This is a genomic window from Candidatus Sysuiplasma acidicola (assembly GCA_019721035.1).
Lineage (GTDB): Archaea > Thermoplasmatota > Thermoplasmata > Sysuiplasmatales > Sysuiplasmataceae > Sysuiplasma > Sysuiplasma acidicola.
In genome coordinates, this window is the sequence record JAHEAA010000006.1 from 56,567 (window position 1) to 114,237 (window position 57,671).

A 57,671-nucleotide genomic window follows, 5' to 3' on the forward strand; every position below is an offset into this window, starting at 1 on the left:
CAGGTTCCAGCAGCTCACTTATCGCCTATGCAATAGACCTGAAGCGCGACCTTGGTTACTTCAGTTCCATTGCCGCGATGGGTTCGGCGATAGGGCAGGGCTTCGCAGGCATAGTCATATATCTCTTTGCAGGCAGAACAATCGGACATAGTCTGTTTACTCCTGTCTTCCTCATGTCCTCGCTTCTGCTGTTCATGTCATTCGTGCTCTCGCTCCAGATAAAATATCCGGTTCATCATTCCGCCGGATCAGTCAGATTCTTCCCGGCAGGCGTGTTTTCGCGCGGTAGGGCCGCCTACCTCTCACTGTCACTGAGACATTTCGGAGCCACTGCAATCTGGGCTCTATTCCCCTTATTCTGTCTCGCACTGACTCCCACATCTTACCCGTACAGCCTGAGGCTTGCACTGGTCGCATCCATCTATGTGCTCAACTCTGTTGTGCAGATAGTGTCTATGCGATTACTGACCCCCGGCAGGTCTGCACGAGCACTGCTTCTGTCAGGATTAGCCCTTTCTGCCGTTACATTCTTTTCATTCACTCTTGCCCGAAATTTTGCCGAACTGGCGGCCACACAGCTTCTGCTCGGTGTCGGATGGTCTTTCATGTACGTGGGCGGACTGAGATACGTAGTGGAGCGCTCATCAAGTCGAGGGGCGTCTGCTGGACTTCTGGCATCCTTCATGGCAATGTCAGGAATAGGCGGGCCCATCGCCGGCGGTGCGATCGCCACCAGTGTGGCGTCGCTTGGTTTCGGTGATGCCGGCGGCTATCTCGCTGTGATGTACGTTGCTGCGATTCTGACCGCAGTTGCAGCAGTTGTCTTCTACCTCATGGAATACAGAGGTGCACGGATGCAGCTTGCGTCAAAGGGCACGATCACCGGATTGTAGCTTTCCCTGCAATGTGTATCGTGTTGAAATGAATCGTGACAAACAATGCTGCTTAACTCGAAATCATCCTGTTACCTGCATGCAGGAAGTCTTCCTGGATGTTTCAAGTTGCAACACTCCCAACCTTCGTACATCTGCCCGCTGCAATTGTAGTTCGGATCGGCTGACAGCAGCCTCTTCTGAAAGCATTCGCGGCCAGAGTATTTATCGCTCATAGCGCTCTTGCCCGCTGCCAGCCGAATGCTCCGGAGAAACAATTCGCCGTAACAGGGAAGGACTCACACGCCAGGTTGAACCGTAATTTTCACTTCCAGCCTGTCCTTCCGGCGGGGCGCAATGCACTGTTACCGAGCGTGCGCTGATGCGGGCCACGTGGCCGCGTCTGGTGATGCCGGTACGATCCTCAAATTCAATTATGTCCCCCACCCTCAGTTCGGATGCGTGCTTTGCCTCGCGAGCGAGCACTTCCTCACGGACCAGGGATGAGAGTTTCCGGAGTTCGTCTTCAGACATGCTCCGCAACCTGTTGCGCCACTCCTCTTCAATCAAGGCAATCCCCTGCTTCCCCTGTTCACAGATTCTTCCTCAACTTCATCAATGTTCATAACTCCTCCGCTCTTGGACGATGCGAAATCCTGAACTCAGTTGACGAAATCTTCTCTTCCTCTTCTCTGCTGTTGTTCGGCTGCTTCGTCATAGGGATATGAAACGCCCGTGGCGCTGAGTCTCCCCAGCTCGTCTGCGTGCCTGCTCTCCAGCTTCCACCCGGCGGCGCCCATGTTTTCCTGAAGCTGTGTCGTCGAAGCAGCACCGATGATTGGGGCTGTGACGCCTTCCCTGTGGAGCAGCCAGTTGAGGGCAACCTGAGAGTCGGTTTTACCCAGCTCACCCGCAATGCGGTCCAGCGCTTCGACAATGCTCCATGTCACTTCGTTGTTGTACTTCTTCCACATCTCCGTCCTTCCCTCGCGATATGCGCCGCCTATCCTGGTGTTATCCGGCGGCACTTCCATACTTCTCCTGTACTTGCCGCTGAGGAGGCCTCCACGCAGCGGACTCCAGGGAATCACGCCTATGCCGTTTGCCATGCATGCGGGTATGAGCTCATATTCAGTTCCACGGCAGAGAAGATTGTATTGCGGCTGAAGACTGCAGAATTTAGCCAAGCCCATAGATTCGCTGGTGTCTAAGGCCTTCTGCAGCTGCCACGCTCTGAAGTTGCTTGCGCCGATGTACCTCACTGTGCCTTCATGCACCAGATCATTCAGTACATCCAGCGTTTCGGCAATCGGTGTTGCCGGATCCCACGCATGGACCTGATACAGGTCTATGTAATCGGTTTTCAGTCTTTTCAGGCTCTTCCGCACTGAGCTCAATATGTGCTTTCTCGTCAAACCGATATCGTTCGGTTTTTCCGATGATCCAAAGCGCACCTTTGTGGCGACAAAAAAGTCATCCCTGTTCTGTTCATGGAGCCAGTTTCCAAGTATTTCCTCGGATTTACCGTCCGCATAAACATCCGCCGTGTCGATGAAATTTCCTCCCCCGGCGGCAAACATGTCGAGCATCTGGTGGCTCGTCTGCTCGTCTGCCTTCCACCCGAACGTCATCGTGCCAAAACACAATTCGCTGACCCTTACACCGGTCTTTCCAAGATATCTGTAATTCATGTATGCACGAAATGCACATTGCTTACTTTAACTGTCGCGAAATTGCGCTCTGAGCAACCGGGCAGCTACCAGTGATGTCCGGCCGTCTTAGCAATGCACCATGTGCCATGCTCGATTATCCAACAGGCCACTCTGCCAGCTCGCAGGCATTTTCGTCCATGGTGGATGAGTCGTTAATTCGCAAGACGCGCCGGAGACTGTGTCTGCCCGAGTGCCGCACAATTCGACCTGTATGCAGAGTTCTGTAAACGATCAGAAAAGTAAGGAAAGCGTTTGAAAGTGTTTTCAGGACAATGTTGCTGTATTGTCTACTGGTCCTTGCTCTCTCCTTCAGAGCCACCTGAGACCGTGAATTCCTCTGCCTTGACATACTGCGAACCCAGGGCAATCATCTGCTCGATCTCTTCGGTCTTGGTTGCGCTCACAACAGATATGGCGTAGAATATCAGAGATACGATTATCACGACTATGAAGTCGGTAGGGAACGGAAACACGCCGATACCACCATAGGTCGTTTCACCGAGATATGAAAGCACGAGCAGCGCCAGTATGAATAAGGGGACCCACAGACCGGACTTTATAGACTTTGCCGTGAATATGTTGTCAACCTTGGAAGTGAGATAGAAGAATGCGTAGACAAGAAGGCCAGCGAATATAGCGATGGCAATGTAGGCGACATAGGGCCATCCGGTCCAGTACACGATAAGCGCAGATCCCACAAACGCAATCGGGCTCAAAATAGATGCGCCAGACAGTCTGAATGGTCTCTTGAGTTCAGGTGCATGTTTTCTGAGTGCCATCAGGGCAGAGCCGCCAACAATGTACGTGAACACTGTCGCGCCCGAAATGAATCCTACGAGTTTGTACCAGCTCGGAAACGGAAGGAAGAATATGAAGCCAACAACCAGCGAGGCTACCAGAGGCAGAACAGGTATCCTGTACTTTTCATGGATTTTTGTCAGTGCTGCCGGGTAATAACCGTTGGCTCCCATGCCGTACAACGTCCTCTGCGATGTTCCGAGATAGACACTAAGCGTGCCGGACGGTGAAATATAGGCATCGGCATAGAGCACGTAGGTCAGGAGCACCAGTCCTGCGGAAGTGGCCAGAGTAGCGAATGGCGCGTCAAATAGCGCTTTTGCGCCTGGAGCAGTAGCCAAAGCACCCCAGTTTCCTGCGTGGACACCAATTGCTCCCCAGTCGACGTGTCCAATGAAAACAACCTGGAGAAGGCTGTAAAGCACTATGCCAATCAGAACAGACCCGATGGTCGCCCTTGGTATGGACTTCTGCGGTGTTTTAGCTTCTCCTCCATAATCCAGCGCCTGTCTGAAACCAAGGTATGAAAACACTATACCCGAAAGGGATATTGCAGCAAACACGTTCGGCCATCCTCCGTAGAGGAAACCCGACGGAAGAGCGAAGTTGCCCGGATTGAATCCTACGGCAAGCAGTATTATGACTGTTCCAAGCGGAACTATGAGTTTCCACCAAGTCACGCCCGTGTTGGTTTTTCCCATGATCCTTATGCCCACGTAATTAAGCGCGAAAAACAGAAACATGAGGAGCATTGCAATGCCAATGCCAACCACAGTCAGCACTCCGGATGTCGCTACCAGGCCGTTGATGTATGTGGATGCGTACGTCACGACCGCTTCTGCTTCTATTGCGGGAACAGAAACGGCTGACAGGAAATACGCCCAGCCGAAGATATATCCCGCAAAACTATCATGCGAGAATTGAGCATACCTGACAATCGCTCCAGATCTAGGTATCATGCCGCCGAGTTCTGAATACACAAGGGCAATGGCCAGCACAATCAAGCCACCAACAAGCCAAGCTACAACTGCAGACGGACCGGCGAGCACGGCGGCACCGGAGGCTGCAAATAGCCAGCCAGAACCGATTATACCGCCGAGACTCAAAAACAACAGGTCCATTGTCGTCAGTTCACGTCTCAATTTTCTGTCGGATGTAGAACTTACCAAAGATTCCCCTCTCTTTGTGCAGCTGAATCAACTTTATTCAAATTTAAAGGTTATCTGTGAATTTCGAAATAGTGCAAAATTAATGTTTATTAATCTATTATAATGTACTATACCACCAGACTGTCAGAGCCGGTGCATCCAAAACGCTTCCGTCTCAGACTTTTGTTATGACGTCAAATGAATCTCTGGCAGGCGGGAAAAGCAGCGAATAAATGAGCGTTCCTCCCTCGTATAGCGCCACGGGCAGCTGGAGCAGTGCCATCGGGATCATGTATTTTCTGGATGTTCTGGCAGAACCATACTGATAAAACAGGAAATAGCTGCCGAGATTGAATACGAGTATTATGTAAATGGGAAGCGGTAGCACGAGTCCGTAAAAAATGCATGCTACAAATACCAGGAAGCCGAGCACGCCTGTCCAGCCGACGGCGTATCTGTAGAGGAACCAGTCCATTGTCTTTGCATCAATTTCCCTGATGCGCCTGCTGGACCAGAGTATGGACATGATCCACCTTCTCCTCTGCTTGTAAAAGTCCCTTGCAGAAACCGGAGGTGCTATCATTATGGGATGAGGTATGAAGCCGAAACTGTGGCCGCTCCTCACAATCATCTGTCCCATGATGAGATCATCGGCACCATAAGTACCGTAATCCCAGCCAAGTGCATACTCAACATCCGCCCGTATCACCAGTCCCTCACCGTGAACGGATTTTGGATGCCCTGTAGAATTGAAAAAATGACAGAACGAATCGCAGTTGGAAACTCTTACCATGTCCGCCAGCGTGGAAAGCATGTGGACGCCCGTCTTCCGGAGTCGCAGGTGCCCCTGTCCGGCATGTTCCTCCATCCTGAAAACATGTTCAAGATACTCTTCCGACACCAGAGAATCGTCATCCAGGTGGCAGATGTAGCTTTCGCTGCCATATCCGCAGCCGTGCAGATATTCTATGCCGAACTGCAGCGCCCGCATCTTGTTTCTGGTGTCGTGTGCCGTCATGTAATCTTTTGGCACTATGACCTCTCTGGCAGGGTAGCTGAATCTGTCCCTCTCCTCCTTTATCACAAAGAGTTCTATGTTCAGGTTGTATGAATGCAGCACTGAAAGAATGTGCTCAGCCACACGCGGATTCTGACCGTTTGTTGTCAGCACACACAGGACCCTTCTACCTTCCACTGCCTTTCCGCTGTGGTCGCACTGTGTTGCAAACGTCTTTCTGTATTTCAGCAGAAGCCAGTCCTGCATAAACGCAATAGGGAAATAAAGCACCACGAGTGCCGCCGCGAATATTGTAAGACCGACAGAAAACGCCTGCATTACCTTAATGGAATACTGTCACTGTATTTACGGATTTTTAAACGACTCTCAACATTGTTATCGACTAACACGCGGTTTAAGCCGTCCGTTCCACCTCCCGTATCTATTATAAACAGCTTCGATCATTATCTGCCAGAGCGGGATGCACTATGAGGTCTGCCTGTTTCGCACACTCAGTTGCCGGCTCATGCTGGTGATCCGGACATGTTTCTGAAGGAGATAATGCTTGAAAATTTCAAGTCATTCGGAAGAAAGGTCAGGCTGCCACTTCAGCCTGGATATACGGTAGTTACCGGGCCCAACGGTTCCGGAAAGTCGAACATATCCGATGCCATACTGTTCGTTCTTGGGCCAAAGAGTTCCAAGGTCATCAGAGCTGGAAAGCTGACCGACCTCATCTACAACGGAGGAAAGTCAAAGAATCCTGCATCCTTTGTGACTGTCTCCGTCACATTCGACAACAGCGACCGTTCCATTCCGATAGATGCGGATGAAGTCACGTTTACGAGAACTGTCAAACGCTCCAACGACGGAGAGGGATACACGTCTTACTTCTATGTCAACGACAGGCGCTCATCGCTCACCGAATTCGACACGCTGCTGAGGGAGGCAAAACTCAGCGCAGACGGATACAATTTCGTCCAGCAGGGCGACGTCACAAGAATTATTGAAATGGGAAACACCGAGCGGAGGAGAATACTCGACGACATAGCGGGCATAACTGCCTTCGACACGGAAATAGAAAATGCGGAAAGAGAGAGGGCACAGGTGGAGACCAATCTGCTCACGGCCAATTCGGTGCTTGGGGAACTGAGGCAGGAACTCAGGAAACTCGAGGCGGAAAAGAAGGCAGCGGAGAAGTACGTTGCTGAGAAGAAGAGGCTGGAGGATGCAAGGTTCACGCTGGCCATAAGGAAGATGGCCACCTCAGACGAGGAGCTGAAATCGATTAATTCACAGATCGAGCGCAACACCGTCCAGATTAATGAGCTGACAGAGAAGAACGAATCTTCCAGACTCGAGGTAAGGAAGCTGGTTGACGAGCTCGGTGTTAAAGATCGGGAACTCAACAGTTCCGGAGGCAGGGAATCGAAAGAGTTGAGGGAGAAGCTGGACAACGCCAAAATAGCAAAGGCAAGGCATACAGATGCCGCCGCAACCGCAGGGCAGGAGCTCGATGAGAAAAAGGAGGAGTGCAAAAGGCTCAGGAAGGCTGTCGATGCCGCAGTCAAGGGCATCGCAGAAATGCAGTCCACGCTGGACGCAGACGAGGCCAAACTGAAGAGCTCACAGCATGATAACGCCGCACGCAGGAAGGAACTGCAGGCGCTGGAAAAGAGGATCGGAGAGGGGGACAGCAGGGCTGAAGGCATAAGGAAGGAGATGAACAGACTCGCGGTCAACATAACATCGCTCCAGTCCAGCATTCGCGAATTGCAGCTGGAATCAGACAGACTGAAGGATCGCGCAGATCGTGGCGCCAGGGAGCTGGCGGCACTCGAGGACAGGAAGAACACAAAGGATTTCGAATTCAGAGACATCGCCTGGCAGCTTAAGGAGACTGGCAAGAGCGGAAAGGAGAAGGAAGACGAACTGAAGACGCACCAGGACAGTTTCAACACGAAGAAGAGGCAGGAGTCCTCCCTCGACGGCGCGCTTCGCGAGCTGGAATCCCAGATCAAGCAGGTCACCAGAGAGTACGAGAGGGCAAGAATACAGCAGGAAGCGAAAACGGACATGCGCCTTGGCGGCGGCGGTGCCCTGAGGGCAGTGATGGATGCCAGAGACAGGGGGGAAATCAAAGGCATCTGCGGCACAGTGTCGGACCTCTGCAGTCCGGAGGAAGAGTTTCAGAATGCGGTTTCGGCGGCAGCCGGCCAGAGAATGCAGGCGGTTATAGTGGAAGACGACGGCGTGGCCGCATCGTGCATCGGCATGCTGAAGAGAGGCAATCTGGGCAGACTCACATTCCTTCCGCTGAACAAGATGCTGGAGGGCCGTCCGCGCGGAAAGGCCGTGATGGCAAGGAGCCAGACGATGGGCTTCATCATTGACCACATAGGCTTCGACGAGAAGTACAGGGCGGCGATGTGGTACGTGTTCGGCGACACGCTCGTTGTCAAAAACATTGACGAACTGAGAAAGTTCATGGGTGGCATCAGGCTCGTAACACTCGATGGAGACATAGCCGAAGCAAGCGGTGCCATGGTCGGCGGCTCGATAGACCGCCATGCGAGAGCTGCACCGGACAAGGGCAAGGTGGAGGAACTCGGCGCAAAGCTGAGGGCGCTCACAACTGAGTCGGAGCAAAAATCGGCCGAGCTCAATGCAGTCAGGTCTGAACTCTCCTCCCTCGAGGAAAAGATCAGGCTGCTGAAGGGAAACATGGGAGACGGATCGGTTGCAGTATCAGCCCTCAATTCGCAGAAGTCTCAGATTGAGAAGGAACTCAATGCGCTGGCGATGGAGATCAGGAAGCTCAGGGACTCGCTTGCCGCCGATGAAGCCGGATACAACGCAGCGGCAGCGAAACTCACACAGCTTAAGTCCGAGCAGTCGTCGCTGGAAGCGCAGCTGAAGGCGAGGTCTGAGGAGCTGCTGTCAGATCAGCCGAAGGAGCTTACGGAGAAGATACAGTCGCTCAGGAGTGAGATCGCAGCAGCAGACGAAACCGTGCACGAGCTGAAAGTCGCAATAAGTGCAAATCGCACCGGACTTGAGTACCGCGGCAGGGAAAAAGAGCAGCTGGAGGAGCAATTATCTGCAGCCAGGGAACGTGTTTCGGCCCTCGAGCGCGGCATTAAGGACGATGAGCAGGCCGCGGCCGCACTCCAGATTGAAGTTTCGGCGCTGCAGAGGATGGAAGACGAACTCTTCAGATCGCAGAAGGCGCTGAGAGATCAGCGTGATGCTATTATGCAGGAGAAGATCAGGCTAGAATCAGACATATCCCAGACAGTGGAGCGGATAGATACACTCAGGGATCTTAACATCAGTCTCAAGACAAACATAGTAACTGCCGAAGCCAAGAGGTCCGAGATCCAGCAGGAGATTGAGAATCTCGGCAGGGCCGGAGCGACAAAGCTCGAAGGCGAAATGACGGCGGAGAAACTGCGTGAAACGATTTCCGCAGCGGAGGCAAACATCACCGCCATAGGCGGCGTCAACATGCTAGCCATCGACAATTACGACCACACGCGGTCCAGATGCGAAAGTCTCGAGGGCGAAATAGGCGCATTCACGGAGAAGAAGAAGTCGCTGCTGAATCTCGTGGAGGAGATCAATTCAAAGAAGAGGACAGGGCTGCTGGCAGTGTTCCAGTCAATCAACACCAATTTTGTACAGGTATATGCGCAGCTCTCCGGCGGAAACGAGGGCGAACTCGTGCTCGAGGACGCCCGCGACCCGCTGCAGGGCGGTCTGCTGATAAGAGTGAAGCAGAAAGAGCGCAAGACGCTGAGAATCGAGGCGCTGAGCGGCGGAGAGAAGAGTCTGGCCGCCCTCGCCTTCATATTTGCGATACAGCAGTATGACCCTTCCCCGGTATACTTCCTCGACGAGGTGGACATGTTCCTTGACGGCATAAATTCGGAGGCCGTGGCGAGAATGGTCAGGGGGCTGTCGCACACAGCCCAGTTCCTTCAGATATCGCTCAGGAAAGTCACACTGAACAGCGCCGACAGACTCATAGGCGTAACGAAACAGCTTTCCGGCGTCTCTGAGATATTCCTCAGGGAACTCCCCGAGGAAGAGACGGCCGGTCAGCCTGAAATGCAGGGAGTAGTGGATTCATGAAAACAGCGGACATCGCGGAAACGGAATATGGGGCAATATTCAACGAGCTTCTGTTCCAGAAGTCGTTGCTTGTCGAGGATGAGCGGAAGTATTCCGAAATAGGAAGGTATCTCGAAATAGCAAAGTCGCTTCCGGAGGCGGATCACCATTCCATGAAGGATCCGCTTGAAAAGAGCATCGCAATAACCTTCGAGCTGGTTATGAGCAATCACATGGACCCGAGGTCCATAGATATAGTGAGATTTTCCAGGCTCTATCTTGAGCGGATCGAGAAGGAGAATGCTGTCAACTTCGTCGTCGCGGGCAGATTGATATTCATGGCATGGAACGTGCTCAGGCTGGAAAGCGAGATGATGCTCCGGCGCATAGTCAAGGTGAAGGACGAACAGTCGGAAGTCAATCCAAACTTCTTTTACATCTTCGACGACGATCCGGTGAGCTTTGACGAAGGGTTTGAGCTTGAACCGGCCATTCACTCCAACTTCAGCCGCGAGGTGAGTATCATGGATTTGCTCGATGCATTCAGCGAGGCACAGAATGAAATCGAGGAGCACCTGAACCGTGCATCCGGTGTTCCGCAGAAGACGGAACGGAAGTTCAGCGACAACGCCCACAAGGAAGATCCCGAGAAGGAGATAAATGCAGTGCTCGAAAGGCTCTTCTCCCTCGGCCCCGGTCCCGTGGCATTCTCCGATATGGTTTCAGGCAGGAACGAGTCCGTGACCGTTTTCCTCTCGATGCTCTTTCTCGCCAGGATGGGCAAGATCAGGATATGGCAGGAGGAATCCCCGCCCTGCGAAATATACATGGAGCCGCTTGGACAGCAGCAGTACGTCTCTGTTGAATACACGGCAGAGACGCAGCCTGAGAGCGGCATGTGATGGAGGCATCGCCCGGTGGATGAACGGATGCTTGTCGTGGAAGCCATGCTCTTCTCCTCCGGAAGGCCAATCGCACCTTCGGAAATAGCGGAGGCATCTGGCCTTTCAGTGCAGGACGTGAGACAGTCGCTGAAGAAGCTGAAGCGTGTCTACAGCGGGCGCAGCACGGCGATAGAGATACTCAGGATAGGCGACAAATACTCGATGCAGCTCAGGAAGGATTTTCAGAAGAGCGCAAGGAACATGGCGCCAATGGAGCTGCCAAGGGACGTGCTCTCGGCCATTTCGCTCATAGCCTACTACCAGCCCGTGCTGCAGAGTGAGCTTGCCCGGAAAATAGGTCCGAGGATTTACGACAGCGTTGCAAAACTCCGCGAAATGGGGCTGGTCAACGTGAGGTCAAAGGCACACTCGCTCGAGCTGACCACCAGTTCGCGTTTCGCTGAATTCTTCGGCATCGAGGCGAGGAACAGCGCAGACATCAAGCAGTATTTCGAAAAACTCCTTTCGCAGAGATGACGGCGCGCCCACTCACTTATTGCGCATGCGTTCTCTGATGTACTCCAGCAGCACAACGGCATTGTTGATATCCGGGCTGCTCGAGGAATAGAGCAGCGTCACCGGGCCGGACGAGGCTGCGGAGACCAGTTCACCGACTGCCGCGCCGTTTGAGTCGAGCTCCGCACGGTATCTTCTGCGGAACTCGTCGTATTTCTCCCTGTCGTGGGAGTACCAGTGACGGAGTCCGTCCGACGGCGCTATCTCCTTCATCCAGCGGTCGACGGCTGCTTTTTCACGGGACAGTCCCCTTGGCCATAGTCTGTCGACAAGCACGCGCATGCCGTCTTCCGGCGATGGAGCTTCATACACCCTCTTCATGCGCAGGGTTCCGCGGTGCATGCAGTCAAATGGATGTTCATAAAGAAATACGCTTTCCAGTGTGCTGAAGCGCCCGAGCCGGGATTCGAACCCGGGTCCGAAGATCCGCAATCTTCCAGGATATCCTAGCTACCCCACTCGGGCAGGCGTGTCAGGGAAATCAATGCCTTGCTGTTCTTATTATTATCCATCGGGTTGTACACGGTCCCAATCCGTTTTTTTGCAAAAATACTTAAGCCGTAGAGCATAGAACCACCAGAATCCTTTGGCAGACACGACAAGTGAAAGTGACGGTAACAACCGCGCCGTACTGGCGTCGATTCTTTCATCACGCTTCACTTATGCCCTGAACTGGTACACGGTTTCTCCTGCACTCCTTCTGATGGTTGCGGCCTATGGTGTCAGCAATTCGTACTCCGGCCTCATCATGTCGTCCTTCCTGCTCGCGGTCGGTATATTCCAGATACCCTCGGGAATACTTTCCTCGCGTTACGGCTCCAAACCTGTGGCTATGAACGGCCTTCTCCTCCTGTCCCTCTTCAGCATAGCCACTCCGTTTGCGCCCGATTTCGCTATCCTCCTTCTATTCAGATTTATCGCGGGTATGGGTGCTGCAATGTTTTTTGCGCCAGCCATAGGTATACTGTCGTCCTTCGTTTCTGAGAAGGACAGGACAGGTGCCATCGGCTATTACAACGCGGCATTCCAGATGGGTGCAGGCTTCGCAATTCTGTTCTGGCCGCTGCTTATGCATTATACCGGATGGCGCTCAGGCGTCATCATAGGCGGCGTTCTGTGCCTCGCGACGTACGTCATCAGCATGGCCACTGTGAAGATGGAAAGGGCTCAGGAGAATGCGGCCACGGGAGTGACGCTGCATGAAATTGCGCTGGTGCTGCGTAACAGACAGATATGGATCATTTCCATAGGCTTCATAGGTATCTGGGGCACGTTCACAGCCGCAAGCTCCTATCTGTACATCTATTCTGTAACCTATCTCAGGGTCGATTCCAGTATTGCAAGCATACTCTCGTCACTCATACTGTTCGTCGGTCTCATAGGTGGCGCGATAACCGGTCCGCTTCACAGGCACATAAAGAACGCCCGCACGCTGCTCATTCTGGTTTCCTGTCTGTTCTCCGCATCCCTTCTTCTTTTCCTGATAGACAACATAGTCGCGGCAGCGACAGGCGGCGTCCTGCTCGGCGTGCTCTTCACTGCCGGCGTTTCAATAACATATGCGCTGCCTGCACATATGCGGTCAATCGGACTCAAGAACATACCACTGGCCGTGAGTCTTGTCAACGGAATACAGGTGATGTGCGGATTCTGGGTGCCGTTTGCATTCGGTGCAATCGCATTCAGTTACGGCTTCCATGAAGCATGGGCGGCGATGATTCTGATATCAATCGCATTCGTGCCGCTGTACTTCATTCTGCCAAAAACAATAGGTTGAAGTGTTGCGAACTCAGAGCTTCGGGTGCTTTCTGAATGTCGTCACGTAGCCGGCAATCTTGTTTCTCATCATAGTCGAAGAGACATCTGTGATCTTGCCAACAATCTCTTTGTTATGTTCGAAGCTCTCGGTGAAGAGTCCGGGATAGCTGTTGACAAGTTCGACTGCTACCCTCTTGATGTATGTCGGCCTTATGTTTCCCATTGATATCAGCCTTAAGCAGGAGAGTCGGACATTTCAGTCTGTATTTAAAAGTGTCGGGGGAATAACGGCATCTTCTGGCGCTGTCGTTGCATCCCCATTGATTGAGCGATGCCTGTCGGTCAGTACAGTGCACAGACAGCTTCTGCAGCTACCGCCCGGTGATGCCCTGTGTGTGGGGGGAGGAGGGGGCGCAGTTTTACAGGCACAGTCAACTTTTTGTAATCGGTCTCGATGGCTTCGCCATGGCTGAAATGCTCAGCTCAGCTGATTTCGCAGACGGCGAATACAAGTCAGAAAAGAAGACCGTGGTTATTTTCTATGCCTCATGGTGTCCATTCTGCAGACGTTTCCTGTCAGAACTCGAACGCATCCTTCCAGACGTCGGAGTGCCCACCGCACTGACGGACATTTCTGACATGGAAGATCCTCTCTGGAATGCATTTTCGATCGACGTAGTTCCAACGGCGATACTCTTCCAGAACCACAAACCTGTCGCCAGGCTGGACGGGGTATCGGGTGTCGGTCTTCGTTCGTCCGAATTCAAGGCATTCGCGGAAAAAGCGATTGCTTAATGCCCTGCAGCGTGTTTGTGGCACACTGACAGGAGATGATATGTGATGCAAAACAAGGACGAATCGGATCCGATTCTGCAGATGCTCAGGAATGAAATTGTCGACCTTCAGAGGAGAATCTCCTCCATTGAAGAGAAACTGGATGCAATCGGAAGCAAAACCGATGAGAACCACCGAATGCTTTCTTCCCTGACAGAAACATTGCAGCAGCTCGGTGTTGTGTCCCAGCCTTATCGCAAGAGCAGCGCCGCAGAACACACAATCAACGACAGGGCATACTCCTGAGGCAGACGCCAGACAGGCTCCTGCACGACCGTTAAACAGATTCTCTCGTTTGCGCGTGGCGCATACATGAATCGCAGTCAGCCAGCATACTGTAATTTTTTCTTTCCAGTGTTGCGAAGAATCTCATGGGTGTAATTCGACACGCAAAGATAAAATACGATTTCAGCAGGTGATTGTGTTCATATGGGCCCGGCGGGGAAAGGATTTGGCCATTAACGTGCTCTATGTCGACGACGAAGACGTGCTGCATGAGCCGGTGAAATTACTGCTCGAAATGGATGGAAAGATCCACGTGGACATCGCATCGTCGGCAGAGGAGGGGCTGAAAGCCATTCAGTGTACCGATTATGATGCAATAATATCGGATTATCAGATGCCGCAGATGGACGGTCTGGAGTTCCTGGACAGGATCAGACAGATGCAGATTAAGACTCCATTCATACTTCTCACCGGAAGAGGACGTGAAGAAGTGGCGATGGAAGCTCTCAACAGAGGAGCCAACTATTACTTCCAGAAGGGCGGAGACTTAACCTCCCAGCTGAACGAAATAAAGGATATCGTCAGGGAAAGCAGAATCCAGAGGCTGCTGCAGGAGGATCTTAGGGAAACGAGGGAACTCCTCGAGTCCCTTGTTCAGAATACAGATGATGCCATTCTGCTGTATGACACATCCGGCAGGATACTCAGGGTAAATCCCGCGTTTGAAAGGATGTACGGATGGACTGCGGAAGAAGCCATGGGCATGAAGTTTCCAATGGTGTCCGGGCAGGAAATACACGATATCGAGGACCGCTTCAGGACCGTCGCCGAAACCGGCATATCTGAAAAGTATACCGGAGAGCGCCTCCGGAAGGATGGTTCGAAGTTTTACGCCAGCATGACTATATCGCCAGTCAGGGACTCAAAGGGAAGGATCATATGCATATCCGGCATCGCCCGCGACATCACCGCCCATGTAAAGATGATAGATGAAAACGTACGGCAGCGCGAGTGGTTTGAGACCGCCCTTTCCAGCATTGGGGAGGGGGTTGTCACCACAGACACCGTGGGCAAGGTGCTCTATCTCAATCCTGTCGCTCAGGATATGCTCGGTTTCAGTCAGGACGAAGCATCTGGCAGACCTGTAAAGGAGATCTTCAGAATATTCAGTGAAATGACACAAGCTCCGGCGGAACTGCCTGTTGAAAACGTGCTGAAGAACGGAACAATGGTGGGAATGGCAAATCACACGATTCTCGTCCCAAAGACCGGAAGAGTCCGTTCGATAAGCGATTCAGCGGCTCCGATCAGGGACAGGCGTGGCAGCATCATCGGGTCCGTCATGGTCTTTCGCGACGTTACTATGAGCAATATGAGAGAGAGCGTGAGGATGACGCGCATCGCGGTCAGCGGCATACTCTCTGCCGCCACATCGCTGAAGGAAGCCTCCGTTCCGTTGCTGGAAACAATATGTAAAGGTTCGGGATGCGACATTGGCGAATTCTGGATACCGGAGGAAGGGACTGACAGGCTGCGCCTTGAGCATCAGTGGATATCTCCCGACATCGGCACAGCGGCAGTGGACTTCAGGAAATCATCGGCCGGCCTTTCAGTGCCTGCGGATCAGGGGATTGCAGGCAGGGTCTGGAAAGAGGCACGGCCCGTGCTGGAGACCGATTTTCAGTCAGGTTCAAACCCGCTGAGCGGAAGGGATGCGGTAGACAACCTGCTGAAGGCGGCACTGGCTTTTCCCGTTATTGTCGGAAAGAGCGTGGCGGGAATAATGGTATTCTACAGGACGTTCCAGACCGAATGTGATCATGAGGTCCTGGAAATGCTTGCCGGCATTGGCGACGAAATTGCGCGTTTCCATGCCGGACGCATGTTCGATCAGAAACTAAGGACTGCAATGGAGATGATGGACTCCTACGTGCATAACAGCATGGATGCGATGGCGATCACAGACAGAGAGGGAAAGACACTTAACGTCAATCCTGCATTCGAACGCCTTTACGGCTGGAAACTGGAGGAAATCAGAGGATTGCAGCTTCCGATAATACCACCGACCTCTGAAAGTGATTATCGAAGGGGTGTGGAAGATGCACTTGACGGCAAGAGCAGGAGATTCGACGCTGTCCGGCTCAGAAAAGACGGCACCACTGTTGAAGTTAGCATCAGTCTTTTCCCGCTGCGTGACGAAAACGGCCGCATTTATGCAATAGCTTCGTCCACCAGGGACATTTCGGAGAGCAAGAGGCTGAGTGACGTGCTGCTGCTGCACGACGCGGTGCTGAGGACAACCCCTTACATGTTCCTGATACTCAGCGACGGCAGGGAATCTCCCACCACTGTCGAATTCGCAAACCCGTCGTTCCTGGAGACGACCGGTCTTTCGGAGATAGATGTGGTAGGCACAGGGTTCAGCAAACTGCTCGGGGATTTTGTCTCCGGGTCGGAACTCCGCGCCGTGATGGATTCAATGTCCAGGCTCACAAGTTATGCAGGAGACATGCGTCTCAAGCTCCCTTCAGGTGCTCACATCTGGGTGCACATGGATGTATCGCCTGTGGTCGGACAGGACGGCAAACTGAGTCACTGGGTGTGCGGAATGAAGAACGCAACGGAGGTCATATCCGGCAGGGAGCAGCTGAGGGAAGCGAATGAGAAACTCAAACTCATTGCCAACCTGGACAGGCACGACATACGGAACTCTCTTCATTCCATAAGGATTTTTGCGGAAGCAGGACTTCTTTCCCCTGGCAATGAAAACGCAGCCAGGAGTTTCAAAGGGATAAGCGATGCGGCCCGCCGCATCAGCGACCATATAGAGCAGTTCAGGAGCATCCAGGACAGCATAGAGGATGATGAGGCCGGATGGCAGCATCTCGGCGAGGCAGTTGCACGCGCAGTGTCGGGATTCGATCTCAGGCATGTCAAACTGACGGTGGATGTGGATGGAACCGAAATACATTCATTGCCTTTTCTGGAAAAAGTGTTTCACAATCTTGTCGACAATTCATTGAGGCATGGTGATCATGTGTCCCGCATATCTATCTCTGCATTGTCCGACAACGATGGTCATAAAATAATCTATGAGGACGACGGTGCTGGTATAGCCTCCGAAAAGAAGAAGGGCCTGTTTGCCGGTAATCTCACCGATAAGAGAAAGCATGGACTGTATCTCGTGAGAGGACTCCTTGAATCATGTGGTATGGGGATAAGCGAAACGGGCGAAAGTGGAAAAGGAGCTCGTTTCGAGATTACCGTGCCTGCTTCCTGTTTCCGGACTTCCGGTGCACAATATCAGGCTCCAGCCTGAGAGCGTGCTCTGCATTTTGAGAAGAATGCGTAAGCGCACTTTTCAACGTGAACATAAACTGCTTTATCGCGTAAACCCGTAGCATCAACCTGCTTTCGGACCGGATCGCGAAACTTTATAAGGTAATCATATTGTTTGGTGTACTAAATATTATGAAATCAAAACAAAAGGATTTGGTCGTGGAAGCTCCGGGCGGCAGGACAGATCTCAGGACTTCATGCAGCGCTTTCGTTCTGGAGTTTGTCAGCAGCAGCAGAAGGGAAGCCGCTCTTGAGAAGATTCCAATGCGCCATTCCTTTATTCTGCGGGCACTGCTGAGATATGGCCCCAGGGCAGTCACCGAGATTGCCTCAAGGATGTCTGTGTCGCCCGCAACCGTTTCCGGTATGCTGGACGAGCTCTTTGAAGGAGGCCTGCTCCATCGGGAGCACGGTGTAGATGACCGCAGGCGCGTTCTGATATCGTTGACGGCCAGAGGTCGCAGAATCGCAGAACGCCTGGAGGCGCGGGCGGCTGCCAGCTGGAAAGATCTGGAAAAGAATCTTTCTCCTTCCGACGTGGCCGCCGCAAACAGGGTGCTCAGTAAAATAACATCCGAGCTCAGGCGTCAGAACAGTGAAGGGACGAAGGCCGGGCGCGGAAAAGGCGTTGTTTTAAGAAGAGGAGCAAGAGGAGAAGGAGCAAGAGGAGATAGTGAATTACAATGACATCCACAATCGAAACGCGTGATTTGACAAAGTCTTACGGAAAGTTCCTTGCACTGGATTCGCTCAATCTTAATATCGAAGGCACGAAATGTGTTGGATTTCTAGGACCCAACGGTGCGGGAAAAACAACAACGCTGAAACTCCTCACAAATATGATCTTTCCAACAGCAGGCGAATGTCTCATTAACGGCATTTCCGTCAGAGCGGACAGGAAAAGAGCGCTTGCAGATGCTGGAGTTCTGATAGAGAGCCCGGAAATATATCCTTCCCTTACTCCGAATGAAGCGCTCGGGATGGTTGCGGACCTCCGTGGCGTTCCACCGTCGGATCGCCGTCACCGCATCGAAACGGTTCTTGCCGAAGTGAAGATGTCCGAATGGGCAGATCAAAAGGTTGGCAAGTTCTCGAAGGGAATGAAGCAGAGGATCAATATTGCGGCTGCGCTCGTCCATGATCCGGATGTAATATTGCTGGACGAGCCCACTGCCGGCCTTGACCCGAGAGGGATGGCAGAGGTCCGAGGCATTATACGCACACTGAAGAAGAGCGACAGGTTGATTTTCATGAGCAGTCATATTCTGAGCGAAGTCAGCGAAGTCTGTGATGAAGTCGCGCTAGTCAACAAGGGAAAGCTGCTGTTTTACGACACCCTTGAAAACGTAACGTCCAGATTTGCCAACGATCATGCATCTGTGGACGCCACTCTCGCACGTCCCATCCCCACTGAAAAGATTGCAGGGTTGCTCGGATCTGTCAGCGGAATTCTGGACTGGACCCAGCTCGATCCCAGACGATTGCGCATCCGTTTTTCAGGCGGAACCGACGGTCAGGAGAAACTGCTGAAATCTCTTGTGGATTTGCACATAGGCGTCATAGGTCTTGTCGAGTCAGAGAGCGCGCTTGAGGAAATCTATCTCAGCCAGATTTCACAGGGGGATTGAGATCATCGCAGGCGACACAGCCACAGAACCGCGGACGCATCTGCAGGTCCCGCCTTCCCTTGAGCAGATTCCCAAACTCGCCAGATATCAGCTTCGGGAATACCTCAGATCCAGGCGGTTTGTTTCCCTTGCCGCTATTGTTCTGATCATCGGCCTGATAATCTCCGCTATTGTGGGATACTATCGCGGCGGTCTTGTTTCAGACGCCATGGCGTTTTACGGCTCTTTCTGGGGAGGCGGGATCGGACTGATTGTTGTCCTCGCCGCCGTCTTTTTCGGAGGAGACGCCATAGCCGGAGAATTCCAGAACAAGACCGGCTATTTCCTGATGGGACTCCCAATACGCAGATCGACGGTCTACATAGGTAAGTTCATTGCGGCGTTTATTGCGTCCGTTGCCATGGTCCTCCTTTATCTGGTCATTTTGCTGGCAAATGGAGTGTACTACTTTGGCATCAATGCGTTTCCGTGGCAGCTCGGTCTTTCGCTGATTCTGGCCATCGTTTATCTAAGTTCGGTTCTCGGCGCGACTTTCTTCTTCAGTTCGCTCTTCAAAACGAGTGCCTATGGTTTCGTGCTTACTGCCCTGCTGTTCCTTTTCGGTTTCAATTTGCTCGAAAGTCTGATCTCCGGGCTTGTCAAAATGGAACCGTGGATGGTGATATCGTATGCAAGCTCCACCATCGGCGATGCCTTTGCCCCGGCCATTAACTGGGGTTTCACCGGGACTATATCTCATGTGCACACCGTGATAGGCAGGAGAGTCATTACGACGACTCAGTATGCTGCAGGCATCGGGGAGGGAATTCTCATCATGGTTGCTTATCTCGTGCTTACTGCCATCGCAGGACTCTGGCTGTTTGAGCGGGAAGAGTTCAGCTGAACTGTGCCGTGCGCCATCCCGCGTTCGTGCATGACTGTGCATTATCAACGATGCGCAGCGATGAGATAAATCCAGTTTGCCTGTTGTATAATGCGCCGGACGTCCTGCGCGGCTGCGGGAAGGCCAGTCAATTGACAGGATTGTTCGACTATAGTAGTTTCCACTGACGTCACACATGTCACAGAAAGTCGCCGCTTTGTTGAGGCATCGTTGCGGCGATTTGCCCTGTCGGCATCATTATATGATTCCAAACACTCGCTAAATCGATGTCCTGGATAAAGCCGAACCGGCTCGAAAAAGGCGATAAGGTCGCCATTGTTTCGCCTTCCAGACTGTCTGCTTCCGTTTTCCCAAAGCTGTTCAAGCTCGGCGTAGACAACTTAAGAAGATTCTTTGAGCTGGATCCAATCATTTCGCCTCATGCGACTCTTTCAATCGAACAGGGCTATCTTCACCCCGAACTGAGGGCACAGGATCTTAACTGTGCATTTGAAAATCGCGAGGTGAAGGGCATCATCAGTGCAATAGGTGGTGACGAGTCTGTCAGAATACTCCAGTATCTCGATGGGCATGTCATTAGCGGCTCTCCGAAGTTCTTCTGCGGCTTCTCTGATTGCACTACCATAACAGCTTACCTGGCAAGAAACAGGATGTGCTCGATTTATGGCGGCGCAGTAATGGCCGGATTTGCTCAGATGCACAATTTTCCACGAGAATTTGCTTTGTACTGGCGCAAAATCATGTTTGAAGATTCAACAGGCTTGAAAATGAGACGTTTCCCTGCTTATTCTGAAGGTTATCCAGATTGGGCAAAATCAGGGTCAAACGGCTCCATACACAAATTGAAGAAGTCATATGGATGGAGCTGGTCAGTCGGTGACAGCATGACCGGAAGGATTTTTGCCGCAAACATCGAGGTGTTTGACTGGCTCAGAGGAACTGCCTTTTTCCCTCAAAAGTCAGTATTTGACGATGCCATATTGCTGCTTGAAACATCGGAAGAGGTGCCTTCGCCAGTCACAGTGGAGAGACTGGTCAGAAACCTCGGGATTGGCGGAATCCTCGAAAGGATCAATGGACTCGCGTTTGGGCGGTTCAGAGGCTATCCAACGCGCCAGAGAAAGGATGTCATGAAGAGAGTTGCCAGGGTACTGTCCACTGAATTTGGCCTCTCCGAAACGCCTCTGATGGAAGGCATCGATTTCGGGCACACAGATCCCTACTTTCCAATTCCTGTGGGTGTAAGGGCCAGGATTGCGAATGATGAAATTGAACTGCTCGAGTCATTTGCAAAGTGATTGTACAGTTGTGGAAAAACCAATGAGTTTTCGGAAATGACCATTATTGGCGTATGATCCTCAGGGATTTCAAACGAAGTTTCCTGCACATCTGCCGCAGGAACACTTTTCTTTCTATCATGTGCACTTGCCCACAACTCTCATCATACTCTGGCGTGATTGTCGGTGATACGCACAGTCCAAGTATTGGAGTCCAGAGGAGAGCGGAAGTGTTTCATTAGATCCGCTTTTTTTACGACACCATTTCTTCTCAACATACTTTCTGCTCTCAATCTGTTTCAGCTATCTGGTTCGAGGAACCCGATTGAATGATGTAACAACCGCTATCGTTCACTCAGATAATCTGATTTTGCACACATATTTTTGATACATTGTCCGTTGTAAAGGTGAGCGGTTATGGCATCTTTATTACTGTGAAACTCGATCACAAATCAGGGTAAAATGGGAATGCGCATAAAAATAAACGTGTTTAGCACATTTGGTTTCCTTAGGTCGACCTCATTTTATCGCCTTTGTAGAAAACACATTTTTGTGTTTTACCAATTTCTCTGTCCAGATTACGATAATCTGAGTCAGAGTTTTGCAGGGCAATGCGTGCGGGCGGTGAAATAACAGTGTGGGAGCAGCGCAGGAAGGTTACAGCGCTGATTTCTGTTCTGCTGGTCATCATAATGGCGATGGCTGCAACCGAATTAGGTTTTCCTGCAAAAAAAGGGGCCGTCCAAGTCCTGTATTCTCATGGAATGAGGCTTTATGGTCTCAATAGCAGCACCTTATCGGAATACAACATAGTGGTGAACGTCACGGGCAACATAACGTTGCGTGGCACATGGTCATCACCCTGGCATATTCTTGCCGACCTGGGACTGAATGCGATACTCCAAGGCAACAGCACGTCGATCACAAATGCAATTTGCATAGTAAACAGAACAGGACCACAGATGGCTTTCTTTTTGGGTTTCCCACCTAAGCCAGCTTCATTACCGACAAATGGATCGTTCAGTATAACTGTCACATTCCACAACAGGAGCAGCTTCAGGATGTCCGGCTGGTATACAAGTGTGAACAACGGAGCGGTTTCATTAAACGAAAGTGCGTTGCTTCCTTTAATTGCAATGAAGTATGGTCTGTTGCTCTCATTTGCGTTCATTTATCCGGCAGAAAACGTTCAACCGCCGCCTTATCTGGCAATTAACCAGAATTTTGAAACGATATCAAATTAAGGCGCAGGTTTGCGACGGGCCCTGTCTAACTTGGATTTTCACGCTTGGTCGTACCTGATTTTTGAAAGAATTCCAGATAATATATCGCTTTCTGCCTACCTCGCCCGCCTACTTTTATATGACTATGTCGGGTGATGGTCCGCTCGCGTTCGTAATACTATTTCTGCCGACCCTATCGACTTACATATGCCGTTGCACATGGTGCATTGGCCGTCGCTACGTGTGAGTATGTCTGTCTCAATTCTGACTGTAGCGTCGAAGTCATCCCCCTACGCTGTAATGCGCACCGCTGCATGTCAATAGCGCACGGCGGTGGCACGGGCATCGAGATATGGCGCTTACGGGTCCATGAACGCAGAGTCTCATCGATGTTGTTTTGCTGTGGGGCATATACTTATCCGGTGATGTCGGTATGGGGGTAAGAACTTCGTTGGCGCAACCATTTTCAGCATATCAATACATACCTGAGCGATGGCGGATGAACGAGAGAGTTCCTTCGGACAGAAGCGCAATAGATGAGCCGTCGTCCCGCGGATTCAGTGCTCCGGTCGGGGAACATGCCGGAACCGGCAACAGTGATGAAAATATGGAAAGTCAAACAAATCCTCGTGGCTTGAAGCGGGAAAGCTCAGCACAACTGAAGGCATCAGAATGGGCGATCGGGCTGAACGGTCTTCTGCTGATTGCTGTTTTTATTTACACACATTCAGTGCTGTTTCTTCCATTTGGAATCACGTTTGCGCTGCTGTCACTGAGGCTGTATCTGGGATCCAGGTGTCCAGTGTTGTGGAGCGTGCTTATCATACTGATTTCGCTGAATATCGTGGCAATTGGATTCCCGATATTCATGCCACTGGCCATACCTGCACTTGCGGGCGCAATTGTCGTGTTTCTTCACAATGTACATGCGCCTAATAATGCGGAAATTTGAACCGTTCTTAGGTGCGCACACAGCAAGACCGGTTAATGCAGCCGTTGTTATCTATCACGTTTCTGTTCCAAACTTGGGAAACACATTTGACGCGGCATTGGGTGATTATTGCATCACTCCCGTCAGCGGTGCCCAACCAGTGAGAACAACTGAAAAGTGAGTTGGTGGTTGAAAGGCCTCATGATGGTATATCCTCCTTAACGTGTTTCTTTCAGTGCTCTCGAACAATTGGAATGGCAGATATGAAGGAGATGAATGAGCCGCGCAAACTCCTCGTGACTCATACCTGTGTTTGTGTTACCCCGCTGAGTAACGACAGAAACAGAGGCAAACTTCTGCATGAATTCGTCGCTATCATCCGGAAGTGCGAGACTGGCATGGAGAGGCAATGAAAAGGTGGATTTCAGCCATCAAGGCCAGTCATTAAACTGGTGCTGTGTGAAACAACAGAGCAAACTTTATAATTTAATAGAGACGATTAAGAAAGTGAATCTGAATGACGGCCAGGAAAGTGTTTGCAGCTGGTATGGCTGTCGCCATTATTGCGGGCATGTTGTCAATCTCATACTACGCCACAAGACCGCATTACGTACCTCCAAGGTTGCAAGTGGTCGATGGTAACGGCAGTTATCTGGTTGAGGGAAATTTTTCAGGCTGGTATGATTATAACTCTCCGGGATTCAATTTCTCCACCAATACTTCAATTGGTCAGACCAGCTATTCTGTTTCCTCATTCAGCATGAGAATACAAACATCCTTGTATAATTATTCTCTGGGTGGTGCACAGGGGAATTATTTCGACATCGGAGTATCGTTCTTAGTCAGTGCTCATCTGGCACCCAATATCGATCCAAGTTCATTGGTGATAGTGGCAAATGATACGGGTTTTCAGACAAGCAAAGTTATTCAATTGTCTTTTGATCCCTATCCATGGGGAAATAATACAAACACGTCTTATCACATGATGAACGACTACGTTGTTATAGCTGGTATTGGCTCAGTTTACGCACCCATCTCGCTTGTCAATCAGACGATAGCCTCGAAATGGCATAATTTTGCATTTTTTGCCGGTTTCGATATTATGATCTGGCCAAACACAGATTTCGGCATTCACCACTTCGGTTTTCTTGCCAATCTTAAGGGACTCGGTGTCCCTGTTTATGTTTGCGCCAACATAACATATGTGCAACAGTAAACGGAGGAATCGTTGGAATAAAGAGCCACAGCAGGCTGCGATGAGGATATATGTGGACCCAGCGGGATTTGAACCCGCGGCCTCCTGCTGTTTTGTTGCCTGTTCAGGCATTGCAAAGCAGGCGATCTTCCGGGCTGATCTATGGGCCCTCGGCCCCTGAGAATTTTGTCGACGCATATATATGTTTCATAACATCAGTCAGTAAAGCCCCGACATGTTGTCAGCCGTTGAGGCTCTATGCGCGTGACGGGGCATATTGGTGAAGGAATCCGATGAGTTCGGTTAACAGGAAGCCGGTACGCAGGAAAAACGCAGACGCATACGGTCATCTGGTCCATGGTGCAGGCTGGTCCCTGATTCTTCTGACGCCTGTCAACATAATCATTTTCCTGACAGGATTTCTGCTTTTTCATTATGGTAATCAATCGTACCTTCTGCTTTTCTCATACGTAATCGGCGGTTCAATCTCATGCACTATTGCCGGTGCGGTCCTGCTTGCCGACCAGAGGCGCCGGAAAAGTTCTGAAGCAGAATCCGTCAGCAAGGAGCGCAAAGAGAGCATCCTGTGCAATGTGTGCGGTGCGATTGTTCCCTATGGAGAGGCTTCCTGTCCAGTCTGCCTTTCAAGACTACTGAAAGCATGTGCATCATGTGGCGTCCTGAGCGCTATCAATGTCCGGAACTGTCCACGTTGCGGAAATGCACTGTGACTTCAGCGCCTTCCTTTCCTCATTGTCGTCACTACATAGACCACAACGCCGATAACCACGATGTCGCCGACTATAAATATTGCGAGATATGGCACCGGGCTGATCTGATTTACCACATTGAATATCACCGGTCTCGAAGTTATCGGCGTAGAGGTTGCGTTTATCGTCAGTGTGGCGCTGATTGAATACTGGCCGGTGGTCACAACACCTCCTGCGGGAAATTCAACAGACACCAGATAGCTCACATAACCTGTGGTGCCGCCGTATCCGTAAATGTTGGATGCGCTTCCGTTGTGCTTTGCAACAGTCTGCAGGAAACCGCCGGTGCTCAATATTGTGCCAGTACCGTTAAACGCCGCGTTTGTCACAGCCGCGCCATTGGACCTGGCTATTGCAAGAGTGATGGTCGAGGAACTTGCGATAGTGGTGACTTGCTGAAGATTGATTGTCACATAAAACGAATATGAGTGATCGAGCGCCATGGTGCCGGGCAGATTGTTCAGACCGATGGTCTGTCCGGATGCAGGTGGTGCCGCAAGTTGTATAACCAGAACGGCAACTACCGCGGTTATTGCAATTGCAATAATCCCATTTCTGAGGCTCTTAAGCAAGATCTGATTTCCCCTTTCAGTTTACCTGATACAATTCTGTACAATTATAAATATCTGTCATCCGCAGATTTTGCATGTGAAATCGTCACAACCTGCATGCGGCAGTGTCATGATCTGGCGATTGCCAGTCTCTTTTCCGACGCGGCAGAAGCGAACGGTAAATTATGACGTGCGGGCGATTTCCGTCCCTTTTCTGCTGCAGCCGTGAAATAGATCAGCACGGCAGCTGATTTCCTTGCTGAAGTGTGCGCGCAGCTGCAAGTTTTTCACAGCAGCCAAACGCGTACATGGACGGGCCATCTCGGAAGAAAGCATTTTATCTCTGTCATCACAATAGGGCTCCGGGGTGGAGATGTGCTCCAGGAAGCCTCTGAACTGATAGGAAGACAATGTTATACGAACATGGGAATGTATCTCGGAAGCGTGACAAATCTCGTCATCGATGTGGACAGCGCGAAGATCGACGGCATATTCATATCCGACACGAATCCATTGCTTGTGGAAGGAAGCAGGCCGGTCAATGTACCATACAGGTGGATTAGCAACGTCGGAGACATAATACTGCTGAAATACTTCCCAAAACGGGTCGGCGGAAAGGAAAAGGCCGTTGCCTGATTACCGCCGTCCTGAAACGGTTTTGCCCCTCGGGTTAGGCAGTATTTTTAACCTGCCGCCCATATCTGTTTTTTCCCATTTTCCCTCTGTGATCCTGTCCAGGAACAGGGCAAGAGCTGCTACTTCGGAATGAGGCTGATTGCCTATTGCAATGTTGAAGTCCGACATTGTGTAGAGTTCCGGAGGTACCTTCTCGGAACCGACGATAACCATCATGTCACCGGACGCATCGATGCGCTCCCTGACTTCTGCGAATCTCTCGCCGTACATCGTCAGGTGCACTTTCAGGCCCCTGAAGTCCCGAAGCAATTTCTTCCAGTCGTGCACATATGTAACCTGGAAACTTCCGCCAAAATTTTCCGCCACTTTACGGACCCGGTCACACAGACCTTCGTCCCTCGTGGTGATAATCATTGAGGAGGCGCCGAAACACCTCGCCACGAGCGCGACATGCGTTGTTATTCTCTTGTCCCGTTCCGGTCTGTGGCCGAGCCTGAGGACTGTAATCATCCGAACTGTTGACTCCTCAAAGCTCCTCTTTAAGTTTTTCAACTCTGTGTCCGCGCAAGTCCAGCCTGATGGACCTCTTGACTATGCTCTTGAGCATTGTTGAAGTCATGCCGAGGCTCTCCGCCACATCGCCCGCAAATTTTCCCTCCGCGCCTATCTCCTCCAGTATCCTCTTTTCAATCCGCCTGAACTCTGCCTCAGGCATCATCGCAATGGACAGGACATCGCTTATTTCGTATACCGGCCACGTCACGCTTATGTGGAATGAAGAATAGTATGTATGATATGCTTTTTCAGGCTGCGGAGACTTGTTTGAAGACTCCCATCTTGTTTCGACGAGCTTCATCTTTTCAAGGAATTTGAGTGCTTCCCTTCCCTCTTTTCCATATTTTTCCTCTATCTCTTTAGCGGTTCTCCACTCGAGTGTTACTTCCTTCAGAACCTGTCTCTTTGCTTCCGTATCCACGGCCCTCAGCATAGGCACGAGATCGGACGGTTCGTTTATGACCTTCATTCGGTTCATGTCAACCTCTATCTGCATCTGTAATATAAATCGGTATTGTGGAATTTTATTTTTTCCACATTATATAGTATGTCACTTTATGCTCATATAGGTTACGAGCATGGCCACGGCTGGAAGCACGGACATCAGGAAATCATCGTCTATACTTCTGAACTTCATTCTTTCGGATAACCAGGCGACGGTTGAGCCCGTAAACCCCATGGAAAGCGGCACGACCGGCGGCTGATAGTGGATCAGCAGCAGCGTCGAGAACATGATGAATGAGATCGGCCAAATTATGTTCGCCAGTTTCCCTTGCTCCAGGTGCCTGAGTTCGCCTGCAAGCGGATCCATGAAGGCTACGCCAAGTAATGCCGGCAGCGCGATCGGCAGCGGGAAAAATAGCACAACAGTGCATATGCCCATGAATGCCCATGAAAAACTGCTAAGTCTGGAGTATTCGTAAGGCCTGAGGCCGACAATCCTGATGTTCAGGTGTAGTCTAACGGCCTCGAACGACAGTATGACCATCAGCAGCAGGATCAGTGCTTCGTCTTTTGGGAGGCCGGGCATTATCTGCGCCGGTATGATGTAGTAAACGACGCCTAATACCAGCAGGCAGTGTACAATCCTCCTCAGTGCCCTGGACCTGTCCATGAACATGGATTTCCTTTCCGCTGATAAAACTATATGGTTCAGTTATCTCCCGCGATGACGCATCGTTCTGGAAAAGGTTATATCATTTCATGCATAGGATAATATGGAGCATGATTCGAATCTGAGGGAAGCGTGAAATTGTGAATATATGTGTTAATACCCAGACGCCACTTGTCAGGTTCAGAATCAGCGCGCCCGATCTTATCGAGAAATACGGCATCCTGCCAGAAGTCATTGATCTTAGCACGCTTTCAGAGGGAGAGGACTTCTCTTATTCGCCGGGTGGCGTCACTGCAATGGTTTATCCTCTGCTGAAAAAGATGAAAGGCAGCGGCATCGTGGACAGAGCCATGTGGGTCTCTCTCTCGCCTGAATCTCCGACGGAGATAACGACGGGGGACATCACATTCGTGAATATCGATCTGGGCAGGCACGACGCAGAGCGCTATGTCAGGTTCAAGGATAAATTGTGGAATGAGATACACGGTACAGAACGGATGTCGTTTGTCGCCGACGAGTATCTTTCCTTCAACCTGTACAGCTGGAAGACCGCTGACGTCCTGCTGCAGAATCTGGCAAATTTCGACCTTTTCTACATACATGATTTTCAGCAGCTTCAAATCGGAAATTTTGTCGGTCCGTTTGCCCCTGCCGTTTACCGCTGGCACATACCGGCCAATCTGGATAATGTGAGCGGCAATGTCAGGAAATTCATCGTCAGGAACATGGAAGCATACGATGCAATGATTGTCAGCACAAGGAAAGATCTGGAAGCTCTTTTCAGATCCGGTTACAGAGGGGAGGCGTATCAGATATACCCCCATATTGACGAGAGTGACTGGCATGCGCCCGATGCCCATGACATCGAAGAATTTCTAGCCAGAACGGGACTGAAAAACGGGGAAAGATTTTTCCTGACTGTCGCCAGGATGGATCCGATGAAGGGACAGGACGTGGCCATCAGGGCAATGAAGCACCTGCAGTCGTCGTTTCCCGACATGAAGCTGCTGCTGGTAGGAAACGGCAGCTTCTCCGGCAGTTCCACCGGCGGTCTCAGTTCCTCCAAATCAAGTAACTGGAAAAAGAAGCTCAGCCAGATTATATCCGAAAACGGCCTGGAGGGAAAGGTTCTGATGATCGGCCATCTAGAGGACAGGCTCGTCCGCGCCGCTTATCATCTCTGCGAATGCCTCATATTGTCTTCAGGAGCCGAAGGGTTCGGCCTCGTCACCGTGGAAGCATGGCGCATGAGGCGACCGGTGATTGTGAGCACCGGATGCGGCTCTTCGGAGCTCGTTGTGGAAGGAATAAACGGATTCACCTTTCCTCCTGGCGACGATGGCGCGCTGGCTGAAAGAATGAAGAAATTGCTCAAGGGGGATAAGGCAGGCGAAATGGGCAGCATGGGTTACGAAGCATCCAAGCAGTGCTACGTAGACAGCGCAGTGAAGAAACTCGTGCCAATATTTGAGAAAGTCATTTCGCGTTACTGACCGTCATCTGTTTTCTCTGGCTGCCAGTATCGCCTTCAGGAGTTCGCGCACGCCTTCGCCGCCCACGCCTTCAGTTATGGCAGAGGCCTTCTCCTGCAGTTGAGCAACTGAATTCTTCAGTGCAACCTTGAAGAACGGCCCGTCGAACATCGAAAAATCGTTCTCTCCGTCGCCCACAATCGCCGTTTCCGACGCAGATCTGCCGAGTTTTTCCAGGGCGCTGAGTAGACCTACGTCTTTATCGACACCTGACGGAAGTACCATTCCCGATTCTATGTTCCTCACCAGCTTTGCAATCCCTCCCATTTCGGCCACTGCCTTCTCAGCTTCCTCAAGGTATCCCTTCTGTATGTACGAAATTACCTGTCCTTTCACGAACGGCACATGTCGTTCCAAGAGATGTGCCGCAATCTTCTCTCCGGCCTGTTCGTGAATTCTCTCGACGCTGCCGTTGCAGATAACCACGGCGCCATTCTCTGCTACGAGCGCATCGACCTGTCTGAACCTGCTTTTCAGGTTCATCATGAAGCGGACTCCCCTGCCGGACACAATAATTATGCAGAGTCCAGCTTCTGATGCATCGTCGATCGCTCCGATCGTCTCACGGTGCAGTGTCAGATCGAGGTCTGTCAGTGTCCTGTCATAATCTGTTGCAATGACTCCAATCGAGCGAAATGCGACTGGATCTGTTCCGGCCTTAAACTTCATTTTGAATCTGTTTAAGCTTTCTTCCTCTTATCCTTTGTCATGTACTCTAAAACTGTTTTCAGTATGTGGCCCTGCGGTGTTTTCTTGTTCTCAAAGTTGTTTGTAGATATGTAATCCATCAGCGCAGCATTCAGCGCGCTGTCAAACTTGTCGTCAGCCGGACCGTTGTAAAAACCGAGCCTGGAAAGATTTCTCTTCAGCTTCCTGCAGATTTCGCCTTCTATTCTGAGTGCCTCTGCCTCCTTTCCTGACAGCATTATGAACTCAAAAAGATGGAACACGCGCTCGAGTTCTTCAATCGGGCTTACATGGTCATCAACCCTCAGGTCAACGTATCTGTCATTGAATCCGGCATATCCACCGCGATTTTTTACCACGAGTATGGCCGCAGACTGCATGCCCCTTCTGTCCCCGCCCGCCTTCTGGGCTGCATGCAGGCACATGATGAGTTTTTCCGGGAAACCGGCCCTGGAATTTTCGAACGTTCTTGCCATGGCCTCAACTGTCTCCTCCCCCACCAGTATGTTGCCCTGCGCCGCGTATCCTTCACCAGTGACGCCACCGGCCCAGTCCATGCATTTCTTTCCAGTAAATGTCGCCGCTCTCCCTTTTCTGTCCACAATGCCAATCTGTCGGTGCTCTTTTCCTCTGTCAGCGGAAGTGAGTTTCTTAAGCGCTTCGGCTGGTGAATACCCGTCCTTTAGCAACTGCAGGCCCGCTGGCCCGTAAGAGGTATTTGCGTAGGCCTGAGTGGCAATGGCGCCTGTATTCCATGTGGCCCATGGAACGACCGAGCCGACCGATATGAATTTCGATTGCACTGCAACACCCAGAGATTTCGTATCGTGGTCAAATGCCACAATCGAATATGTTGACGGTTTCGGAAAATCAATCCCGTTGCGCTTTATCATCATTGATGTATCCGGTCAGACATATTATACCTCTCCGCATAAGTCCTATGGAACACGTTAAATTTCGGAAATGCCATATGCCCTTCCGGCAGTGATGGGCATAGTTTCGGAGTCTACCTCGGGCATTCCCAACAAACTTGAAGAGGAATATAAGGCACTCAGGGAATTGGATCGCCTTAGTGCACTTTACATGCTACGCGTTGGTTATCCAGCGGTTGTTGCTTAGAGGGTGTTCTCTGTTAGCTGAAGATGTCAAATACAGACGGGGCTCAGCGTTGGAATGAGCAGACGAGTGTGGAAGAAAGAGACAGGAGCAGCAGGCCTCCGGTATTCGGCGAGATGGAGAAGAATGAGTTAAAGCGCCTGCTTGGCGAGAACCATCCGGGCAGGCACGGCATCAACTCATTGACATGGATGCGCACAGAGCTGCGCCTCTACATCCGCCGGAAGAGCATCACCGTCTCTGAGTAGACGTTCAAGCACTGTTTGAGGGATATCGGTGCCCACTATCTCGAGGCAACACTGCAATGCAGCGAACCATTCAGCGATGAAGTTGTCTGGTAAAGGGAGGCATTCGCCAGACAGTTCATTGAGAATGTGAGGGCCTAGCCAGAGGATGCCGCCGTCCTCTTTGGGTATGACCTGTCCATAGACTGCTAGCACAACGCCTAACGCCTGGGACGCCACAGCGGAGGTGCATGATGCGCATCAACGGCTCCGGCACTGTCAACGCTGTCAGAGGCAGGACCTACAGGAAGAACAGCGCTGCTGCAAAATCAGAATCGGTCATAAGATTCGTCGAAAAACTGGTGAACTGGCACAGGGGAAAGATGCCGCATGCAACTGCTAAGAGCGTCTGCAATTTCACTGTCATTGAGAATCCGCTCAAATAATGTGTGCATTACATTAGGGGAAGGCCATTAATGCCGTTACCACACAATCGGGAAGCTAGGCTGTCAGCATCAGTTCTTTGCAACCAGGAACACGCCCCACCAGAAAGATCTGTGCACTCCGGCGATTTCTATGCGCCTTCCACGGATGACATCTCCGGGACATTTCACTACAAAGGGAATGCCATTGAAGTGTACCTTGCCCGTCTTCTTGGACAAGGAGGAGCGTTCGAGTGTCAGTGTCGATCCAATTGCATCAACAGATAGTTTGTCATAACAATAAGCGAGGCCAAAAACAAGAGCGACAATCACTAACATCTGCGGCAGAAGCAGATAATCGTAACAAAAGTTGAAAAGGGCGAATCCCAGTGAGCCGGACAGAATGAGGAAAAAGACCGTGATGAAAAGAGACAACAGGAAGGAGGCCAAAACTGCAATAAGGAACGTCCGCAGTTTCTTTGCAGCATCAAAAGTCACCACAGCCATTCTCATTCGCTCCATGATGATATTCACAGGATTCCTTAAAAGCATTGTGACTTTTTTACGGATACATTCGCCATACCACCAGCAACCACTGCGTGGTTCAGCATTTCATGTGAAGCACAGAATGCTCGAATGAAGTGCTTCTGCAATCTTGCTGCCGCCGAACAACAGCTGAAATGGTCGTATTACTTCTGAGGACTGCTGTTGTCGGGCGGATTGGCGTATTCGGAGGCGAGCGCATCCACGCTCGCATTCCTGTCCGAGAGTCTAATGCGTCTCGCCTCTCTCAGCTCTCCGGGGGCAAAATCAAAAACGGCAGCATTCTCACCGTCCCGTATGCTTCTTACCCTGCTGTACATGATATGCCCCTCCTTCGACTCTACCAGATCGACCAGCGCGCTTCCTCCGTTGAAGTATGTGCCGTAGGCGCAATTGGAAAAAGCAACAGGCATGCGGTTTTCAAGCACCCTTGTCTGGACATAGAGCATCCACGGGTCCATGCCCTGCTTTATGATTTTCGCAGGTACGGCGAGCAAATCGCAGTCGGCAAGCGCATACTTTCTGACCGTCTCGGGAAAGTCAATGTCATAACAGACGGCCATACCGATCTTCGCCCCCGAAAAACTGAAACTGTTTATGCTCTCTCCGGGCCTGAATGAATCCTTCTCAGCCAGGAACAGATGTATCTTCCTCTGTTTGGCGAGCAGTCCGCCGTCCGGTCCGTATGCGTAGCATGTTATGTACATGCAGCCGCCATCCTTTTCGTAGAGGGCGCCTGTCAGGACTGCGGCGCCATAATCCGATGAAAGCGCCGATACACCGTCCAGGAAAGGGTGTCTATCGCCATGCACGATGTTTTCTTCCTTCAACGGCATCCATTTTTCTGGAAGTATGAGCAAATCCGTCTCCAGTTTCAGCATGTCCTCTATGCGGCGCAGGCCGTCGGAGCAATGTTCTTCGTAGAGCTGTAACAGTCCGATTTTCACGGTAATCGTGCCCTGCGATGCAAATGCGCAGGTGTGCCATTAAGATGTCCCCTGCGCAGGAGCATGGAAAAGCACAAATCGTTCATCCCCTGCAAAAGTGTTATTACCTCCAGCTTGTATTATTAACGATTTTATCGATGGCAAAACCATACGCGCACATAGATAAGCAATACTCCATGGGGGAGGTTCTCTCTCTCATGAACCCTCTCATACAGGAGTGGTTCCGTTCGAAATTTTCCGAGTTGACCGAACCTCAGTCTTATGCCGTTCCGCTCATACATGCAAGAAAGAATGTGATTGTTTCGTCCCCCACCGGCTCCGGAAAGACAATGACCGCCTTTCTGGCCATCATAAACGAACTTCTGAATATTCAGAATGAGGGAAAACTCGAGGACAGAATATATGCAGTCTACGTTTCCCCCCTCAGGGCACTTGCAAACGACATAAACAAGAATCTGAGCACGCCGCTCGAGGAAATCACCGCGCTTGCGGCTCAAAGAGGCGCGGAGCAGCCGAAGATCCGGGTTGCGGTCAGATCCGGCGATACCTCATCATATGAACGGCAGAAGATGGTGAGGAAACCGCCGCACATATTCATAACGACGCCCGAATCGCTCGCTCTCACAATGTCCTCCCCTGTGTTCAGGACGAAGTTCAAGGATATACAGTGGGTGATACTCGATGAGCTCCATGAAATATGCGATTCGAAGCGTGGCGAATTTCTAAGCCTGACGCTGGAGCGACTCGCGGATTACTGCGGTGACCGTTTCATGCGCATCGGGCTGTCCGCAACAATGGCACCGATCGAGGAAATGGCTGCCTATCTGGGAGGATATGATGCGGGCGGGAAACCGAGGCCGGTAGGCATTGTCGAAATCAAGGCCCAGAAATCGCTTGATCTGGGTGTCATCTGCCCTGTGAGGGATTTGAACGCGGTACAGGCAGATATTGCAAACGCGAAGATGTACGACGAACTGGTTGAACTCATAGACAAACACACTACAACGCTGGTATTCACAAACACGAGGAGCGCCACAGAGTCTGTTGCCTATAAGCTGAAGGAGAGAGGACTGCAGGGCGTCGAGGCTCATCACGGAAGTCTGAGCAAGGTCACAAGAAAGGATGTCGAGGATCAGCTGAAATCGGGAAAGCTGAAATGTGTGATAAGCTCCACTTCGCTTGAACTCGGTATAGATATCGGCTCCATAGACCTCGTCTGCCAGGTGGGTTCTCCGAAATCAGTGGCCAAGGGGCTGCAGAGGATAGGCAGGAGCGGCCATTCCGTGGGCAGGATGTCCATCGGAAGGCTCCTTGTCTTCGACAGGGATGATCTAGTTGAGTGCGCTGTTCTCACGCGATCAGCGATGCTCAACAGGATAGACAGGGTAGACATACCAAAGAACAGTCTGGATGTTCTGTCGCAGTCGATCGTGGGCATGTCCCTGGAGCGAAGATGGACAGTCGATGAAGCGTACGATGTTGTCCGGCGCTCATATTGCTATCATACACTGACAAAGGGCGATTTTCTTTCCGTACTGAGGTATCTGGGCAGCAAGGGAGATTTCGAAAATGTCTATTCAAAAATATGGTATGACGAAAATGAGCATATCTTCGGCAAGAAACGCAGCGCCAGGCTGATATATTTCCTGAATCTCGGCACGATTTCAGAGGAATCATCGTATGATGTTGTGAGCGAAAGAGGCGTCCCAATCGGCCAGCTTTCGGACAAGTTCGTGGAGCGGCTGTCTTCAAAAGACATTTTTGTTCTCGGAGGCAGGAGCTATGAGTTCATCCGTGCACGCGGCACAACCGTGCTGGTCAGGGATGCGAAGGGAAGGAAACCCACTGTGCCTTCCTGGACAGGCGAAATGCTGCCGAGGAGCTTCGACCTTTCCGAAGATGTCGGAAAGTTCAGGGCCGAGATGGCAGGAATGATGCGAAAATCAGAGCAGGAACTCATAGACCACCTGACGAAGAATTACAACGTCGACAGATGGTCGGCGAGGAGCATAATCAATTATTTCCGCGAGCAGGAGGGGATGATACCTGAGCTTCCAACAGATCGGAAATTGCTGATCGAGGGCATAATACACACGGAGAGCGGTAACAGGGCCATCGTCTTTCACTTTTCCTTCGGGCGCAGAACAAATGATGCGCTCTCGAGGGCGTTTGCTCACGCCATTTCGCAGAAATTCAAATGCAACACCAGCGTGTCCATATCCGATGACAATTTTCTGATAAGCGTTCCGAAGGAGATACCGCTCAAGGGCATCCATTCGCTTGTTCGCTCAGACAAATTGAGAGAAACGCTCATGCGGAGCCTCAAGGATTCGGAACTTTTCAAACAGCGCTTCAGGCACGTCGCTGCCCGCAGTTTTATGATACTGAAGAATTACAGGGGAAAGGAACTCTCCGTCTCGAGGCAGCAGATGCGTTCAAGCACGCTCCTTGACCAGCTTGGAGAGATCGAGGATTTTCCGGTTATTCGCGAAACCTACAATGAAGTCATGAGTGACGTGATGGATATTGAACATGCGACTGAGGTGCTGAAAGACATCGAGTCGGGCAGGAGGACGGTGTCTTACTTCGGGTACACAGACACTCCCTCTTCATTCTCACACAGCATACTGCTCTCAGGCATAGCCGATGTCATTCTCATGGAGGACAAGAGCGCGATGCTGCGCGAGCTCCACAGAAAGGTGCTCTCCCACGTGATGGGCAAGGACGCCAGGGCATATGAGTTCGAAAGTGAAATTGTGGAAAAATACTTCATTGCCAAGCGGCGGAAAATCGACAGTATCGATCAGGTCAGGGAACTCCTCGGGACTGTCGGCCCGCTCATTATGCTGAAGGAACGGGGCGCGAGTATGCATCTGTTCACTTCGAGACCGCATGAGGAGGTGCGGGACTGGGCGCTTCGTCTCCTGGAGCAAGGGGAACTGGCGACTGTCTGGATCGACGACATATACTTTATTCCGGCGGACGAGGAAGGTGCATTCGCAGCCATATGCAGGAAGAGGGATCTCGCCGACGACGAGAAGAATGCGCTCTCGCTTCTTTCGTCCGATGAACTGAGCACATCTGAGATCGCATCCAGACTCGACATGGAAACTGAAATAGTCAGCGAAATAATGCATCGCCTGGAGAGTCTCTTCCTGGCGAAGAGGGTAAGGATGCGGAAGGACGGCTGGGCATGGTCACGCAATTTTGTGCAGCCTGCAGAAAAGGAGCAGAGTCTCGAAAGACTCCTTACCAGGCAGCTAGAGTATTTCGGTCCTCAGACTGCGGAGGAAATCTCATACCGTTTCCGGTGCAATGAAATTGTGACAAAGGCCGAGGAGCTCGTCGCGGAAGGCATAGTCTCCAAAGGATATTTCGTGGCGGAGGAAGTGGAGCAGTATATGCTCACCAGGGACTACCTGGCGCTGAAGAACTCCGGAGTCAGGGTATATGATTTCGCCACAGTGCAGCGATATCTTTACAGAAAGAGTGTAGAACCGCTACACTCGATCAGTGATTATTTCAGAAAGTTCGCTTCGGCCGGAATGATGCTGGAGGTATTCAACCGCGTCCCCGGTTTCAGCAGAAAGGAATGGGACGCCATGAGGCGCGATGAAACAATCCTCATGGGTCGTTTCCTTCGCGGGAGGGTGAGATACGTGCTGAAAGAGGACGCTCCCATGTTCGTGGCAGCTTATCGCGATCAGTCTCTTTCAGAGGAGGAGATGCATCTGCTCGAACTGGTAAAGAACAGCGGTCGTTCCACTTCGTCTGCCGTTGTTGCCCTGTCGGGCATAAACAGGGACAGGGCGAGGGAGGCCGTCGACAGACTCGACAGGACACTGTGGCTGCACCGTGTTTATCAGGACGGTGAAGAGTGGAGTTCGAGAAACATCTACGCCTATCTCGACTGCAGCACCGGCGTTGATCGGGCACGGGAGAAAATCGTCGAGAGGATAATACGCGGCCAGGGACCGATTCGAGAGATGGAAATCAGGTCGCAGACCGGGTTCTGGGACATCAATCTGGACGCCATTGCTGAGAGCATAGGCGCCGTCCGCATTGTCGTCGGCGACGCGTCCAACCAGATGTATGTCATGTCGGATGAGATTCCGCTAATGGAAAAGAATCAGGAACTCCTTGAAAAGACGCACGTGATGTCCGTATTCGACCCTTATGTTCAGCCGTTATGGGCAGAACTGGCCTCCAAGTACGGCGAGGGATGGTTTTATCCGATCGTTCAGCGTGGAAGCATTGCCGGCGTGGCGGAAATCTGGGTGATGGCCAGCTGCCTCGAGGTCAGGCAGCTCAATCTGAGCGAAAACGCAGACATCTCATCGGTGTTATCTGCGCTGAGAGCAGTGCGCAGCCTGTATGCACAGTACGGTCTGGATATACTGAGAATAAGAGAAATCAACGCTGTCTCCGTCGATGACCTGGATGCCGCGGTGCTCCGGCAGTGCGAAGGTGCATCCTTCAGCAGGATCAACGGCATGCTGGTCATAGGAAATGTCATCAGGCAGTCATTCGACAGGAAGAAACTGTCTTCTTTCGCGCTTCAGAGGCAGCACATAGAGCAGCAGTTTTCGGATGTCAGGGAAGCGATAAATTTCATGATCGGACTGAGAAACAATTATGAAGCAATGCTCCGCATCAAACGCGTTCTGTCGCTCGATTTCGAACAGAAGGAGAGACGCCTGCTGCTCGGACAAATTGTGCCAGAACACGCTGCCTACACGGATGCAAAGTGGATGTCCGTATGCAGGGCGGCCAGAATCAAGAGAACGGGAAAAGTGGAGAATCACGTGTACGAGATTGTGGAGACGTATCAGCCCGTGGGCGTGAAACAGATACTGCAGTATTCAAACATGTCAAAGGCCTCGACGCGCTCGGCGCTCAGAACACTATTCCGCAAATCAATGGTGGCCATAGACGGCAACAAACAGTATGTTGCCGTCAGGACTGAAGCAATAGATCGCGATGCAGCCTTGAGAACTATAGTCATTCAGCTTTTCAGACAGTTCGGCGTCTTCACTGCCGAGCAGCTCGCCAGGATGCTCAAATCTTCGCTGGGCATGAGACAGCTGCGTGAATTGCTGTCCGAGATGGAGAACGAAGGCACGCTGGCAAAAGGATATCTGGAGAAGGGAAGCGACACGCTGTACTGGATACTAGCAGACGATGTCACATCACTGAAGAAGGCGGAATTCAGACGCAGATTCATAGCGACGCAGGACGACCGGATCGTCGCATACTTTGCTGAAGAGGTCAGGTCAAAACTCGGTATCGGGTCATCAAACCTCATTTTTGACGGGCCGGAGGTTGTCGGCGCATTCAAGGGAAGAATAAAGGAGAATGAAGTCAGAGTCGACAGATTCGAGGGAGAAGAAAGCATCAGGGAGATGCTTCAGGAACTCGCATCGGAGATGGGTATCCTCGTCAGGAAAAAGGCGGTTACGCACGACGAAGAGTGGGATGTGGTCGGTTTCTACGAACGGACTCATCCGGGAAGATGACACGCAACCGACCCTTTCTGTCGCACAGCCTGATGATCAACTATTTTATTCTGCAGCGTGTTAAGCTGCGCGTGTACCAGCTCTCTGATGCACTTGGACGGAGAATAAGCTACCTCCGTGTATCCGTAGCCGACAGTTGCAATCTCAGATGCGTATACTGCATGCCAGCTTCAGGCGTCAGATTTACGAGGCACGGCGACATGATGTCGCCGCAGGAGATAGGCATGATAGTGAGCGCTGCGACATCCATCGGAACGACCGCTGTCAGGCTCACGGGAGGCGAACCGCTTACAAGATCGGACATTGTCGAGATCGCGGCAGAAGTCTCTTCGGTGCCTGGTGTGGAAGATGTGCCAATATCGACGAACGGCATATTTCTCAAGGGTATGGCGGGACAGCTGCATGCGGCAGGCGTCACAAGAGCCAATGTGAGCGTGGACTCACTGAACCCCGAACGTTTCAGCAGTATCACGCGCGGCGGCGACATACACAGGGTCCTGCAGGGCATGAGCGAGGCTGCGGATGCAGGCATTCGCCCTGTCAAGATGAACACCGTGCTGATGAAAGGCGTCAACGACGACGAACTTGTTGAGCTGACACGCTTTGCGCTGGATAATTCATACCCACTCCGATTCATCGAAATGATGCCTCTCACGAGCAACGTCTCGTTCCAGCCGGAACTGTTCTTCCCGGCAATGAGGGCTAAGGCCCAGCTTGAAAAGAATTTCAGGCTCACCCCTTCCTCATCGAAAAACGGCCATGGTCCGGCCGTATACTATGATGTTGACGGCTACGACACGCCGGTCGGTTTCATCACGCCTCTCAGCGGAAACTTCTGTGACAGGTGCAACAGGGTGCGCATAACATCCACAGGAAGGCTGAGAATGTGCCTCTTCGGCGATTCGACGGTAGACCTGGTTTCGGTGTTGCGGGAGGGCGGAAGCATTGAAGACGTGGCGAATCTCATACGCAAGAGTATTGTGTTTAAGCCCGAGCGGCATTACCTGGACATCGGAAAGACTAGCAGCAGGACGCTCGAGGCAATGTCCCAGATAGGCGGATGAGCGTGTTGTTATTCGCTCTTATGGAAATTCAGTACAAAAAGTATAAGTGCCGTCTTTTCAAATAATTGCGTTGAAGGAGCAGTCTGATGACCAACGGCGAGGATGTCTGTCCTGTATGTGAGGCCAGAATAAGTTCTGATGCGAGCACGTGCGATACATGCGGAGCAGATCTAGCACTGCTGAAGGACAGTTCCAAGGCTGTTTATGTGTGTCCTGAATGCGGCAACGAACTTCTGGAACGAGATGTGAAATGTCCCAAGTGCGGTGTCGAATTTGTATCCGAGACGTCGCCACCTTCGAATGTCAGGGAGGAAGTTGTTTTTCAGTGCCCTGTGTGCGGAGCAGAAGTGGCAGGCGACGCCAATAAGTGCCAGAGTTGCGGCGTGGAATTTCTCAGCGAGGAAGATGCTTCCGCAGCTGAGGAGATACCCAAGACCGTCAATTCCGTGCCAGCGGTCGAGCCCATGAATGCGCCAGATATCACGGACCTGGATGCGGATGCGCCATTGACGACGCATGAGGCAGTGATTGAAAAGGTAGAGGAGAATTTCCAGAGCCAGTCTGCCGGGAGCCCAGCGGCACCGGCGATTGAGCAGGTTGGACAAAGATTCGAAACGCCGGCCGCTGACGCGCGATCTGATACTGCTGAGACAACGGAGCAGCAGGAGTCGCGTGTTTACCGTCAGTCGGAGGCTCTGGCTCAGACACGCAGCGACGGGAAGGACAAGAAGGGCCTCTTCAGCTTCAAATTCGGAAGCAAAAGTAAAGACAGGGTGCCTGAACAACCGGCGATCCCGCCCAGACCGTCACAGATTGAGGCGGCGAAAGCGTCGCCGGCGGTTGCCTATACACATGATACGCTACGCAGCACTAACGCGACTGCGCCACCTACGGTCACTCCCAAGTCTGCCCCGGCGGAAGACTCCGACATGCGCCAGGTAATACAGGAAATACGCCCTCTTCTGAAATTTGCCGGTAGCGTGAGCGCGGACATTACAGAGAGCAAGCAGTATCTGGACATGGCTCTTGAGAACCTCCAGGGAGGAAGACACGCAGAGGCGGGCAAGTACGCCAGACTTGCAAAAGCATCGATCATTGATGCCATACAGGGATATTTCAGCGAAAAGATCGAAATAATGCGCAGACAGCTTGAAATCGAAGGGATTGGCGGAGAGAGAAAGAAATTTATGGAATCCCGAATCACCGAGATATCATCAATGGCCAGGAACGGCCGGTATGACGATGCACAGAAATTGACATCCGGATTCCAGTCCGAAATGTCGGCGAAAGCATCACAGTACGGCGAAGCCCAGGAACTCTGCGACGAACTGGAGCAACTGCTCAACTGCGCGGACGACATAGGCATAGATTACAGCAGTTCACGAATGATTTACAATGAAGCCCGGAAACATCTGGCCACCGGCGACTGGAGCTCCGCATTGTTGCTGGCAAAACAGTCGAGGGACTCGCTGATGCGTTCCATTCCGACCAAACTTTCGGATGAAATGAACAGGGCCAAGAACGAGATCATCGACGCAAAGATAAACGGACTCCAGGTCACTGATCTCATAGCGATACTCAAACAGGCAAGCTCCACCTACAATGAGGGCAAATACGACGAGTCACTCCGGTATATCAGTCATCTCCGAAGGCAGTTCGCGAAACTGCGCGCCTCGTGAGTCATGACTTACGTTATGTGCTGTTGCGCAGAGCTGCGCCGACCCGCCCGGGACATTTTCAAAATCGCCGGCAAAAGGTATTTACATCTAATTCCAATCTGGCCCAGAGGGCCCATAGCTTAGTCTGGTGGAGCGTCTGGCTCATAACCAGATGGTCGTCGGTTCAAATCCGACTGGGCCCACTGCTGCGCGTGCTTTACTTTCACTGCTCCTTACGCACAAATGGTAGCGTCTGCCGTGATGTCATCAGGATATCGTTTTGATAATGTTCCGTTACCTGCACCAGTATGATGTTTAATCCAGAATTCTTTGCCATTACTCCCAGATTCTTGTCGCCTGTGACAAATTCATCAACATCCAGATTTCATGCGCTGGGAAGCTGAATTGTTTCTGCCTGATTTTTGTGGTTATCCTCAATGAACACCCAACTATCATCAATAATTTAATTAACCAACGGAATAATTTTTGGACGCCCAATTTTATGCAGCCTCAGTGACTCGCCAGGAAATCTTTCACGGATAATCTTGTGAGTGCCCGCGTCAATAATCTTTCTTCTTGTCAGTCTATCAAAGACACCGAGAACTTCACCAAAGTTCCAGATACTGAAGCACAGGCTGATATCGCCGCTGTACATTTTCAGGTAATATGATCGTATTTGAGGGCTGCCATTCTCCTTTACACATCTCTTAATTATGGCGCTGCTGTCCAAGTACACTCTCTGATCGTTTGTCCCGCATTTCCCTGACAATCTTACTAGCCTGTTCTTTCAGTTCAATGGGTTCAAAATCCTATTCTGCTCTTACGTTTTCAAGTCGCTTTTCCGGTGCACTGTCAAGACCTGTCAGAAGACCTTCTTCCAAGAATCTCTGCAGCAGTTCCCCGACATCAATCTTAGGTTCTAAAGACTCATTCTTCAGCTGTTTCCAAATTGCAGTGTCAACACGGATACCCGTTTTTTTCTTCATTCATACCTACACAGGTGTAACGGTATGTGCAGGTTGTGACTGCATTTTTTCCTTATGATTGTGGAGAATCGACTTTGTCACATATTCCTTGATTTTCCAGCAGCTTCATGGCTTCTGTGGACGCTACCCGCTGGCAATGTATTTATCACCGAATTAGGAATCTTCAGACACCATGAAAACCGATTCATATAGAATTGCGCTTTTCCTGCTCTTGTTCTCTTTCGCCTTTATGAGCTTATTCTTCATCGTAACCTTCATCAAAGCTTTCAACCTTGGAACTTCACTTGCCGTTTACCTTCCATCTATTGAATCACTTTGGATTGGCGACATGTACATTATCTCGAATTTGCCATCGTTGTTTTTTGTGATATTCATCAACCTTATCATTATTTTGCCACCGCTGTTTTTTGTGGTTTTCAAAGCGATAAAGGCTAGAGGAGAATAGTGATTTATTTCAACCCGGCTTCCTCGACAGCTCTCTCCTGTTCTCATTAGTTACTCCTGCGTAAATCTGAACGGTTACTCTAACGTCTTTATGGTTCAGATATATCTGTGTAATCCCAAATTCATGTGTTTTCTGAGCTAGATACATAGCTGTACTGTGGCGTAAAGAATGGTGTGGTGTATCTCCATTCAAGTGCTTTCAATCTTGAATTATGGATTAAGGGGGCAGACCAACCTCTTTCGGCGGAGTCAGTACTTCAGTGTGTGAATTCTCGCTGTCTGTTTTTTCCGCAAAGGTCAGTTTTTAATACGGGCCACCACATAATTTATGCGTGAAGACACCGGATTCTGAACATGGATGGATTGTAACGCACATAAGCGTGATTTATCCGTGGCAGATTGACCATATGGACCACGTGAACGTCCAGTTCTACGTCGCTCTTTTCGACCAGGCCACATGGTCATTTTTCTCTGAATACGGCATAACAAGAGATTACCTCATCGGCAACAAACGTGGAATGGCTGCACTGGTCCAGCATACAGAATACAAACACGAACTTTTCGCCGGGAGCGTGATTGAGATCATGAGCAGGTTGAACTCGGTAAGCGCCAAGACAGTTACTTTCACCCACAATATGTATCTGAGGCCGGATCATATTCTCGTCGCAACAACCGAGTTGACTGGCGTTCATATGGACAGGCAGAAAAGGAAATCAATCCAGTTTCCGGATGACATTCTTCTGAGATTAAAAAAGTCTCTCTGATGAACAGTCGACCAAGCGAAAGCCTTCAACCTCCTCACTCCGTTCCTTGCAGCACTTTGCTGGTGGTCATGACTCTTCAAGGCATGGCGTGAGACGCTCTATCAGGGGAGTGGTGAGAGCTCCGCAACTTTCCTCCACCACCGGTGGCTCTTCTCGATTATTGCGTCAAGCGTGAATGGATCTGTTCCGTGCAATGAATTGAGACCAAGGAGAATGAGCATCGCAATAGCCTGGACTATTCCAGTGCCAGGATCGGTATATCCGGGAACAGGCATGCCTCCAAATCCCTCTCCAACGCCCCATGCGATTATTGCAAAAACAGCACCGCCGATGTAAGCGGTCTTTCTGGCAAAACCGAATATCAGCGAGAATGCAAGCGCGGCCTCGAGTCCTCCCACCACATATGCATAGAAAACCGGGGCTGCCGTCACCTGACCCAGCCAGAATGCAAACCAGCCGTTCAGAAACGATGGCGCACTGGAAGCCTGATCACTCACGACAGACACGATGTTTCCTGCAAGGTTGTAGTAGAATGCAAGGAACGCCTCGGCGGCATACACTGCGCCAAATATCATCGCTGTAATCCGGCTCAGTTTCATCGAGTTGCCGGCAACAGCCTTCCACACCTTTCTTCCCCTGTCATAACGCACTTCCGCGAGCTTCTTCCACCATTCAAACTTCTTTTCGATGAAAGCATCAACGGTGTACGGAGACGGGCCATATGTGGCATCTATGATGAGCAGAAAGAGCAATCCAAGCGCGTAAATGTTTCCCCCGCCCAGATTCACTGATCCCGGGCCGTACGGTCCGCCAAATCCCTCCGGTATCGCCCAGATGAAAAGCCCCAGGCCCATTCCGCCTATGTAGGCAAACTTCCTGAGAAAACCAGCAATAAGCGCAAACGCAATGCATAGTTCAAGCGCTCCGACACCGTAGGTTATCAGCATCGGTTGCCACGCGGCCACACCGCTCCAGAAGCTGAACCACCCATTCAGGAATGCAGGCTGACCGGATCCTGCCCCCTGCACTATTGCCGGAAGCTGTGTGTAGAGATTCATCTGGAATTTGTAAAAACCATCAATACCCCACAGTGCACCAAAAATAATGGCAGCAGCTTTCGACAGTCTCAATCCCCTGAGATGAGTTTCTTCCGTTTTGGCCAACTGTGTTCAACTCTCTGTATCTGAAGACTGCAGTGGAGTCGATGCTTTCAAGTCTGTACGCACACGTCCCAGTTTTTAAAAAAGTAATGGTGCCCGTATATAAGTCGGTGCAGACGAATCGTGCTTTCAGCACTCAGGCAATTGTTATTTACCGAAGATGCAGTCACAGCCGGCGATAAGGATGGAATCTGTAGAGGCGACGATCGAGCTGGAACGCGATGACTGTGTCGTCTCCAATCTGATCTTCGAGCGATTGAAAGACGCAAATGTCAGCAGACTGGTCATCGGGCACGAAAAGTCGCTTCACAGGATAAAATCAGACAATCTCCTCGAAGTTATAACGGATCTCCGTCACGTTTCGGAAAGTGTAAAGAAGGTGGGCAGAGACGTCCTCTGGGTCGAGGGAAAGAGCTGTTCTGCATGCCGCTTCCTGTCAACGTCAAACGTGCCCATACTCAGCAGCAGGACAATCGACAACAGACATCTTGCCTTCAGAATACTGGTGCAGTCAAAAAAATCCCTCGAGCTCCTGATAGCTCAAATGGCCAAAGCAGGATTGAATCCGAGAGTCATCGACATGAAAGCCGAACGGCCCCAGTCCCTGACAGACAGGGAAAAGGAAGTGCTCCTCTTTGTGTTCAACCACGGTTATTTCGAGAGCAGCAGGGAGTCAAGCCTCACCGAGCTTGCCGAGAAGCTTGGCGTGTCAACGTCCAGTCTCTCCGACGTGATGCGGAGGGCTCTCAGGAAGACCGTGGAAGATTATCTGAGGAGAAATCTATAGTTAGTATTATTTTTGAATTAGGTAAAAAAATAATCTTTTATACGAGGAGTTAGCATCCTTCCATTATGCCGATGATTGCAGACAGGGAAAGGGAAAAACTAGTCCAGATGTTTAATGAAGAATTGAAAGGACCGGTCAAAACAGTGCTTTTCACTTCAAAATCCAATTGCGAATACTGTGATGAGACAGAACAGCTTCTGTCTGAACTCTCCGATATATCGGGCGGAAAGATCACGCTGGAAAAACATGATTTCGACCAGGACAGGAACATTGCTGAACGCTACGGCATCGATAAGACACCGGCCATTGTCATACCATTCGGCAATGGAACGGGTATCAGGTACTACGGCATTCCCGGCGGTTATGAATTCACCAGCCTGATTGGTGACATCGTGGATGTTTCCAGCGGCTCTTCGAAATTGCCTGAAGACATCAGGAACAGGCTGAAGGATGTCGACAGGAATGTTCACATACAGGTTTTTGTAACGCCGACATGCCCGTGGTGCCCGAAAGCAGTCAGAACGGCTCATCAGTTTGCCATGGAAAACAGCTCCATAACCTCAGACATGGTTGAGGCAACAGAATTCCCTGATCTGGCTTCGTCTTTCAGTGTGATGGCAGTGCCGAAGATCGTGATAAACGGAGACATTTCGTTCGAAGGCGCGATGCCAGAGCAGACATTCCTGGATTATGTGCTGAAATCGATTGAATAGCAGCGCATACGTCAGTCATTCTATGCTGCACAGTTGCTTCACGCAGCAAGTTCCTTCTTCAGCGCCCCGGCGAATCTGTCTATGTCTGCCTCCTCATTAAAGCAGTGAATGGAGAGCCTGATGCCGCCTGTGCCGGACACACCGCGGCAGGATGCCACAAATCCCTTTGCGTGAAGGGCATTGACCATGTCCAGATTTTTCTTCCATCCATTGCCTGTACCGAACGTGAGTATGGACGATCTGTTCGCCCTGTTCTCAGGCGAAATGATGTTCAGACCGAGCGAATGCAGCATGTCCCTTGCATATGATTCGAGTTTCTCAATTCTTGAAGCGACAGCATCCGCGCCTATTCCGTTGAGTATTTTCAATGATTCCGTCAGGGCTATCATGCCTGTGTGATTCAACCAGCCTCCGTATTCAAATCTCCTTGCGTCATCAACCGGTATTCTCACCCGGAACGGGTCATTGCTCTCATCAGCAAAGTACGCATGCCATCCGTATTCCGGCTCTACGGTATTGTTAAGGCTGGGGAACGGCACATTCAGCTTATCACGGATGCCGGCCTTCACGTAAAGCACGGAGCATCCGAACGGCGAGAACATCCACTTCTGTCCTCCGGCCGCAACAAAGTCTGCATCAGTTTCCCTGACATCGAGTTTCATCGCACCCATGTGCTGAACGGCGTCGACAACAAGGTATGCTCCTGCGCTATGCACCACATCCGCTATACGCCGGAGATCCGCTCTGAAACCGGTTACCCAGTTGACCGATCCGATCAGCACAATTTTCGTCTTTTCGTCGATAACATCCGTAAAGTCGTCGGCCGAAAATGCTCCACCCGGACAGTCGACAACTCTGACGTCGACACCTTTTTTCTTCCATCTGTATGTTTCGAATCCCGAAGAGGGGAATTCCGTGTTCAGTGAAACAACATTATCTCCCGGTGATGGGGATACGCACTCGAACGCGAGCTGGATGCCCTGCGTCGTGCTGCTGCCTGCGACAGCAATTTCCTCACGCCCGGCATTGATCAGTTTTGCAGTCTCAGACCTCAGCGCAGATGACCTTTCGCTCCACTCGCCGCTTATATTGCCGCTTTCAAATTCATATGCGGCATCGGCAATTTCCCTGACTCTTTTAACGGCAGAAAGTGGCGCGGGCGACATCGAAGCCCAGTTCAGAAAAGTCTTGTGCTCCAGTATTTTGAATTCTTCCCTGCGGAAACGCGACATTCAATCAACAGCGACGATGATTGGGCACAATGTGCTTAAAGCTTGCACAGGCTAACGCTCGCCCCTGTTTCTGACAATCGTGAATATGTCAGATAGCGCAAGAACGCAGAACATGAGGCCGGTCAGCAGCGTGAGAAAGAAGAATATTTCGATGTATATGAAGAGAGGGACGGTACTTATTGTGGATATGGAATTCATGAATGCGATGAACATGAGCAGCAGACCGTTGAGTATTGTGAAGAGGAAGAGCCTGTTCACCTGTGCAAATATGGGCTGCCTCAGGCTTTCGCTTGTAAAGTGCGGGAGCATCGTGACCATTATGGCATAGGCTGCGAGGCCCAGTCCTATGATCGTGCTGTAAACCGTGAGCAGGGCGGGCGAATCAAAAAAAGGAAGGAATTTCGAATTCTGCGAATAAAGGCCGAATTTCCTGAAGTAACTGTCGGACAGAAACAATGTGAAAATGAATGAAACTATGAACGCCGTGCTAATCTTGTAGAGGCTCTCTACATTGCCTCTCATCTTGATTTTCGTCATGGCTATTCCAAACTGATTTTCCAGATAAGCTTTAAGCTTTTATGTCAAAATCGCGAATCCCGGAGTTCTGTTTACATAGTGAAGCAGATGCCACCGCCAGCCGTGCGCAAACCCAATTTCAATCAAAAATAATCATATAAGTAAGCTTAAAATATCTACCGTACGCTGAACTCATCTGAGCTGGGGTTATAACTGTCCATTCCCGCGTACATCATTTCCGTCACCATTTCAATCATAGTCAGCATCGGTTATCCCGGCATATTCATTCTCATGCTGCTGGAAGGCATGCTGCTGCCGATACCTTCGGAAGTGGTCATGGCATTCGGCGGTTATCTCGTTGTTAACGGTTACCTCCACAACATTCTTGGTATCCCCGCAGTCGTGCTGCTTGTCCTTTCCGGAACAGTAGGCAATGTTGCCGGCGCAACGATCGCATACTACATAGGACGCTACGGCGGCATGAAGTTCATCGACAGGTACGGACGGTATCTGTTCATAAGCCGGTCCTCCGTGCTGAAAGCCCAGATGTTTTTCGACAAGTACGGCGCCCTTTCAGTTTTTTCTACAAGACTTCTTCCGATATTCAGGACGTTTATTTCCATACCTGCCGGCGTTGCAGAAATGGACATACGCAAATTCGTCACATACACGTTCATTGGAACACTGATATGGGACATCATTCTGGTCTACCTGGGCTACACGCTGGGCAGTAACTGGGAACGATCACTTCCTTTCTTCGACACGCTCACTTATGCGGCCGCCATACTGCTGGCCTGCCTGCTAGTGTACTGGATTTACAGAATGCTGAAGAAGAAGAATGCGATGATGGCCAGGTTGAAAGAAATCATAGGCATTGATTCTTCCGGCGATGAGCACAAAGACTGAATGGCACGAATCGCGGCATCGAAACCACCCTGCCTCCGTGATTCCATCAGCATTTTCAGCCGAGCAGCGACTTGCCTCCATCCACGAGGAGTGTCTGGCCGGTAATAAACGAAGCTTCATCTGACAGGAGGAATCTGACCGGGCCTGCTATGTCTGCCGTCTCTCCCCATCTTTTCAGCAATGTGCGGTCGGCAACCATCCTGCTGAATGATTTGTCCTTCCAGCCATCTCTGTTCATGTCCGTCCTGATGAAACCTGGCGCCACACAGTTTACTCTCACGCGCGGTGCCAGTTCCATGGCAAGTCCACGCGTCAGATGCACCAGTGCGGATTTGCTGGCCTGGTATGGATACGACCCGGCGGAAGGCGCTATGCCCATGATTGATGATATGTTGACGACACTTCCTGAGGCCTTCTTCAGCCTGCCTGCAAGCAATTTAATCAGGAAGACCTGCGATCTCAGATTTGTATCAAGCACCCTGTCCCACTCTTCGAATTCAAGTTCGCTGAGTGATGTTCCTGCATAGATGCCGGCGTTGTTCACCAGTCCGTCGAGTGAAGCGGTGATGCCGCCAACCTCCTCAGCGAGTCTTTCTATGCCCTCTCTTTGCGACAGATCGGCCCTGACCACATGTCCCTTTCCACTCCCGCCCAGAGCGGAGAGCAGACGGTACGCATCCTTATCGCTGGCATTGCAGTGTATGATGACGTCCGCTCCTGCAGAAGAAAGCGTCTGTGTTACTGTCTTTCCGATGCCTCTTGCTCCGCCTGTAACAAGCACAATTTTACCGCTCAATGTCAATCTGCCTGCATTCTTTATCGGTGTCCGGTTCTTTTGCATGATAACAGACTCCTCTGTTCACACCTTCAAAGTGTGCAGTTCTTTTCTGTATCTGTTGCAGAATGAATTGTAGTTTTCCTTGTATTTTATCCATACGTTCCTGTACTCTTCAGAAATGGTTCCGATGACCTTTGCAGGAATGCCAACGGCCACCGACTCGGGCGGAATTTCCGATTTGCTCCTGACGACCGCACCCTCTCCTATGGCAGACCATCTTCCAACGCGTGCGAAGTCAGACACCACAGCTCCCATCCCTATGGTCGCCCAATCCTCCACCCTTCCTGTGTGTATGATGCAGGCATGACCCAAGGTCACGTGCTCTCCGACTTCTGTGATTTCTCCAGGTCTGGCATGAATGACGCAGTTGTCTTCTACTGCCGTGTAGCTGCCAATGTTTACGCGGCCATAATCCCCTCTCAGTACAGCTCCGGGTCCTATCCACACTTCTGCACCTATTTTCACGGAGCCGATTATTGTGGCGTTGTCAAAAATGAATGCCGAAGGATCTATTTCCGGCACCCTTCCTTCGAATGCGTAGACGGTCATGCCACCATTACAATCGTCTGTCGATTTAAGTCTTATTTTTGTTCAGCTCTTGTGTTCCGCGGGTCGTGAATGATCTCCATCGTTCCTTTCCTCATCACAACGCCGTCCTGAAATGTTATGGACGTATCATCGCTCTTCACGATTCTTCCGTGATTTACCGAACATTTGCTTCCCTTGATAGGGTCATTTTGGGCAGTGCCGCCATTGGACATGCTACGGATTATGGTCTGGCTTCCTGTATTAACTTTTGCGAAATGGGCCGTCGGAAGGGGCATCAGATACCCGGCAATGACCTGCCGGCCGGCAACGCTTATAGCTTACGCAACATTATTCGAGATTGTCAGGAGGAGCATTCGTTTGAAGTTCACCTTTGCCGTTGAACAATTGAAGCTGGAGGTGTGGTCTGTATTCTACGGCTCTCTGGTAATGAACATGCTGATTCTCTTTGCCGGCAACATTATGTGGCTGTTTATTTCCGGTTTCATCTTCGGAACTATGTCCGGCAGGGGAACGAAGGATTTCATCACAAATGGTTTCGCCGCTCTCCTTTCCTCTCTGCCGATACTGTTCTTCTTCAACATCGATTCAATACCCGGTGTGTCTATTCTTTCCGGTGTATTTCGCGCCATTAACATACAGCTGGCCGGCGACGGACTGATAATGATTCTTTCGTTCATTCTTTCCGGTTCCGGGGCGCTTGCGGGTTCTGTCGTGTTCAGGCAGTTTCTCAAGTCGCGTTTCGCTGCAAACAAAGATGCATGATTCGCGGGAGTGATGTAAGTTACGGATGGATTGTTTACTACGGGCATGATTCAAAGCCGTTTCCAAATCCACTGCTACGCCTGACAAACTTCGCAAAATTTGTCTTGTTTGTGTCAGCTCATGTTCTCACGCGCCGGGATAACTGTGTTCCGGATTTTGTGCCCTGCCGTAACAATCATCACGAATTCATTCAGGCACCATGCGGGATGTCTACACACTTTTCTTAGGTCGTATTGCTGCTGAAACAGGACGGCCGGCCAGTTCCGTGAATGTGTGCACTTTAACATGCGGTCAATCCGCTCGTTCGACAAAAACCTCGTCTGAAAGCCTTTCCGCAGGTATGACGTCCCTGACTTTCCAGAGCATCAGACATGCGGTGAAGCCAAGCGCGGCCACGATGCCCCAGAGAACTACCGGAGTCCGGGAAAACACGGTGAGAAGCACAGAGCCAAAGAGCACAATCACCGGAGCAGCAAAAGCGCCAATAGCGCTGTAGGCACCAAAGTACTCGCCCCTTCTGTTCTGCGGCGCCATCTTCGATATCAGTGTGCTTCCCGTTGGGCTGTAGATGTTTTCACCCATCGTTAAAATTGCTGCTGCAGTGAGAATCATCGGATATGCCGAAAACAGACCGAACATGAAGAACGATACAGCATACATCGCAACACCAATGATCAATCTGTTCAGCTCGGCGAATCGGTTCATCAGCCTGCTTACGGGCAGCTGAAAGAGCACCACAACAACGCCGTTGAGCGAATACATGAGTCCAATCTGTGCCGGACTCAGACGATAACTGCTCGAAAGAAACAGCGTCAGAGTCGTTCCCCATTGACCGAGGCACAGCTGTGCCACAACCATCACTCCGATGATTATCAAGAACGGGCGATCTGATGAGGGAAAGGCAATCAGCGCTTTTCTCAGAGAAGGTATAGCTGTGCTGGTGGCCCCCCTTTCAGGTAGTGTCTCCCGGACGAACATTATGTAGACAACGCCCTCTATTATGTTGCCGGCGGCCGGTATCAGCATGAGCACGCCGTAGCCGAACAGTGCAACGAATCCGCCCAGCGCCGGACCAAGGGAGAATCCCACATTTGATGCCAGCCTCAGGATGCTGAACGCCCTGGTTCTCTCAGAAGGAAGAGTGAGATCTGAGAGCACTGCCGAATCCACCGTCTGCTGCAGATTGCCTATCGGAGTCGCGCAGATAAACGTCAGGAATATGAGTGACAACGGCGCATTCGAAAATATTTCCAGGCCCATCGTTGCGAAGCCCAGTGCCGACAGAAAAGGCATAACTGTGAAAAGCGGCCTCCTCCCTACTCTGTCTGACAGTGCACCGCCGATGATGCCCAGCGGCACCGTCACCAGATAACTCGCCGCGATAATGCCGCCTATGAGCAGATAGTCGGCATGCCTGTCCGTCAGGAAGTATACGGGGAGCAGTATGACTGCCGAAGACCTGCCGAGTGTGCGAATCATGTCTGCGAATCCGACAGCATACACGCCGCGTGAATTCCTGCCGAAAGCGCGTTTCCCTTTCATGGTGTTCTGATTGCCAGAAAGGACAGCCTAGATAAACCTGATTGTAAGCCGTTGTGGCAACAGGGCAGACGTCCCTTCACTCCCAGGTGGATATATCCAGCTTCGGAAAAATGGGGTGCATCTTTTCGCAGTTTTCGAGGAATTTTCTGTCCTCTTCTTCTGTATCGTTCTTCGAAGCAATCTCCATGAGTCTGTCGAAGCATCCTGAATGTGCGAGTTGATGTTCGGCGTCATCTTCCGCCTGCATGCCCGGAAAGGCATCCGGGATGCGTGCGTAACCTTCCAGAAGCAGGAGTTCTCTTCCCGCCTGTTTTGCGATTCTCTCTTTCGTCCCGGATTTTTTCAAACCCATATTGTGCAGAAGTGCAATGTGCCTGGCTTCGTAATCGTGAATGCTTTTCAGCAGACTCCGGGACGAATCGTTCCACACGTTATCCTGATTGAGCTCAAATCTGCAGAGTAAATTGCTGAGGCTTACTGTTTCCGCCGACACTGTTTCGCGGGCGCATTCTCCAGCTGTCTTCGCTAATATGCCGGAACCGTTCATTTTGCCGAACACTTTCGAAATCCAGCTTGGTCCTTCATGCCACAGGCTGCCGAAGAGTTCTGCGTCCGCAGCAACTGTGATTACAGCTCCTTCACCCGATAATGATTTTTCTACGACTTCTCCCAGAAAATCGGATGCATGCTGCTCTACTCTTGAAGCCGCAGCTTCAGGTGAATACGTTTCTCTGCCTTCTGCAGATGCGCCGTCACGTGCTCTGTGCCAGTACCGTATGCCCCCGGGAACGCTCTTTGCGCCTGATTCCAGATAATCGGCGTCTGTGGCGTAGCCGCCTTCACAACGGTGCCACTCCGCGGCAGAAGCAACGGTCCCTGTAAGTACGGCGAACGTGCCATTACTGCCTTTCAGGATAAATGGGGAATGCAGTTCATGCCCACGTTCAGATAAAACCGGGCGGATAACATCTGCTTCGCCATTGTCCCAGGCCATATTATTCGAATTCGCATCGGTAATGAAGTATGACAGTCCCGCCGCTGCCACGGCGTCATCGATTGTCTTCCAGGGGGATTTTACACCTGCGATGTGCCCGCCTCCATTGCGAAGACCGCGTGGGAGTGCTCCAGGAATCCAGATGCCGCCGGGAGCGTGTCCAACATGCTCCTCGAAAGCTCTCGCGCCCACCGTGATCTGTGCCCTGATGCATTTCTCGTTTCCAAGCATATGGAGCGAAGGATTGGTGGCAGCAGTCGTCAATAATTCCAGACCACGGCTCTCAAGTCTTGCGAGTTCCGCCGTTATGTCTCCGCCGATATCATTGAAGAGGAATGTCAGTTCGTCATATTTTTTAAGCCAGTATTCCGCGACTCTCAGTTTCTCTTTGTTACCAGACTCCGCAAAGTATCTGAGGTCTGAGGTCAGGCTTTTTACGGAGTTGTCCATAAAATGCTCGAAACCCGATCTGAAGCTGCCGTCTGAAAACAGCGTAAGGAGGGGTGGAGATACAGACATGCTTATGCCAAGTCTTCCCTCATTTTCAGCGATATTCCTGAAGGTCTGAATAATCTGCAGGTAACTGTCCCTGACTGTTTCATAAAGCCTGATGTGCGAATACGTCCCGTTTTCGGGGGAGGCCGGATATTCATAATGGGCATTCAGCAGAAGCGATAAGAGGTGCGGGCCGCTCATCACACATCATCGCTTCTGCCCGACAGCCCTTTCAGCATTTCCTCCAGGGAGCCGAACTGGACCTTTCTGCCTTCGCTGTCTATCAGTGCGATGCCCAGAAGCTCATCCCTCTCTATAATCACTCCAGCATCGTATTTTCCCAGTTTCAGCTCTTCCATGAATTCGTCTCTGTTGCGGAGTCCGCCGCTGTCCATAAGCATCGGATTGAATATTCTATACTCGACGCCGGCCTTTTGCAGCAAGGGCTCAACGACCAGCGAAACCGGATCAGCCTGTGTGTCCACGAGCACCTTCTTCGCCATCTTCCTATTCATGATTGAGAGGAGATGGTCAACGTAATCCTCTATCCCGTTGGTATACTGCATCAGCGATCCGATATCATTTCTGGAACACGATTCATCTGCGGTGTCTTGAACAAGCTCTCGTATCTTGAGCAACCCTTCCGCGTGCATGTTCCTTCCGTCCTTGCCGTATACATGTATCTGAACCTCATCACGGTAGGATGAAACATACACGGATCCGTCCAGATGCTGGTTTACCGTCCCGTATCTGAGTACCTGACTCGGAACAAGCCTGAAGTCGAGAACCTGTGCGCCTCTCGCAACGAGGCCGCTGACTATGCATCTCCTGGCGAACCTGGAAACGGCGTGACCATCTCTGCCGGTGCCTATCGTAGCTCCTTCTCCGAAGAATTTGGCTATTGCTATCCCTGTTTTCGTAATGTTCAGCGGTTCGTATCTCTCCCACGAATACAGTCTCATTTTTATCACGTATGCAACATTTTTGTGCCAGGTCCCAGTCTTGAATGAACCCATATCTTTATGTTGTGGCCGATTCGGCTTCCTTCTCCAATTCTTGTCCTGTCGCCTATGACCACACCCTGATCAAGGGTTACAGACTTTCCCAGCACCGCTCCTTCGCCGACAATAGCCTCAGATAACACCGAATCGTCACCTATCTCTGTGTTGCTGTATATAACGGAGTGGGATATCGTAACATTCTTTCCTAGTGTAACATTGTCCCCAAGGACTGCAAAGCCGTCGATGTCCACCGAGGCCGCTATGGAACAGTTGCTCCCCGTCACCAGTCTTCCATACTTCATGTCTTCGTATTCAGCGGCCGCAGTATTCCTGAGCCCGGACTCCAGTCTCCCTTCAACCATGTCCCTTGTCGCTCCAAGATATGTGCTCGGTATACCCACATCGTTCCAGTAGTCGTCGAATGGGTGACCGCCAATGGCCTCTCCTTTTGACAGCATTGCCGGAAACAGGTTCCTGGAGAAATCGAATTGTGTCCTCTCCGGTATAAGTTCAAGGACGCCGGGCTCGCAGACATACATTCCCGCATTGACAAGGCTGCTGAACGCCTCCTCCCTCTTTGGTTTTTCCAGGAATCTCGTCACCCTGTTCATGTCATCCATTATCGCCACACCGTATTGCGACGGATCCCTGACGCTCGAAAGCGCCATTGTTATCTTTGTGCCCATCGACTCATGTGCACTGATCAGTTTTCTGAAGTCGAGTGTGGTGAGCACATCTGCAGATACGACAATAAACGGCTCATGCAGATCGGACGCCGCATGTTTCACCGCCCCGGCTGTCCCGCGCATGATGTTGTTCGTCGTGTATTCCACCTTCATTCCAATGCGCTCGCCATTCCCGAGATGTCTAACGATGCTGTCGGACAGGTAATCCACAAGCACTGTTGCCTCGTCTATGCCCGCATTTTTCAGGCTCTTCAGCATATGATCGAGTATGGGCTCATTCAGAAGGGGAATCATCGGCTTGGGTCTTGTTGCGGTGAGCGGAAGCAGTCTTGTGCCTTTGCCTGCGGCCATTACAATGGCTTTCATTGATGCACACCTCCATTGTCAGTTCTCACCGTATTAATCTTCCCGTCAAACTCCATGCGCTCCCTGGCTTTATGGCCTTTGCGTTGTCGTCAAATACAATCCGAACGAAACCTCATATGCCGCTGCCGTTCAGACATGTTAAGGAAACTATCTAAGCGTCAACGAATATTTCATAATTTTGGCGCTCAACAGTGACAGCGATCAGCCTTCCAGGCTATGGTAACACCTCCACGTGTGATACATCGTCAGCGTCAACTGTGAAGCAAGATTCACAAAGGCATCGGAGACGATTTGGCAGCTCGAGCCTCGGGTCAAGCGCTTCCAGCGTAACAAATAAACTCCTACAGACACACTTTAAGACAGCAGGGAAGACGTTAGCATCATGATTCTTAAGGCTACTCTGCCCATTATTGCATCTTTCGAAAGCGGGCGCATATCAGATCGCGTCAGGGTTGCGAAGAATCGGGTAAAGCCTGACGAAGGCATACAAGGTCTGGAAAGAATCCCGGAAGGTCAGTGAGAGCAACAGTAAGGAAGATCGGGAGGGCACATGTTCTCAGGGAGGAAAGCATGCTATGGGCACTTTTGGCGAAGCATGTCGGCCTGCCGATTTCAACGATACGGAATGCAGTGAGTTTCTACAGGAAATCAGGGGAGACGGGCAAAAAGTTCCTGCCACCTATCAAACAGACAATTGCTCGGCGGCGATCATAAAGCAGGCTTAACGGCCCCGATTCTTTACCAGTTTCTCAATCGCCATGGTGACAGCACTGTTGACAGTGGTGTCATTGTCCACTGTCCAGTATTTGAGTGCTTTATACGACTCTTCGTTCAGTCTTACTGTTATTTTTCTATATTCCTTCATTGCTTCTTTCATTGCCATGTCTCGTCTAATGCTGCCAATCCGACCTTGTCAAATTTTCGTTGATATTCCATAGAGTAGAGTTCTCGGTAACGTCAGACCTCTACTCTATCAAAGATGCTGACGGAAGCCTTTAAGTCAACTTTTTCAAGCAAAAGTTGACAGGGTCGCCAATCCGGCATATTTATAAAGTTGTGTTGCCGTACCTACGGCACATAAATTGCATAATTTGAGAGTGGCTGAAATGAGCGTTGAGCAGAGTCAGAACAGCTCAGTTATCGTGCAATCGAGAAAAGGGACCATCGGGAACATCTGCAGGAAACTGAGGGCCGTCACGTTC

At 51.0% G+C, this 57,671-nt stretch carries 58 protein-coding genes and 3 tRNA genes (2 of these 61 running past the window's edge); 33 read left to right on the forward strand and 28 right to left on the reverse strand.

What is annotated here, in order from left to right; genetic code table 11:
- Positions 1–893 carry the 3' portion of an MFS transporter gene (locus KIS30_04260; protein ID MBX8645957.1) on the forward strand. Its footprint begins 310 nt before the window's first position, so 893 of the gene's 1,203 nt are visible here — the last part of the coding sequence; the start codon falls outside the window, past its left edge; the stop codon is at positions 891–893.
- Positions 894–1,097: 204 nt separating this feature from the next.
- Here KIS30_04260 and KIS30_04265 read toward each other — a convergent pair whose 3' ends face one another.
- From KIS30_04265 to KIS30_04280, 4 genes are all read right to left on the reverse strand, one after another.
- Positions 1,098–1,406 carry a hypothetical protein gene (locus tag KIS30_04265; protein MBX8645958.1) on the reverse strand — a complete coding sequence of 103 codons (309 nt, stop codon included), beginning with the start codon at positions 1,404–1,406 and terminating at the stop codon, positions 1,098–1,100.
- A gap of 128 nt (positions 1,407–1,534) precedes the next feature.
- Positions 1,535–2,563 (reverse strand): aldo/keto reductase, encoded by a 1,029-nt coding sequence (locus KIS30_04270; GenBank protein ID MBX8645959.1) that lies wholly within the window; start codon positions 2,561–2,563, stop codon positions 1,535–1,537.
- Positions 2,564–2,871: 308 nt separating this feature from the next.
- A complete protein-coding gene (locus tag KIS30_04275) occupies positions 2,872–4,503 on the reverse strand; it encodes an APC family permease (protein ID MBX8645960.1) in 1,632 nt (543 codons plus the stop codon).
- 202 nt (positions 4,504–4,705) lie between these two features.
- Positions 4,706–5,866 (reverse strand): glycosyltransferase, encoded by a 1,161-nt coding sequence (locus KIS30_04280; protein ID MBX8645961.1) that lies wholly within the window; start codon positions 5,864–5,866, stop codon positions 4,706–4,708.
- 204 nt (positions 5,867–6,070) lie between these two features.
- Here KIS30_04280 and smc point away from each other — a divergent pair, with 204 nt between their 5' ends.
- The 3 genes from smc to KIS30_04295 are packed head-to-tail and all read left to right on the forward strand — an operon-like array spanning position 6,071 to position 11,061.
- On the forward strand, positions 6,071–9,661 hold the full coding sequence (smc, locus tag KIS30_04285; protein MBX8645962.1) for a chromosome segregation protein SMC: 3,591 nt from the start codon (positions 6,071–6,073) through the stop codon (positions 9,659–9,661).
- The gene (locus KIS30_04290; GenBank protein MBX8645963.1) at positions 9,658–10,542 is read left to right on the forward strand and encodes a hypothetical protein; all 885 of its coding nucleotides are present in this window, start codon (positions 9,658–9,660) and stop codon (positions 10,540–10,542) included. The genes smc and KIS30_04290 overlap by 4 nt, the downstream gene beginning before the upstream one ends.
- 27 nt (positions 10,543–10,569) lie before the next feature.
- Positions 10,570–11,061, forward strand: coding sequence for an SMC-Scp complex subunit ScpB (locus tag KIS30_04295; protein ID MBX8645964.1), 492 nt, complete (start codon positions 10,570–10,572; stop codon positions 11,059–11,061).
- 12 nt (positions 11,062–11,073) lie between these two features.
- Here the strand turns inward: KIS30_04295 and KIS30_04300 are convergent, their stop codons facing one another.
- Positions 11,074–11,442, reverse strand: coding sequence for a DUF488 domain-containing protein (locus tag KIS30_04300; protein MBX8645965.1), 369 nt, complete (start codon positions 11,440–11,442; stop codon positions 11,074–11,076).
- 49 nt (positions 11,443–11,491) lie between these two features.
- Positions 11,492–11,565 (reverse strand) — tRNA-Arg (locus tag KIS30_04305).
- 121 nt (positions 11,566–11,686) lie between these two features.
- On the opposite strand from KIS30_04305, the gene KIS30_04310 reads away from it, so the two are divergent.
- Entirely contained in the window at positions 11,687–12,877 is a 1,191-nt protein-coding gene (locus KIS30_04310) for an MFS transporter (protein ID MBX8645966.1), read from the forward strand.
- A gap of 12 nt (positions 12,878–12,889) precedes the next feature.
- Here KIS30_04310 and KIS30_04315 read toward each other — a convergent pair whose 3' ends face one another.
- The gene (locus KIS30_04315; GenBank protein ID MBX8645967.1) at positions 12,890–13,081 is read right to left on the reverse strand and encodes a 30S ribosomal protein S17e; all 192 of its coding nucleotides are present in this window, start codon (positions 13,079–13,081) and stop codon (positions 12,890–12,892) included.
- A gap of 161 nt (positions 13,082–13,242) precedes the next feature.
- On the opposite strand from KIS30_04315, the gene KIS30_04320 reads away from it, so the two are divergent.
- The 10 genes from KIS30_04320 to KIS30_04365 all read left to right on the forward strand — a co-directional run bounded on the left by KIS30_04320 (position 13,243) and on the right by KIS30_04365 (position 24,414).
- Positions 13,243–13,653: a thioredoxin family protein gene (locus KIS30_04320; GenBank protein ID MBX8645968.1), complete on the forward strand. Its 411-nt coding sequence runs from the start codon at positions 13,243–13,245 to the stop codon at positions 13,651–13,653.
- Positions 13,654–13,695: 42 nt separating this feature from the next.
- A complete protein-coding gene (locus KIS30_04325) occupies positions 13,696–13,938 on the forward strand; it encodes a hypothetical protein (protein MBX8645969.1) in 243 nt (80 codons plus the stop codon).
- Positions 13,939–14,107: 169 nt separating this feature from the next.
- Positions 14,108–17,236, forward strand: a complete 3,129-nt coding sequence (locus KIS30_04330) for a PAS domain S-box protein (GenBank protein ID MBX8645970.1) — start codon at positions 14,108–14,110, stop codon at positions 17,234–17,236.
- 152 nt (positions 17,237–17,388) lie between these two features.
- Complete coding sequence (locus KIS30_04335) at positions 17,389–17,943, forward strand: MarR family transcriptional regulator (protein MBX8645971.1); 555 nt, start codon at positions 17,389–17,391, stop codon at positions 17,941–17,943.
- Positions 17,940–18,884, forward strand: coding sequence for an ABC transporter ATP-binding protein (locus KIS30_04340; GenBank protein MBX8645972.1), 945 nt, complete (start codon positions 17,940–17,942; stop codon positions 18,882–18,884). The genes KIS30_04335 and KIS30_04340 overlap by 4 nt, the downstream gene beginning before the upstream one ends.
- Positions 18,844–19,767: an ABC transporter permease gene (locus KIS30_04345; GenBank protein ID MBX8645973.1), complete on the forward strand. Its 924-nt coding sequence runs from the start codon at positions 18,844–18,846 to the stop codon at positions 19,765–19,767. Before KIS30_04340 ends, KIS30_04345 begins: the two co-directional genes overlap by 41 nt.
- A 266-nt stretch (positions 19,768–20,033) precedes the next feature.
- Positions 20,034–21,065, forward strand: a complete 1,032-nt coding sequence (locus KIS30_04350) for an LD-carboxypeptidase (GenBank protein ID MBX8645974.1) — start codon at positions 20,034–20,036, stop codon at positions 21,063–21,065.
- A gap of 590 nt (positions 21,066–21,655) precedes the next feature.
- Positions 21,656–22,288: a hypothetical protein gene (locus tag KIS30_04355; GenBank protein ID MBX8645975.1), complete on the forward strand. Its 633-nt coding sequence runs from the start codon at positions 21,656–21,658 to the stop codon at positions 22,286–22,288.
- A 478-nt stretch (positions 22,289–22,766) separates the two neighbouring features.
- Positions 22,767–23,219: a hypothetical protein gene (locus tag KIS30_04360; protein MBX8645976.1), complete on the forward strand. Its 453-nt coding sequence runs from the start codon at positions 22,767–22,769 to the stop codon at positions 23,217–23,219.
- Positions 23,220–23,715: 496 nt separating this feature from the next.
- Positions 23,716–24,414: a hypothetical protein gene (locus KIS30_04365; GenBank protein ID MBX8645977.1), complete on the forward strand. Its 699-nt coding sequence runs from the start codon at positions 23,716–23,718 to the stop codon at positions 24,412–24,414.
- 53 nt (positions 24,415–24,467) lie between these two features.
- On the opposite strand, the gene KIS30_04370 is transcribed toward KIS30_04365, so the two are convergent.
- A tRNA-Ala gene (locus KIS30_04370) sits at positions 24,468–24,563 on the reverse strand.
- Between the two features lie 123 nt (positions 24,564–24,686).
- Between KIS30_04370 and KIS30_04375 the strand changes: the two genes are divergently transcribed.
- Positions 24,687–25,124 (forward strand): hypothetical protein, encoded by a 438-nt coding sequence (locus KIS30_04375; GenBank protein MBX8645978.1) that lies wholly within the window; start codon positions 24,687–24,689, stop codon positions 25,122–25,124.
- A gap of 2 nt (positions 25,125–25,126) precedes the next feature.
- On the opposite strand, the gene KIS30_04380 is transcribed toward KIS30_04375, so the two are convergent.
- Positions 25,127–25,735 carry a hypothetical protein gene (locus tag KIS30_04380; protein ID MBX8645979.1) on the reverse strand — a complete coding sequence of 203 codons (609 nt, stop codon included), beginning with the start codon at positions 25,733–25,735 and terminating at the stop codon, positions 25,127–25,129.
- 354 nt (positions 25,736–26,089) lie between these two features.
- Here KIS30_04380 and KIS30_04385 point away from each other — a divergent pair, with 354 nt between their 5' ends.
- Entirely contained in the window at positions 26,090–26,350 is a 261-nt protein-coding gene (locus KIS30_04385; GenBank protein MBX8645980.1) for a PRC-barrel domain-containing protein, read from the forward strand.
- Here the strand turns inward: KIS30_04385 and KIS30_04390 are convergent, their stop codons facing one another.
- The 3 genes from KIS30_04390 to KIS30_04400 form a co-directional block, all read right to left on the reverse strand.
- A complete protein-coding gene (locus KIS30_04390; protein MBX8645981.1) occupies positions 26,351–26,860 on the reverse strand; it encodes a tRNA (cytidine(56)-2'-O)-methyltransferase in 510 nt (169 codons plus the stop codon). It lies immediately after the preceding gene.
- Positions 26,861–26,876: 16 nt separating this feature from the next.
- On the reverse strand, positions 26,877–27,383 hold the full coding sequence (locus KIS30_04395) for an ArsR family transcriptional regulator (protein ID MBX8645982.1): 507 nt from the start codon (positions 27,381–27,383) through the stop codon (positions 26,877–26,879).
- A gap of 72 nt (positions 27,384–27,455) precedes the next feature.
- Complete coding sequence (locus tag KIS30_04400; GenBank protein MBX8645983.1) at positions 27,456–28,019, reverse strand: hypothetical protein; 564 nt, start codon at positions 28,017–28,019, stop codon at positions 27,456–27,458.
- Between the two features lie 140 nt (positions 28,020–28,159).
- On the opposite strand from KIS30_04400, the gene KIS30_04405 reads away from it, so the two are divergent.
- Complete coding sequence (locus tag KIS30_04405) at positions 28,160–29,512, forward strand: glycosyltransferase family 4 protein (GenBank protein MBX8645984.1); 1,353 nt, start codon at positions 28,160–28,162, stop codon at positions 29,510–29,512.
- A 3-nt stretch (positions 29,513–29,515) separates the two neighbouring features.
- Here KIS30_04405 and KIS30_04410 read toward each other — a convergent pair whose 3' ends face one another.
- Together KIS30_04410 and KIS30_04415 are read right to left on the reverse strand one after the other, a co-directional pair.
- Positions 29,516–30,220, reverse strand: coding sequence for an HAD hydrolase family protein (locus KIS30_04410; protein ID MBX8645985.1), 705 nt, complete (start codon positions 30,218–30,220; stop codon positions 29,516–29,518).
- Between the two features lie 11 nt (positions 30,221–30,231).
- Entirely contained in the window at positions 30,232–31,131 is a 900-nt protein-coding gene (locus KIS30_04415) for a DUF1028 domain-containing protein (GenBank protein ID MBX8645986.1), read from the reverse strand.
- A gap of 70 nt (positions 31,132–31,201) precedes the next feature.
- On the opposite strand from KIS30_04415, the gene KIS30_04420 reads away from it, so the two are divergent.
- From KIS30_04420 to KIS30_04430, 3 genes are all read left to right on the forward strand, one after another.
- Positions 31,202–31,357 carry a hypothetical protein gene (locus tag KIS30_04420; protein ID MBX8645987.1) on the forward strand — a complete coding sequence of 52 codons (156 nt, stop codon included), beginning with the start codon at positions 31,202–31,204 and terminating at the stop codon, positions 31,355–31,357.
- 68 nt (positions 31,358–31,425) lie between these two features.
- Positions 31,426–31,602, forward strand: a complete 177-nt coding sequence (locus tag KIS30_04425) for a hypothetical protein (GenBank protein MBX8645988.1) — start codon at positions 31,426–31,428, stop codon at positions 31,600–31,602.
- 227 nt (positions 31,603–31,829) lie between these two features.
- Complete coding sequence (locus tag KIS30_04430) at positions 31,830–32,024, forward strand: hypothetical protein (GenBank protein MBX8645989.1); 195 nt, start codon at positions 31,830–31,832, stop codon at positions 32,022–32,024.
- A 69-nt stretch (positions 32,025–32,093) separates the two neighbouring features.
- Here KIS30_04430 and KIS30_04435 read toward each other — a convergent pair whose 3' ends face one another.
- Positions 32,094–32,522: a hypothetical protein gene (locus KIS30_04435; protein ID MBX8645990.1), complete on the reverse strand. Its 429-nt coding sequence runs from the start codon at positions 32,520–32,522 to the stop codon at positions 32,094–32,096.
- A 167-nt stretch (positions 32,523–32,689) separates the two neighbouring features.
- A complete protein-coding gene (locus KIS30_04440) occupies positions 32,690–33,490 on the reverse strand; it encodes a carbon-nitrogen hydrolase family protein (GenBank protein MBX8645991.1) in 801 nt (266 codons plus the stop codon).
- 137 nt (positions 33,491–33,627) lie between these two features.
- Here KIS30_04440 and KIS30_04445 point away from each other — a divergent pair, with 137 nt between their 5' ends.
- The 4 genes from KIS30_04445 (at position 33,628) to KIS30_04460 (ending at position 41,931) form a co-directional block, all read left to right on the forward strand.
- Positions 33,628–39,006, forward strand: coding sequence for an ATP-dependent helicase (locus KIS30_04445; protein MBX8645992.1), 5,379 nt, complete (start codon positions 33,628–33,630; stop codon positions 39,004–39,006).
- A 71-nt stretch (positions 39,007–39,077) separates the two neighbouring features.
- Positions 39,078–40,070 carry a GTP 3',8-cyclase MoaA gene (gene moaA / locus KIS30_04450; protein ID MBX8645993.1) on the forward strand — a complete coding sequence of 331 codons (993 nt, stop codon included), beginning with the start codon at positions 39,078–39,080 and terminating at the stop codon, positions 40,068–40,070.
- 86 nt (positions 40,071–40,156) lie between these two features.
- A complete protein-coding gene (locus tag KIS30_04455) occupies positions 40,157–41,749 on the forward strand; it encodes a zinc-ribbon domain-containing protein (protein MBX8645994.1) in 1,593 nt (530 codons plus the stop codon).
- Positions 41,750–41,857: 108 nt separating this feature from the next.
- Positions 41,858–41,931 (forward strand) — tRNA-Ile (locus tag KIS30_04460).
- Positions 41,932–42,537: 606 nt separating this feature from the next.
- Here KIS30_04460 and KIS30_04465 read toward each other — a convergent pair.
- The gene (locus tag KIS30_04465; protein MBX8645995.1) at positions 42,538–42,714 is read right to left on the reverse strand and encodes a hypothetical protein; all 177 of its coding nucleotides are present in this window, start codon (positions 42,712–42,714) and stop codon (positions 42,538–42,540) included.
- Positions 42,715–42,886: 172 nt separating this feature from the next.
- Here KIS30_04465 and KIS30_04470 point away from each other — a divergent pair, with 172 nt between their 5' ends.
- Together KIS30_04470 and KIS30_04475 are read left to right on the forward strand one after the other, a co-directional pair.
- Entirely contained in the window at positions 42,887–43,159 is a 273-nt protein-coding gene (locus KIS30_04470; GenBank protein MBX8645996.1) for a hypothetical protein, read from the forward strand.
- A gap of 331 nt (positions 43,160–43,490) precedes the next feature.
- Positions 43,491–43,922: a thioesterase family protein gene (locus KIS30_04475; GenBank protein MBX8645997.1), complete on the forward strand. Its 432-nt coding sequence runs from the start codon at positions 43,491–43,493 to the stop codon at positions 43,920–43,922.
- A gap of 101 nt (positions 43,923–44,023) precedes the next feature.
- Here the strand turns inward: KIS30_04475 and KIS30_04480 are convergent, their stop codons facing one another.
- Positions 44,024–45,085: a hypothetical protein gene (locus KIS30_04480; GenBank protein ID MBX8645998.1), complete on the reverse strand. Its 1,062-nt coding sequence runs from the start codon at positions 45,083–45,085 to the stop codon at positions 44,024–44,026.
- A gap of 157 nt (positions 45,086–45,242) precedes the next feature.
- Between KIS30_04480 and KIS30_04485 the strand changes: the two genes are divergently transcribed.
- Together KIS30_04485 and KIS30_04490 are read left to right on the forward strand one after the other, a co-directional pair.
- Positions 45,243–45,869, forward strand: coding sequence for a helix-turn-helix domain-containing protein (locus tag KIS30_04485; protein MBX8645999.1), 627 nt, complete (start codon positions 45,243–45,245; stop codon positions 45,867–45,869).
- A gap of 65 nt (positions 45,870–45,934) precedes the next feature.
- Entirely contained in the window at positions 45,935–46,582 is a 648-nt protein-coding gene (locus KIS30_04490; GenBank protein MBX8646000.1) for a thioredoxin family protein, read from the forward strand.
- Between the two features lie 38 nt (positions 46,583–46,620).
- On the opposite strand, the gene KIS30_04495 is transcribed toward KIS30_04490, so the two are convergent.
- The gene (locus tag KIS30_04495; protein MBX8646001.1) at positions 46,621–47,814 is read right to left on the reverse strand and encodes an aminotransferase class V-fold PLP-dependent enzyme; all 1,194 of its coding nucleotides are present in this window, start codon (positions 47,812–47,814) and stop codon (positions 46,621–46,623) included.
- Positions 47,815–47,865: 51 nt separating this feature from the next.
- Positions 47,866–48,351 carry a hypothetical protein gene (locus tag KIS30_04500; protein ID MBX8646002.1) on the reverse strand — a complete coding sequence of 162 codons (486 nt, stop codon included), beginning with the start codon at positions 48,349–48,351 and terminating at the stop codon, positions 47,866–47,868.
- Positions 48,352–48,543: 192 nt separating this feature from the next.
- On the opposite strand from KIS30_04500, the gene KIS30_04505 reads away from it, so the two are divergent.
- Complete coding sequence (locus tag KIS30_04505; protein ID MBX8646003.1) at positions 48,544–49,236, forward strand: DedA family protein; 693 nt, start codon at positions 48,544–48,546, stop codon at positions 49,234–49,236.
- Positions 49,237–49,291: 55 nt separating this feature from the next.
- Here the strand turns inward: KIS30_04505 and KIS30_04510 are convergent, their stop codons facing one another.
- The 3 genes from KIS30_04510 to KIS30_04520 are packed head-to-tail and all read right to left on the reverse strand — an operon-like array spanning position 49,292 to position 50,835.
- Positions 49,292–50,077, reverse strand: a complete 786-nt coding sequence (locus KIS30_04510; GenBank protein MBX8646004.1) for an SDR family oxidoreductase — start codon at positions 50,075–50,077, stop codon at positions 49,292–49,294.
- 18 nt (positions 50,078–50,095) lie between these two features.
- A complete protein-coding gene (locus tag KIS30_04515) occupies positions 50,096–50,623 on the reverse strand; it encodes a gamma carbonic anhydrase family protein (protein ID MBX8646005.1) in 528 nt (175 codons plus the stop codon).
- Between the two features lie 32 nt (positions 50,624–50,655).
- Positions 50,656–50,835, reverse strand: a complete 180-nt coding sequence (locus KIS30_04520) for a hypothetical protein (protein ID MBX8646006.1) — start codon at positions 50,833–50,835, stop codon at positions 50,656–50,658.
- 145 nt (positions 50,836–50,980) lie between these two features.
- Here KIS30_04520 and KIS30_04525 point away from each other — a divergent pair, with 145 nt between their 5' ends.
- On the forward strand, positions 50,981–51,385 hold the full coding sequence (locus KIS30_04525) for a hypothetical protein (protein MBX8646007.1): 405 nt from the start codon (positions 50,981–50,983) through the stop codon (positions 51,383–51,385).
- A 291-nt stretch (positions 51,386–51,676) separates the two neighbouring features.
- Here KIS30_04525 and KIS30_04530 read toward each other — a convergent pair whose 3' ends face one another.
- The 4 genes from KIS30_04530 to KIS30_04545 form a co-directional block, all read right to left on the reverse strand.
- Positions 51,677–52,927: an MFS transporter gene (locus KIS30_04530; protein ID MBX8646008.1), complete on the reverse strand. Its 1,251-nt coding sequence runs from the start codon at positions 52,925–52,927 to the stop codon at positions 51,677–51,679.
- Between the two features lie 76 nt (positions 52,928–53,003).
- A complete protein-coding gene (locus tag KIS30_04535) occupies positions 53,004–54,617 on the reverse strand; it encodes a DUF1957 domain-containing protein (GenBank protein ID MBX8646009.1) in 1,614 nt (537 codons plus the stop codon).
- Positions 54,617–55,387: a hypothetical protein gene (locus KIS30_04540; GenBank protein MBX8646010.1), complete on the reverse strand. Its 771-nt coding sequence runs from the start codon at positions 55,385–55,387 to the stop codon at positions 54,617–54,619. The genes KIS30_04535 and KIS30_04540 overlap by 1 nt, the downstream gene beginning before the upstream one ends.
- On the reverse strand, positions 55,384–56,469 hold the full coding sequence (locus KIS30_04545; GenBank protein ID MBX8646011.1) for an NDP-sugar synthase: 1,086 nt from the start codon (positions 56,467–56,469) through the stop codon (positions 55,384–55,386). The genes KIS30_04540 and KIS30_04545 overlap by 4 nt, the downstream gene beginning before the upstream one ends.
- A gap of 382 nt (positions 56,470–56,851) precedes the next feature.
- On the opposite strand from KIS30_04545, the gene KIS30_04550 reads away from it, so the two are divergent.
- Positions 56,852–56,989, forward strand: a complete 138-nt coding sequence (locus tag KIS30_04550) for a hypothetical protein (protein MBX8646012.1) — start codon at positions 56,852–56,854, stop codon at positions 56,987–56,989.
- A gap of 201 nt (positions 56,990–57,190) precedes the next feature.
- Here the strand turns inward: KIS30_04550 and KIS30_04555 are convergent, their stop codons facing one another.
- Complete coding sequence (locus KIS30_04555) at positions 57,191–57,352, reverse strand: hypothetical protein (protein ID MBX8646013.1); 162 nt, start codon at positions 57,350–57,352, stop codon at positions 57,191–57,193.
- Positions 57,353–57,575: 223 nt separating this feature from the next.
- Between KIS30_04555 and KIS30_04560 the strand changes: the two genes are divergently transcribed.
- On the forward strand, positions 57,576–57,671 hold part of the coding region annotated (locus KIS30_04560; GenBank protein MBX8646014.1) for a hypothetical protein (this coding region is incomplete at its 3' end). The annotated region continues 1,333 nt past the right edge of the window; 96 of 1,429 annotated nt are visible.

Coding starts and splice junctions, on each gene's coding strand:
- KIS30_04265 (MBX8645958.1), bottom strand. CDS start 1,406: ATGTCTGAAGACGAACTCCGGAAACTCTCATCCCTGGTCCGTGAGGAA.
- KIS30_04270 (MBX8645959.1), bottom strand. CDS start 2,563: ATGAATTACAGATATCTTGGAAAGACCGGTGTAAGGGTCAGCGAATTG.
- KIS30_04275 (MBX8645960.1), bottom strand. CDS start 4,503: ATGGACCTGTTGTTTTTGAGTCTCGGCGGTATAATCGGTTCTGGCTGG.
- KIS30_04280 (MBX8645961.1), bottom strand. CDS start 5,866: ATGCAGGCGTTTTCTGTCGGTCTTACAATATTCGCGGCGGCACTCGTG.
- smc (MBX8645962.1), top strand. CDS start 6,071: ATGTTTCTGAAGGAGATAATGCTTGAAAATTTCAAGTCATTCGGAAGA.
- KIS30_04290 (MBX8645963.1), top strand. CDS start 9,658: ATGAAAACAGCGGACATCGCGGAAACGGAATATGGGGCAATATTCAAC.
- KIS30_04295 (MBX8645964.1), top strand. CDS start 10,570: ATGCTTGTCGTGGAAGCCATGCTCTTCTCCTCCGGAAGGCCAATCGCA.
- KIS30_04300 (MBX8645965.1), bottom strand. CDS start 11,442: ATGCACCGCGGAACCCTGCGCATGAAGAGGGTGTATGAAGCTCCATCG.
- KIS30_04315 (MBX8645967.1), bottom strand. CDS start 13,081: ATGGGAAACATAAGGCCGACATACATCAAGAGGGTAGCAGTCGAACTT.
- KIS30_04320 (MBX8645968.1), top strand. CDS start 13,243: ATGCCCTGTGTGTGGGGGGAGGAGGGGGCGCAGTTTTACAGGCACAGT.
- KIS30_04335 (MBX8645971.1), top strand. CDS start 17,389: ATGAAATCAAAACAAAAGGATTTGGTCGTGGAAGCTCCGGGCGGCAGG.
- KIS30_04340 (MBX8645972.1), top strand. CDS start 17,940: ATGACATCCACAATCGAAACGCGTGATTTGACAAAGTCTTACGGAAAG.
- KIS30_04350 (MBX8645974.1), top strand. CDS start 20,034: ATGTCCTGGATAAAGCCGAACCGGCTCGAAAAAGGCGATAAGGTCGCC.
- KIS30_04355 (MBX8645975.1), top strand. CDS start 21,656: ATGCGTGCGGGCGGTGAAATAACAGTGTGGGAGCAGCGCAGGAAGGTT.
- KIS30_04360 (MBX8645976.1), top strand. CDS start 22,767: ATGAACGAGAGAGTTCCTTCGGACAGAAGCGCAATAGATGAGCCGTCG.
- KIS30_04365 (MBX8645977.1), top strand. CDS start 23,716: ATGACGGCCAGGAAAGTGTTTGCAGCTGGTATGGCTGTCGCCATTATT.
- KIS30_04375 (MBX8645978.1), top strand. CDS start 24,687: ATGAGTTCGGTTAACAGGAAGCCGGTACGCAGGAAAAACGCAGACGCA.
- KIS30_04390 (MBX8645981.1), bottom strand. CDS start 26,860: ATGATTACAGTCCTCAGGCTCGGCCACAGACCGGAACGGGACAAGAGA.
- KIS30_04395 (MBX8645982.1), bottom strand. CDS start 27,383: ATGAACCGAATGAAGGTCATAAACGAACCGTCCGATCTCGTGCCTATG.
- KIS30_04400 (MBX8645983.1), bottom strand. CDS start 28,019: ATGGACAGGTCCAGGGCACTGAGGAGGATTGTACACTGCCTGCTGGTA.
- KIS30_04410 (MBX8645985.1), bottom strand. CDS start 30,220: ATGAAGTTTAAGGCCGGAACAGATCCAGTCGCATTTCGCTCGATTGGA.
- KIS30_04415 (MBX8645986.1), bottom strand. CDS start 31,131: ATGATAAAGCGCAACGGGATTGATTTTCCGAAACCGTCAACATATTCG.
- KIS30_04420 (MBX8645987.1), top strand. CDS start 31,202: ATGCCATATGCCCTTCCGGCAGTGATGGGCATAGTTTCGGAGTCTACC.
- KIS30_04430 (MBX8645989.1), top strand. CDS start 31,830: ATGATGCGCATCAACGGCTCCGGCACTGTCAACGCTGTCAGAGGCAGG.
- KIS30_04435 (MBX8645990.1), bottom strand. CDS start 32,522: ATGGAGCGAATGAGAATGGCTGTGGTGACTTTTGATGCTGCAAAGAAA.
- KIS30_04445 (MBX8645992.1), top strand. CDS start 33,628: ATGGCAAAACCATACGCGCACATAGATAAGCAATACTCCATGGGGGAG.
- KIS30_04455 (MBX8645994.1), top strand. CDS start 40,157: ATGACCAACGGCGAGGATGTCTGTCCTGTATGTGAGGCCAGAATAAGT.
- KIS30_04465 (MBX8645995.1), bottom strand. CDS start 42,714: ATGAAGAAAAAAACGGGTATCCGTGTTGACACTGCAATTTGGAAACAG.
- KIS30_04470 (MBX8645996.1), top strand. CDS start 42,887: ATGAAAACCGATTCATATAGAATTGCGCTTTTCCTGCTCTTGTTCTCT.
- KIS30_04485 (MBX8645999.1), top strand. CDS start 45,243: ATGCAGTCACAGCCGGCGATAAGGATGGAATCTGTAGAGGCGACGATC.
- KIS30_04490 (MBX8646000.1), top strand. CDS start 45,935: ATGCCGATGATTGCAGACAGGGAAAGGGAAAAACTAGTCCAGATGTTT.
- KIS30_04495 (MBX8646001.1), bottom strand. CDS start 47,814: ATGTCGCGTTTCCGCAGGGAAGAATTCAAAATACTGGAGCACAAGACT.
- KIS30_04500 (MBX8646002.1), bottom strand. CDS start 48,351: ATGACGAAAATCAAGATGAGAGGCAATGTAGAGAGCCTCTACAAGATT.
- KIS30_04510 (MBX8646004.1), bottom strand. CDS start 50,077: ATGCAAAAGAACCGGACACCGATAAAGAATGCAGGCAGATTGACATTG.
- KIS30_04515 (MBX8646005.1), bottom strand. CDS start 50,623: ATGACCGTCTACGCATTCGAAGGAAGGGTGCCGGAAATAGATCCTTCG.
- KIS30_04520 (MBX8646006.1), bottom strand. CDS start 50,835: ATGTCCAATGGCGGCACTGCCCAAAATGACCCTATCAAGGGAAGCAAA.
- KIS30_04530 (MBX8646008.1), bottom strand. CDS start 52,927: ATGAAAGGGAAACGCGCTTTCGGCAGGAATTCACGCGGCGTGTATGCT.
- KIS30_04535 (MBX8646009.1), bottom strand. CDS start 54,617: ATGAGCGGCCCGCACCTCTTATCGCTTCTGCTGAATGCCCATTATGAA.
- KIS30_04545 (MBX8646011.1), bottom strand. CDS start 56,469: ATGAAAGCCATTGTAATGGCCGCAGGCAAAGGCACAAGACTGCTTCCG.
- KIS30_04550 (MBX8646012.1), top strand. CDS start 56,852: ATGATTCTTAAGGCTACTCTGCCCATTATTGCATCTTTCGAAAGCGGG.
- KIS30_04555 (MBX8646013.1), bottom strand. CDS start 57,352: ATGGCAATGAAAGAAGCAATGAAGGAATATAGAAAAATAACAGTAAGA.